This is a genomic window from Mucilaginibacter rubeus (genome assembly GCF_014643835.1).
Classification (GTDB): domain Bacteria; phylum Bacteroidota; class Bacteroidia; order Sphingobacteriales; family Sphingobacteriaceae; genus Mucilaginibacter; species Mucilaginibacter rubeus.
Genome location: NZ_BMKD01000003.1, coordinates 1 through 57,671, shown reverse-complemented (window position 1 = coordinate 57,671; position 57,671 = coordinate 1). Strand labels below are relative to the sequence as shown.

The 57,671-nt window shown below is 42.8% G+C and carries 47 protein-coding genes (1 of these 47 running past the window's edge); 18 read left to right on the top strand and 29 right to left on the bottom strand.

The genetic code is table 11. The features are described 5' to 3' along the window. On the bottom strand, nt 1–822 hold the 5' portion of the coding sequence (locus IEX80_RS10755; RefSeq protein WP_090531927.1) for an NAD kinase. The gene continues 60 nt to the left of window position 1, outside the view; only the first 822 of its 882 coding nucleotides appear in the window; it begins with the start codon at nt 820–822; its stop codon lies off the left edge, out of view. A 261-nt stretch (nt 823–1,083) separates the two neighbouring features. On the opposite strand from IEX80_RS10755, the gene IEX80_RS10750 reads away from it, so the two are divergent. Next, nucleotides 1,084–1,746, top strand: a complete 663-nt coding sequence (locus tag IEX80_RS10750) for a response regulator transcription factor (RefSeq protein WP_090531929.1) — start codon at nt 1,084–1,086, stop codon at nt 1,744–1,746. Between the two features lie 105 nt (nt 1,747–1,851). Here IEX80_RS10750 and IEX80_RS10745 read toward each other — a convergent pair whose 3' ends face one another. The 6 genes from IEX80_RS10745 to ubiE form a co-directional block, all read right to left on the bottom strand. Continuing rightward, entirely contained in the window at nt 1,852–2,514 is a 663-nt protein-coding gene (locus tag IEX80_RS10745; protein WP_188832886.1) for a CBS domain-containing protein, read from the bottom strand. Beyond that, complete coding sequence (locus IEX80_RS10740; protein ID WP_091172581.1) at nt 2,515–3,288, bottom strand: alpha/beta fold hydrolase; 774 nt, start codon at nt 3,286–3,288, stop codon at nt 2,515–2,517. A gap of 217 nt (nt 3,289–3,505) precedes the next feature. After that, nucleotides 3,506–3,955, bottom strand: a complete 450-nt coding sequence (locus IEX80_RS10735) for a GatB/YqeY domain-containing protein (RefSeq protein ID WP_188832885.1) — start codon at nt 3,953–3,955, stop codon at nt 3,506–3,508. A gap of 161 nt (nt 3,956–4,116) precedes the next feature. Then, entirely contained in the window at nt 4,117–4,875 is a 759-nt protein-coding gene (locus IEX80_RS10730) for an SDR family oxidoreductase (protein ID WP_188832884.1), read from the bottom strand. Between the two features lie 662 nt (nt 4,876–5,537). Continuing rightward, on the bottom strand, nt 5,538–6,272 hold the full coding sequence (porT, locus tag IEX80_RS10720; protein WP_188832882.1) for a type IX secretion/gliding motility protein PorT/SprT: 735 nt from the start codon (nt 6,270–6,272) through the stop codon (nt 5,538–5,540). After that, nucleotides 6,269–7,000 (bottom strand): bifunctional demethylmenaquinone methyltransferase/2-methoxy-6-polyprenyl-1,4-benzoquinol methylase UbiE, encoded by a 732-nt coding sequence (gene ubiE, locus IEX80_RS10715; RefSeq protein ID WP_175490059.1) that lies wholly within the window; start codon nt 6,998–7,000, stop codon nt 6,269–6,271. Before ubiE ends, porT begins: the two co-directional genes overlap by 4 nt. Nucleotides 7,001–7,358: 358 nt before the next feature. Between ubiE and IEX80_RS10710 the strand changes: the two genes are divergently transcribed. Both IEX80_RS10710 and IEX80_RS10705 read left to right on the top strand, forming a co-directional pair. Further along, nucleotides 7,359–8,729, top strand: a complete 1,371-nt coding sequence (locus tag IEX80_RS10710; protein ID WP_090531940.1) for a Gfo/Idh/MocA family protein — start codon at nt 7,359–7,361, stop codon at nt 8,727–8,729. Between the two features lie 23 nt (nt 8,730–8,752). Beyond that, on the top strand, nt 8,753–9,490 hold the full coding sequence (locus tag IEX80_RS10705) for a 3-keto-disaccharide hydrolase (protein ID WP_090531941.1): 738 nt from the start codon (nt 8,753–8,755) through the stop codon (nt 9,488–9,490). A gap of 224 nt (nt 9,491–9,714) precedes the next feature. Here the strand turns inward: IEX80_RS10705 and IEX80_RS10700 are convergent, their stop codons facing one another. Continuing rightward, entirely contained in the window at nt 9,715–10,203 is a 489-nt protein-coding gene (locus IEX80_RS10700; protein WP_091172596.1) for a VOC family protein, read from the bottom strand. A 311-nt stretch (nt 10,204–10,514) separates the two neighbouring features. On the opposite strand from IEX80_RS10700, the gene yihA reads away from it, so the two are divergent. From yihA to IEX80_RS10670, 6 genes are all read left to right on the top strand, one after another. Continuing rightward, nucleotides 10,515–11,159 (top strand): ribosome biogenesis GTP-binding protein YihA/YsxC, encoded by a 645-nt coding sequence (yihA, locus tag IEX80_RS10695; protein ID WP_188832881.1) that lies wholly within the window; start codon nt 10,515–10,517, stop codon nt 11,157–11,159. Between the two features lie 130 nt (nt 11,160–11,289). Beyond that, complete coding sequence (locus IEX80_RS10690) at nt 11,290–11,715, top strand: endonuclease domain-containing protein (RefSeq protein ID WP_188832880.1); 426 nt, start codon at nt 11,290–11,292, stop codon at nt 11,713–11,715. After that, on the top strand, nt 11,712–12,566 hold the full coding sequence (locus tag IEX80_RS10685; RefSeq protein WP_090531948.1) for a UbiA-like polyprenyltransferase: 855 nt from the start codon (nt 11,712–11,714) through the stop codon (nt 12,564–12,566). Before IEX80_RS10690 ends, IEX80_RS10685 begins: the two co-directional genes overlap by 4 nt. Then, nucleotides 12,554–13,159: a Crp/Fnr family transcriptional regulator gene (locus IEX80_RS10680; protein ID WP_188832879.1), complete on the top strand. Its 606-nt coding sequence runs from the start codon at nt 12,554–12,556 to the stop codon at nt 13,157–13,159. The genes IEX80_RS10685 and IEX80_RS10680 overlap by 13 nt, the downstream gene beginning before the upstream one ends. Before the next feature lie 160 nt (nt 13,160–13,319). After that, nucleotides 13,320–14,246, top strand: coding sequence for an NAD-dependent epimerase/dehydratase family protein (locus IEX80_RS10675; protein ID WP_188832878.1), 927 nt, complete (start codon nt 13,320–13,322; stop codon nt 14,244–14,246). A gap of 184 nt (nt 14,247–14,430) precedes the next feature. Continuing rightward, complete coding sequence (locus tag IEX80_RS10670) at nt 14,431–16,134, top strand: M3 family oligoendopeptidase (protein ID WP_188832877.1); 1,704 nt, start codon at nt 14,431–14,433, stop codon at nt 16,132–16,134. A gap of 81 nt (nt 16,135–16,215) precedes the next feature. Here the strand turns inward: IEX80_RS10670 and IEX80_RS10665 are convergent, their stop codons facing one another. The 12 genes from IEX80_RS10665 to IEX80_RS10610 form a co-directional block, all read right to left on the bottom strand. After that, nucleotides 16,216–17,220, bottom strand: coding sequence for a glycosyltransferase family 4 protein (locus tag IEX80_RS10665; RefSeq protein ID WP_188832876.1), 1,005 nt, complete (start codon nt 17,218–17,220; stop codon nt 16,216–16,218). Continuing rightward, entirely contained in the window at nt 17,221–19,497 is a 2,277-nt protein-coding gene (locus IEX80_RS10660) for a glycosyltransferase family 4 protein (RefSeq protein ID WP_188832875.1), read from the bottom strand. Nucleotides 19,498–19,946: 449 nt separating this feature from the next. Continuing rightward, nucleotides 19,947–21,140, bottom strand: coding sequence for an aspartate aminotransferase family protein (locus IEX80_RS10655; RefSeq protein ID WP_188832874.1), 1,194 nt, complete (start codon nt 21,138–21,140; stop codon nt 19,947–19,949). A gap of 319 nt (nt 21,141–21,459) precedes the next feature. Continuing rightward, the gene (locus IEX80_RS10650; protein WP_090531962.1) at nt 21,460–21,966 is read right to left on the bottom strand and encodes a hypothetical protein; all 507 of its coding nucleotides are present in this window, start codon (nt 21,964–21,966) and stop codon (nt 21,460–21,462) included. A gap of 17 nt (nt 21,967–21,983) precedes the next feature. Further along, the gene (locus IEX80_RS10645; protein WP_188832873.1) at nt 21,984–23,030 is read right to left on the bottom strand and encodes a hypothetical protein; all 1,047 of its coding nucleotides are present in this window, start codon (nt 23,028–23,030) and stop codon (nt 21,984–21,986) included. Between the two features lie 51 nt (nt 23,031–23,081). Beyond that, nucleotides 23,082–23,636, bottom strand: coding sequence for an RNA polymerase sigma factor (locus IEX80_RS10640; protein WP_090531966.1), 555 nt, complete (start codon nt 23,634–23,636; stop codon nt 23,082–23,084). 31 nt (nt 23,637–23,667) lie between these two features. Beyond that, complete coding sequence (locus IEX80_RS10635) at nt 23,668–24,633, bottom strand: transketolase family protein (RefSeq protein ID WP_090531969.1); 966 nt, start codon at nt 24,631–24,633, stop codon at nt 23,668–23,670. Nucleotides 24,634–24,725: 92 nt separating this feature from the next. After that, on the bottom strand, nt 24,726–25,571 hold the full coding sequence (locus IEX80_RS10630) for a transketolase (protein ID WP_090531971.1): 846 nt from the start codon (nt 25,569–25,571) through the stop codon (nt 24,726–24,728). 52 nt (nt 25,572–25,623) lie between these two features. After that, entirely contained in the window at nt 25,624–26,085 is a 462-nt protein-coding gene (bcp, locus tag IEX80_RS10625) for a thioredoxin-dependent thiol peroxidase (protein WP_188832872.1), read from the bottom strand. Between the two features lie 15 nt (nt 26,086–26,100). Next, nucleotides 26,101–27,819 carry a M23 family metallopeptidase gene (locus IEX80_RS10620; RefSeq protein ID WP_188832871.1) on the bottom strand — a complete coding sequence of 573 codons (1,719 nt, stop codon included), beginning with the start codon at nt 27,817–27,819 and terminating at the stop codon, nt 26,101–26,103. A gap of 2 nt (nt 27,820–27,821) precedes the next feature. Beyond that, nucleotides 27,822–28,433 carry a fumarylacetoacetate hydrolase family protein gene (locus IEX80_RS10615; RefSeq protein WP_129570998.1) on the bottom strand — a complete coding sequence of 204 codons (612 nt, stop codon included), beginning with the start codon at nt 28,431–28,433 and terminating at the stop codon, nt 27,822–27,824. A gap of 213 nt (nt 28,434–28,646) precedes the next feature. Next, the gene (locus IEX80_RS10610; protein WP_175490060.1) at nt 28,647–29,102 is read right to left on the bottom strand and encodes a T9SS type A sorting domain-containing protein; all 456 of its coding nucleotides are present in this window, start codon (nt 29,100–29,102) and stop codon (nt 28,647–28,649) included. A gap of 257 nt (nt 29,103–29,359) precedes the next feature. Between IEX80_RS10610 and IEX80_RS10605 the strand changes: the two genes are divergently transcribed. Continuing rightward, a complete protein-coding gene (locus IEX80_RS10605; protein WP_090531981.1) occupies nt 29,360–31,309 on the top strand; it encodes a KUP/HAK/KT family potassium transporter in 1,950 nt (649 codons plus the stop codon). Nucleotides 31,310–31,495: 186 nt separating this feature from the next. Here IEX80_RS10605 and IEX80_RS10600 read toward each other — a convergent pair whose 3' ends face one another. After that, on the bottom strand, nt 31,496–31,909 hold the full coding sequence (locus tag IEX80_RS10600) for a DUF5655 domain-containing protein (protein ID WP_229701595.1): 414 nt from the start codon (nt 31,907–31,909) through the stop codon (nt 31,496–31,498). Between the two features lie 5 nt (nt 31,910–31,914). Next, the gene (locus IEX80_RS10595) at nt 31,915–33,849 is read right to left on the bottom strand and encodes an amino acid permease (protein WP_188832870.1); all 1,935 of its coding nucleotides are present in this window, start codon (nt 33,847–33,849) and stop codon (nt 31,915–31,917) included. A gap of 80 nt (nt 33,850–33,929) precedes the next feature. On the opposite strand from IEX80_RS10595, the gene IEX80_RS10590 reads away from it, so the two are divergent. Further along, on the top strand, nt 33,930–34,613 hold the full coding sequence (locus IEX80_RS10590; RefSeq protein ID WP_188832869.1) for a phosphatase PAP2 family protein: 684 nt from the start codon (nt 33,930–33,932) through the stop codon (nt 34,611–34,613). Here IEX80_RS10590 and IEX80_RS10585 read toward each other — a convergent pair. Continuing rightward, complete coding sequence (locus IEX80_RS10585; protein WP_188832868.1) at nt 34,610–35,278, bottom strand: hypothetical protein; 669 nt, start codon at nt 35,276–35,278, stop codon at nt 34,610–34,612. The genes IEX80_RS10590 and IEX80_RS10585 overlap by 4 nt on opposite strands. A gap of 170 nt (nt 35,279–35,448) precedes the next feature. Continuing rightward, a complete protein-coding gene (locus tag IEX80_RS10580) occupies nt 35,449–36,906 on the bottom strand; it encodes a glycoside hydrolase family 130 protein (protein ID WP_188832867.1) in 1,458 nt (485 codons plus the stop codon). 212 nt (nt 36,907–37,118) lie between these two features. Here IEX80_RS10580 and IEX80_RS10575 point away from each other — a divergent pair, with 212 nt between their 5' ends. Further along, nucleotides 37,119–37,796 (top strand): response regulator transcription factor, encoded by a 678-nt coding sequence (locus tag IEX80_RS10575; protein ID WP_090531992.1) that lies wholly within the window; start codon nt 37,119–37,121, stop codon nt 37,794–37,796. A gap of 13 nt (nt 37,797–37,809) precedes the next feature. Next, complete coding sequence (locus IEX80_RS10570; RefSeq protein WP_188832866.1) at nt 37,810–39,129, top strand: sensor histidine kinase; 1,320 nt, start codon at nt 37,810–37,812, stop codon at nt 39,127–39,129. A gap of 242 nt (nt 39,130–39,371) precedes the next feature. Here IEX80_RS10570 and IEX80_RS10565 read toward each other — a convergent pair whose 3' ends face one another. From IEX80_RS10565 to IEX80_RS10555, 3 genes are all read right to left on the bottom strand, one after another. Further along, nucleotides 39,372–40,292, bottom strand: a complete 921-nt coding sequence (locus tag IEX80_RS10565) for a DUF58 domain-containing protein (RefSeq protein ID WP_188832865.1) — start codon at nt 40,290–40,292, stop codon at nt 39,372–39,374. A gap of 104 nt (nt 40,293–40,396) precedes the next feature. Then, the gene (trxA, locus tag IEX80_RS10560; protein WP_090531998.1) at nt 40,397–40,717 is read right to left on the bottom strand and encodes a thioredoxin; all 321 of its coding nucleotides are present in this window, start codon (nt 40,715–40,717) and stop codon (nt 40,397–40,399) included. 1,164 nt (nt 40,718–41,881) lie between these two features. Next, nucleotides 41,882–42,646 (bottom strand): SDR family oxidoreductase, encoded by a 765-nt coding sequence (locus IEX80_RS10555; RefSeq protein ID WP_090532000.1) that lies wholly within the window; start codon nt 42,644–42,646, stop codon nt 41,882–41,884. Between the two features lie 131 nt (nt 42,647–42,777). Here IEX80_RS10555 and IEX80_RS10550 point away from each other — a divergent pair, with 131 nt between their 5' ends. Both IEX80_RS10550 and IEX80_RS10545 read left to right on the top strand, forming a co-directional pair. Next, nucleotides 42,778–43,188 (top strand): winged helix-turn-helix transcriptional regulator, encoded by a 411-nt coding sequence (locus IEX80_RS10550; RefSeq protein ID WP_090532002.1) that lies wholly within the window; start codon nt 42,778–42,780, stop codon nt 43,186–43,188. A 129-nt stretch (nt 43,189–43,317) separates the two neighbouring features. After that, nucleotides 43,318–43,746 carry a hypothetical protein gene (locus IEX80_RS10545; RefSeq protein ID WP_188832864.1) on the top strand — a complete coding sequence of 143 codons (429 nt, stop codon included), beginning with the start codon at nt 43,318–43,320 and terminating at the stop codon, nt 43,744–43,746. Nucleotides 43,747–44,044: 298 nt separating this feature from the next. Here the strand turns inward: IEX80_RS10545 and IEX80_RS10540 are convergent, their stop codons facing one another. Next, nucleotides 44,045–44,218, bottom strand: coding sequence for an addiction module protein (locus IEX80_RS10540; protein ID WP_090532006.1), 174 nt, complete (start codon nt 44,216–44,218; stop codon nt 44,045–44,047). 13 nt (nt 44,219–44,231) lie between these two features. After that, a complete protein-coding gene (gene dnaE, locus IEX80_RS10535) occupies nt 44,232–47,816 on the bottom strand; it encodes a DNA polymerase III subunit alpha (RefSeq protein ID WP_188832863.1) in 3,585 nt (1,194 codons plus the stop codon). 206 nt (nt 47,817–48,022) lie between these two features. Between dnaE and IEX80_RS10530 the strand changes: the two genes are divergently transcribed. The 3 genes from IEX80_RS10530 to IEX80_RS10520 form a co-directional block, all read left to right on the top strand. Further along, nucleotides 48,023–53,194, top strand: a complete 5,172-nt coding sequence (locus IEX80_RS10530; protein ID WP_188832862.1) for a translocation/assembly module TamB domain-containing protein — start codon at nt 48,023–48,025, stop codon at nt 53,192–53,194. A 4-nt stretch (nt 53,195–53,198) separates the two neighbouring features. Next, a complete protein-coding gene (gene tamL, locus IEX80_RS10525; RefSeq protein WP_188832861.1) occupies nt 53,199–55,481 on the top strand; it encodes a translocation and assembly module lipoprotein TamL in 2,283 nt (760 codons plus the stop codon). Between the two features lie 321 nt (nt 55,482–55,802). Further along, on the top strand, nt 55,803–57,671 hold a 1,869-nt coding region (locus IEX80_RS10520; protein WP_188832860.1), incomplete at its 3' end, for a two-component regulator propeller domain-containing protein.

Below are 57,671 nucleotides of genomic sequence, written 5' to 3'. Positions count from 1 at the left end.
TTCATTACTAAGGCGAATTAAATTTAACTGAAAACTGGCTTTTTGAACATGAAACTTAACTGTTTGATCTAAAACTTCCGTCCGCGAATCGCAGGAGATGATATAATTAGCGCTGCGGCTTTCCACCTCAAAACAAAGCTTACTGGTGTCAGGGATCACTATAGGCCGCACGTTAAGGTTGTGAGGTGATACCGGGGTTACCACTATGCTGTTTGACTGCGGGAAAATAATGGGCCCTCCGCAGCTTAATGAATAAGCTGTTGAGCCGGTTGATGTTGAGATGATAATACCATCGCCCCAGTATGAATTTAAAAACTCATCGTTCAAAAACACGTGCGTTATGATCATGGCGGCATCATCGCGTTTATGAATGGTTACATCATTAAGGGCAAAATTATTGCTGCCAAAAACATTGGGGTTCGAATCAACAGTAAGGAGCTCGCGGCAATCGCAGGTAAACTGCCTGTTCACCACGGCATGAATGGCTGCCGTAATATCACTTTTATTAACACTGGCCAAAAAGCCCAGGCGGCCAAAGTTAATACCAATAACAGGGATTCCCGAATCGCGAATCAAGGTAACCGTATCAAGCAGGGTACCATCGCCTCCAAGCGTTATAAAAATATCAATAAAGCCTTTTAAGGTTTCGGCCGGGCGCAATACTTTATATTGCACTGTGGTTAGTTTATCCTGCAAATATTCGTGGAGTTGCTGGTGTACATAAATATCAACGCCATGCAATGCAAGGTTATCAAAAACCTGCTGTATAAAAGGTAAAACAGATGGCTCATTAAACGGCCTGCCGTAAACTGCTATTTTCATTTTTTAAAAAAGCGAATATCGAACTTTGAAAGTACATTAATTGCAGCAAGGCATAAATAATTAATACCGGCATAAACTAAACCCTACAATCCATCCACCATACATTTTTCTTATAATGGTAAATTGTGCACTATTGTTTGCTTATATTTCCTAATAAAGCCATTTTAATTGCTTTAACAGATAAATAACTTCAAAGTAAAATAATTAAGTTTAACTATTTTGGCCTACCTTACCAATATTTAAACAACGGTTATTTTATTGATGGATAAAACTTTTACCCAAAAACTATCGGATATACAGTCAATAGCTGATGACCTTCCTTCTGCATTAATAATTCATGAGGTTGAAACGCTGCAGATAGTGTATATGAACAGTGTAGGCCTCGATATACTGGGTACCACGCTCGGCGAACTGCAGGCCATGGGCCCTGAAACATATCACCTGAAATATTTTAACACTGAAGACAGCGACGAGTACGTACCTAAAATTTTGCACCTGATAAAAAGCAAAACACAGGAGCAGGTATCCTACTTTCAGCAGGTACGTGTACCTGATAACCCGGAGTGGCAATTGTTTGTGAGCAATACCAAGGTTTTTGCACGCAATGAAGCAGGCGATGCTACATACATGCTAACTATAGCCAGCAGGCTTGATCCTGTGCATCATATCACCACCAAGGTAAATCGGCTTATGAATGAGATCGCTTTTTTACGCCATAATAACCTGTTATTTTTAACACTTACACGGCGCGAAAAAGAAATTCTGAAATATATTGCCATGGGAATGAGCTCGGCGGAGATCAGCGCGAAGCTGTTCATTGCCCCGGCTACGGCCGAAACGCACCGTAAAAACATCAAGAACAAACTGCACCTGAAAAATAATTATGATGCAGTGATGTTTGCGCAGGCTTATAATTTGGTTTAAGTTTTAAGTCAGTAGTCTTAAGTTTTAAGTCTCAATATTTGGTAAAATAATCCACGATATCGACTTAAGACTTTAGGCCCAGGACTTAAAACTTCCGACTTAAGACTACAAATTAAGGTAATTCATGAGCGAATCATACCTGTCGCGGGTGGTATCGTTGATATCGGTATGATTAAAGGTTGCTTTGATATCATACTCATACCGAAGGAAGCTGGCAGTTATGGCCGAAATATCCAGCTTGTTAACCTTAAGGGTAACTTCCATCCGGGTTGAATCGGGAAAGGACTGAACATAGGAGCTCAGGATCTGCGCGTTGTCTGACTCAACTATCTGCGCCATGTGCGCAAGCGAATTATTTTTATTACTGATCTCCAGTACAATAATGCCTCCCGGCTGCGATACCGAAGTTATTTTTGCGAAATATTCTGTAATGGCGTTAATAGATATCAGCCCAAGATAGTTGCTTTTAGCGTCAAGCACCGGTACAATGGTAAGCTGCTGCTCATAAAACAGGCGGATAACATCATAAATATGCTGATCTTCCAGCACGTAGGGATTAACCAACGAAAGGGCCAGCGCACCTATGGGTGTTTGATAATCACTTTCGGCTATCAGGTCATCCTCGGCAAGCAAACCTAAAAACTGCTCTTCATTTACAATAGGCAAATGCCTGAGGCGAAACTCAATCATTCGGTCAAGCACTTTCTGAATGGTATCAGAAGTGTGTACCGGCGGTATTGAGTCAGCTATCAGGTCAAGTGCTATCATCTATGCATTTACTTTGGTCTCTAATTTAGCTAAAAACTGTTTAAGTAAAGTATTAAATTCTTCCGGGTGCTCCATCATAGGTGCATGACCGCATTTATCAATCCAATGAAGTTCTGAATCGGGCAACAGCTCATGAAATTCAACAGCTACCTCGGGCGGGGTGATCTTGTCATTACGGCCCCAGATCAAAGATACCGGGATAGTGATCTTATGCAGATCTTTTTTCATATTGTGCCTGATGGCTGATTTTGCCATGGCCAGCAAGCGGATCACCTTATGCCTGTCGTTAATGGTCTGAAAAACATCAAGCACCAACTCATCGGTGGCAATAGCCGGATCGTAAAATGTAAATTGCACTTTTTCGCGCACAAAATCTATACTTTCCCTGCGCGGGAAAGAGCCGCCGAAAGCATTTTCATATAAGCCCGAGCTACCGGTTAAAACAAGAGCTTTTATGTTTTCGGGATGCGTGGTTAAATAAACTAATGCCACATGCCCGCCAAGCGAGTTACCCAATAAGGTAATATTGCTAAGCTTTTTAAACTTTATAAACTTATGTACAAATTTCGATAAACTTTTTACCCCGGTACTGATTAGCGGCATGTCATAAACAGGCAGCATGGGGATAATAACCCTGTATTTTGATTTAAACTCATTAATAACACCATCCCAATTGCTCAACGCCCCCATTAAACCATGCAGCAGTAACAGCACCTCTCCTTCGCCCTCATCGATGTAACTAAAACCGTGTTCCTCTTTAAGCACGAACTCCATATAAAATATTAAAAATTAATTTTTCAAACTTATCTTATACCAAAATCGCTTTCAGTACAAATTCCTGTTATTCCGCTGTAAAATTAGTTTATTACGAACGACATTTAGCAAGTATAGTAATTATTTACCAATGTAGTAATGTTAAGCTTTTATTAAACAAGATTAACATTAACACAACATTACGCAAAAAGCGCTGTATTAATTAAATGGTAAAAACTTAACCCAATAACTGTTTAACCACCTCTGATATTGTTTTACCATCGGCCTTGCCTGCAAGCTCTTTACTGGCCATACCCATTACGCGGCCCATATCTTTTACGGATGTAGCACCTATCCTGCCAATAAGCTCTTCCAGGTAGCCTTCAATTTCAAACTTGCTCATTTGTTGCGGAAGGTATTCTTCAATAACCAGCATTTCGGCTATTTCCACCTGGTACAGGTCGTCACGGTTTTGCTCCTTATAAATATCGGCCGATTCCTTACGCTGTTTTACCAGCTTTTGCAATACTTTAATTTCAGCTTCCTCGGTTAGTTCATCGGCAGCACCTTTTTCGGTTTTAGCCAAAAGCAATGCCGATTTGATGGCACGCAACCCCTGCAAACGATCTGCCTGCTTGGCAAGCATGGCCAGTTTAATGTCCTGGTCTATTTGTGTAATTAATGACATATGTTTTATGTTAGTCCGGAAGTCCGATGTCGGAAAGTCCGGAAGTTTTTCTTTTTAGTCCGGAAATCCGATGTCCGAAAGTCCGAAGGATTTGTTTGGTTAATAAAGCAGCCTTGTCTTACTTTCGGACTTTACTGACTTTCCGACTTCAGACTTCCCCTCTACCCCCTAAATATCGTACCTGCGTTGGCTTGTGCCGTAGGCATGATAACCAGATCGTTAATATTAACATGAGCCGGTCGTGATGCAATGAACCAGATGGTTTCGGCCACATCTTCGGCCACCAATGGTTTAAAACCATCATAAACTTTTTTGGCCCTTTCCTTATCACCCTTAAAGCGCACCTCCGAAAACTCGGTTTCCACAGCCCCCGGATGTATCGCCGTTACCTTAATGCCATGAGGTAAAAGGTCGATCCGCATACCTTTATTTAAAGCATCAACTGCATGTTTGGTAGCGCAATATACATTTCCATTGGCATAAACTTCCTTACCGGCAATCGAGCCAAGGTTTATAATATGCCCCGTACCATTTTCTATCATCCAGTTTGATACTACGCGACTTACATACAGCAAGCCCTTAATATTGGTATCAATCATGGTTTCCCAATCATCAATGCTGCCTTTTTGAATGGGGTCAAGCCCCTGGCTTAAACCGGCGTTGTTAACCAATACCGTTACTTTCCTCCATTCGGCCGGCAAAGCTTCCAGGTTGTTAATGGTATCTTCGCGGTTACGCACATCAAATGACGAAACCGCAACCTCTACGTTATACTTATCATTCAGGTGTTTGGCCAGTTTCTCTAACCTGTTTAACCGGCGACCGGTTAATACCAGGTCATAGCCTTCACGGGCAAAAACGTGTGCACATGCCTCGCCAATGCCGGCGGTAGCTCCTGTAATTAAGGCAATCTTACTCATAGGTATTGATAACTATAAACAGCGAAATTATGTTTTTTAGTTTAAAATATTGTCGGTTGGGAGTAAGGATGTTTTTGAAGGAAGGATTTTACTCACCCCATCATTGCGTTGAAAACGCAAACCCATTTTTCGCACTCATTATAAATGAGCGCGAGATTTAGGAGGCCCCGTCATCCTGAGCTTCAGAGTCCATGGATTTAATCACTACCCATGACAAGATAAAAAATGCGGTTTTTCGCAGCAGATCAGCTTCGGGTGAAAACGAGTAGAACGATGCTGGGCGGTGCGGCTGCAGGGGCATAGCAAGTTTTTGCAGAAGCAGAGGCATTGCGTACGAATCGGGGCAAAATAATTGCAGCCGTGGTTCTGTTCGTTTTGCAGGGTGAAGGCCGCGCCGATGGCTATGGGGCCAGGTTGTGCGCAAAGAAGCCTCTCTGCTGCAAGCCTTTTTGGTTACTTTTGTGGCGACAAAAGTAACTGGCCCCGCGCGGTCAGGAGCGCGACGATGTAAGTCAAATACTAATGAAGCCCGTTACCAGCCTGTCGGGGATTGCTTCATTCCTTACAGCAATCATGTGACGCAGATGTCATTTTACCTTCAGAGGCCACCGGATTTAAACACTCAGCATGACACCGTTTTTTAATATGTTTAAGTATCTTCCTTACTCAAAAATCAAACTAAACATAATCGTATGTAAACCCAACCTGCTGAGGGGCGCCGAGTAGGGGTTATACTCGCGCATCAGCACATTGCCTAACGAATTGGAGATCTTAATCTCGGGCGAAAGCTTAAAAAATTCAAAATAAATATCACAACCCACGCCCGCCTCATACGAGGCAAAGCCACCTACGTTTTTAACCAGCTTCTCCGAAAGGTCAAGGTTGGCATCCGAGTTTTTCTTAGAGCCTATGGCCTGGGTATATTTCAGGCCGCCTACAACATAAGCCCTGAAATCGCCCAGCCTATCTGATTTTAATTTCAATTGCAGGGGAATGTCAACCGAAGTGGTTTGTATTTTTTTATCCACATCTTCCGAGGGATCGACATAAGAATAATGCAAAACCCTGTCGGCAAAAATTAATGAAGGTGTGGTGCGTACCTCAAGGTGCTCAGTGATCCTGTACCGGGTCAAAAAACCTACTCCGAAAGCCGGTGAACTTTTTGAGCTGATGCTGTTAAGCGGCCCTTTAACCTGCACACCGTTCTCATCTAAAAACGCGTTGCGAAAATTGGGTTGATTGACGATCTTAAAATCGGTGCTTACATACGTGAAACTGAAGCCAAAGCTCAGATCCTGCTGATCGGCACCGCCACCCCATGCAGGTACATGCTGAGCAAACAATAAATTGCTGCTAAAAATAAGTACAACTACAAGCAGGTAACGGTTTATAATCATTTAATACCGGTGTATATTGAACAGATACCAAACGTTAAAGGCCGGCATTTGGTATTCTTAAAGCCTACTTTATCCATCAAACCCACAAAAGCCCGCCCATCAGGAAAAGCAGCTACCGACTCGGGCAAATAGCTGTACGCCCTTGCATCTTTGCTAAACAATTTACCAATCCCCGGGGTAATATAGCTGAAGTAAAAATTATACAACTGCTTTACCGGGAATACTTTAGGCTTTGAAAACTCAAGCACCACCACCTTCCCTCCGGGTTTTAGCACCCGGATTATATCAGCAAGGCCTTTTTCCAGGTTTTCAAAATTACGTACACCGTAGGCAACCGTAACAGCGTCAAACTCCGCGCCCTCAAACGGCAGTTTTTCCGAATCGCCAAGTTTTACAGCAAATTTATCGCTTAAACCCCGTTTTGCTATTTTTTGCTCCGCGATGTCAAGCATCCCCCTTGAAATATCTACACCAATAATTTTTTCAGGTTTCAGGATAGATAAAGCCTCAAAAGCAAAATCGCCGGTACCGGTAGCAACATCAAGTATCAGTTTGGGTTTATCCTTCTTTAATTCGTTAATGGCCTTTTTACGCCAGATGATATCAATACCAAGCGACATGAAATGGTTAAGGAAATCATAGGTTTTTGATATATTGTTGAACATATCTGCCACCTGTTCTTTTTTGGTAGCCTGCTCGTCATGGTACGGTGTTATGGTTTTGCTCATCGCGGGCAAAGATAATGATTGTATACCGAATGCATTAACACTAACACGGGTGAAAAACGAATACTGAAACAGGGCTGACAAGTTAACTCACCCCGACTTCGCTACGCTCGCCACCCCTCTATGCTTCGCAAAGAGGGGATTTTAGTTTATATATTTTCTTACCCTCTTTATCCGAAGGATAGAGGATGGTGGCCCAACGCAGCACAGGCCAAATGGACCACCTATGCGTTACGCTGTAACTAAACCGATTTTATATTACTACAATTATGAAAATGTTAAGTCAATTCATTATTTTTAAAAACCAATTTCAGCCGGCACACTCCGGCAAATCACATTTAAAATTTGTTTCCTTATCCTTATGAAAGACGAACAAGAATCCTCGCGCCGCAGTTTTATTAAAAAACTAACCACTGCAACCGCGGCCGTAGCTGCCGGATCGGGCCTCTTAGCCAGCCAAAGCCAGGCCAAATCTTTTTCCATCCAAAAACGCCTCATCGGCAACAGTCCTAACGACCAGGTAAACATCGCCCTCATTGGCGCCGGTGGTATGGGTACCCAGGATACCATCACCGCCCTGCAGGTGCCCGGTGTCAAACTGGTAGCCGTATGCGATTTGTATGACGGTCGCTTAAAAGATGCTAAAACCCGCTGGGGAGCCGACATTTTTACTACCCGGGTTTACAAAGAGATCCTGAACCGTAAAGACATTGACGCTGTAATCATTGCTACGCCTGATCACTGGCACCAGCAAATTTCTGTTGATGCCATGCACGCCGGTAAACATGTGTATTGCGAAAAACCAATGGTGCATGCTATTACCGAAGGGCCGGCGGTGATCAAAGCGCAAAAAGAAACAGGAATGATCTTCCAGGTAGGCAGCCAGGGGGTATCATCATTAGGCAATGAAAAAGCACACGAGCTGTTAAAAAGCGGCGCTATTGGCGAATTAAACTATGCCGAAGGTTTCTGGGCCCGCCGGGCGCCGCTTGAGGTTTGGCAATACCCGATCCCTGAAGATGCCTCACCTCAAACTGTTGATTGGGAAACTTATATCAGCAATACTAAAAAGCGTCCGTTTGATGAAAAACGCTTTTTCCGCTGGAGAAACTATACCGACTATGGCACCGGCATGGCGGGCGACCTTTTTGTTCACCTTTTTTCAAGCCTGCATTTTATAACCGATTCAGTTGGCCCTAATAAAATTTATGCATCCGGCGGCTTACGTTTCTGGAATGATGGCCGCGAAGTACCTGATGTACTTTTAGGCACTTTTGATTACGGCAAAACGCAGGCTCATCCAGCCTTTAATCTTTCCTTACGTTGCAACTTCGTGGATGGCACCAGCGGTACCACTTATCTTAAACTGGTAGGCAGCGAAGGCTCAATGGATATAACATGGGATAAAGTGACGCTTAAACGCAATAAAGTGATGGACTCTGATGATCCATTCTATCTTGATAAACTCAAAAAAGCAGGCAGCGGTTATGCCGAACGCAAAAAAATGCTACCGCCCGAAGAGATCACGTATGATGCCGAAAAAGGATACAAAGGTGGGCCATATGATCATATGGTGAACTTTTTTACGGCTATCCGCAATAAAGGCAAGGTAACTGAAGATGCGATATTTGGCTATCGTGCGGCAGCCCCTGCCCTGCTGTGTAATGACAGCTATTACAATAACAGCCCCATGTTCTGGGATCCGGAAAAAATGCAGGTTGTCAAAAAATAACAGATCACAGCAAATACCTTATTATGAAACAACAGTTTAAAAAATTGGGTTTGGCACTGGCTGCTGCAGGCTTAGTTTGCGTACAAACGTCAGGGATTCCGGTTCATAACGCTAAACGTCCTAAACAGGCTACTCCTGCAAAAGGTACCTGGATAAATTTATTTGATGGCAAAACGTTAAAAGGCTGGCATGGCTTCAACAAAAAGGGTCCGGTAAAAAACTGGACCATTGTTGACGGTGCCCTGGTTTGTCTTGGTGCAGCGCAGGGTGATACCGGCGGAGATATAGTAACCGATAAAGCTTATACCAATTTTGAGCTTTCATGGGAATGGAAGATAGAAAAAGGCAGTAACAGCGGTGTAATATACCATGTGGTTGAAGATCCGAAATACCACGGCCCTTATGAAACCGGCCCCGAATACCAGATCATTGACGATGCCGGCTGGCCCGAAAAACTGGAAGACTGGCAAAAAACAGGCTGTGATTATGCCATGTACCTGCCAAACGCCTCAAAAAAAGTAGCCCCGGTTGGCACCTGGAACACCAGTAAAATTATTTTCAACAACGGACATGTTGAACACTGGCTCAACGGTAAAAAGATTTTAGCTTTTGAAGCATGGACCAGCGACTGGAAAAGGAAAAAAGCCGAAGGTAAATGGAAAGATTACCCCGACTATGGCAACGCCAAAACCGGCTTAATTGCACTGCAGGACCACGGGCATAAAGCTTATTTCAGGAGCATTAAAATAAAGGAATTATAAAATTTATAATTTTTTGCTTCGTACCTTCGCGCAACAGTTTTATCTTTATCAAAAAACTCATTGGGGGTACGAAGCAATCCTTAACAGCAGGCAACCATGCAATATCGCCGGCAGAGGACTGCTTCGCCGTTCCGCCTCCCAATGACCGGGAAAGATTGATTATCTTTTGATCCCCCCGTTGAATATATAACCCATAATGAGTTTTTTTGTTTGCTTTTTATCTGTTAATTAGCCAGTTGCAGTAAATTTTCTATATCCAACCTGCGGGTAAACATGGTCAAATTCCCTTCCTGATCTACAGGCCATTGTTCTTTGGGGCGATCCCAGTAGAGCTCAACCCCGTTTTGATCGGGATCGTTAAGATAGATGGCTTCAGATACACCATGGTCAGATGCTCCTGTAATATTGTAACGGGCATCAATCAGCCTTTTAAGTATAATGGCCAGGTCTTTTCTTTCGGGATATAAGATGGCAGTATGGTATAAGCCCGGTGCGTATTCCGGGGCTGGTGAAGCGCCTTTGCTATGCCAGGTATTTAAGCCAATATGATGGTGATAACCACCTGCAGATATAAATGCAGCCTGATCGCCGTACATCACCATTTTTTCAAAGCCTAACAAACCACAGTAAAAATCAAGAGATTTTTGCAGGTCGCTTACTTTTAAATGTACGTGACCAATGCGGGTTTGGGCGGGTATTTTATAATCGTTCATGTTGTTTCTTGTTGGAAGGTTAAAATGTTGTAAAGTTGGAATGTTGTAAAGTTGGAATGTTGCCTACAAACATCATCAACTGTCACAAATTTAAGCTATTTTAATCCGGACCGTGTCGGCGACATGTAAAATATGTTTAAACATCTATTTTTATTAATTTTGATTCAGTTTCAAACCTGAAGCACTACGCTGGCTTGAACAAAACATTACAACCATCAACAATCTAATAACATTTCAACTTTAAAACATTACAACTTTATAACAACAAATCCGACTTTATAACATCCAAAACAAAACCCTACCTTTGCAGAATGATCGTAAAATCGGCCGAATTTATTTGCAGCAACAGCCAGGTAAGCAAGTTACCTCCACCCGTTAAAGCGGAGTACGCTTTCATCGGGCGCTCAAATGTGGGCAAATCATCCCTTATCAATACATTAACCGGTAAAAAAGGCCTTGCTAAAACATCGCAAACTCCCGGCAAAACGCAGCTGATCAATCATTTCCTGATCAACGAGAGCTGGTACATTGTCGATTTACCCGGTTATGGCTATGCCCGCGCATCAAAAACGGAAAAAGCCAAATGGGATAAGTTCATCCATACTTACCTTGACAAACGCGAAAGCTTGCAATGCGTAATGGTGCTGATTGATAGTCGCCTCGAGCCGCAAAAGATCGACCTCGAATTTTGCAACTGGCTTGGCGAAAAGGGCCTTTCATTTGTGCTGGTATTCACCAAAGTCGATAAACAATCAAGCATTAAAACAGACCAAGGCATTGCCAAATTCAGGAAAGCCCTGCTGGCTACATTTGATGAAATGCCACAGTTTTTTATCACATCGTCTGAAACGCAGCAAGGCCGTGAAGAGATCCTTGAATTTATTGATGTAGTAAATCAAAATTTTGAAGTGCCGGTATTTCTTGGTTCCCCTCTTGAGAGGGGGCGCGAAGAATAGCGTGATGGCAGGGGTGTGTTAACAAGCGACAAGCAATACGTCTGCTAAGCATACGACGCAACACACCCCTACACCCCTCTCAAGAGGGGAATCGCACAGGGCCTTTTAATTATTTTTAATATTGACCAATATGCCCCGCACAATCATTCCATACAATCCCCGGTTAAAAGAGCTGGCCCGGAAATTAAGGAATGACAGTACAATTGGCGAAATACTACTCTGGAAAGAGTTAAAAGGCAAACAAGGTTATGGATATGATTTCCATCGCCAAAAGCCTCTGTTAAATTATATTGTAGATTTCTATTGTTTCGAACTAAATTTGATAATAGAGATCGATGGTCAATATCATAACCACGAAGAGACATATAAACTGGATTTGATACGTGAGCAAGAACTCGAAAAATACGATTTAACAATTATCCGTTTTACTGAACTGGAAGTAAGAAAAGACATGTTCAACGTTTTAAGAACAATTGAGCAACATATAGAGAAATTTAAAAACAACGAAGTAGATCACACCTCTTACCCCTCTCAAGAGGAGAGCCGAATATCATGAAAAAATACTTATCTTTAGTAACCTTCGCCCACACCATCTTCGCGATGCCGTTTGCATTTATCGGCTTCTTTTTGGCGGTAACTACTACGCAATATCATTTCGACTGGCTTAAGCTGGTTTTGATGGTACTTTGCATGGTATTCGCCCGTAACTCGGCGATGGCCTTTAACCGCTACCTTGACAGGGATATAGACATTCAGAATCCGCGCACCAAACAACGTGATATCCCGGCCGGCCGGATCAGTCCAAAAGCTGCTTTAACCTTTGTTATTATCAACTGCCTGCTGTTTATTACAGCTACCTGGTTCATCAACAGACTTTGTTTCTTTTTATCGCCGGTAGCTTTATTTGTGGTGATGGGTTATAGCGCAACCAAACGTTTTACCGCGCTCTGCCATCTGGTATTGGGATTGGGTTTATCGCTTGCCCCTATCGGTGCTTATTTAGTGGTTACCGGTCAATTTGCTATTACACCTATATTCTTTTCACTATCCGTACTTTGCTGGGTAAGCGGCTTTGATATTATTTACGCCCTACAAGATGAGGATTTTGACCGAAGCCAAAACCTGCATTCTATCCCGGCGTACTTAGGTAAAGTGAACGCCTTAAGACTCTCCACGTTTTTACATGTGCTTTCGGCCGTTTTCATTATGATGCCGGCATTTGAAACTCAGGTAGGCTTCCTGTACTACATTGGTATCGCGTTTTTTTGCGCCATGCTTGTTTACCAGCACTTGCTTGTAAAACCAAACGACCTGAGCCGCGTTAATTTTGCTTTTATGACTACCAATGGCATTGCCAGCGTAGTATTTGCTGTATTGTTTTTGCTCGACAGGATATGGATTCACTAACCGCCCTCCAAAAGTTTCGGCAGTATTTTGAAAGATATGTTCCGCTTACCGACGAAGAGTGGCTGGCTTTATCGCAATATCTAACGGTAGATGCCTTAAAAAAGAAAAGGTTTTATGTAGAGGCCGGTAAAGTGTGCGATCATATCGGCCTTGTGGTAAAAGGATCCGTGCGCTATTACCACGTTAAAGACGGCGAGGAAATAACCGGCTATTTCAGCTTTGAGGATGAAATGCTAAGCTCATACAAAAGTTTCCTTACCCGCACCCCGGCTGCAAACTATATCCAGGCACTTGAAGATTCGGTAATCGTAAATTTAAGCCACAAAAACTTACAACAAGCGTGCATGAATGAGCTGCTCGGTTTTAAGATGGAGCGTTTTGGAAGATTAACAGCCGAACACTATCTCATCTGTTACGAAGAACGTATTACTTCCTTTATCACCCAATCGCCCGAAGAACGTTATGCCGATCTTTTACAAACAGGTGGCGAAGCCTTATACCGCATCCCCCAGCATTATATTGCCAATTATTTAGGGATCACTCCGGTTTCGCTTTCGCGGATCAGGAGAAGGATCATGAAAATAAGCGCTTAAACCTCACCCCTGCCCTCTCCAAAGGAGAGGGAGTAAAGGCATAAATTTTAAAGTCCTCTCCTTTGGAGAGGATTTAGGAGAGGTGAAATTCCTTATCTTTTGTTAACGTTTTGATTTACAAAGGCAGCCTACCTTTGTAATACACAAAACGAAAAAGATCATGCATACTATATTAGGAGCCGGCGGTCCGGTAGCAAACATCCTCACCAAAGAATTAATCAACCATAACGAAACCATCCGTTTAGTTAGCCGCAAACCGGTTAACACAAATAATAATGATAAAGTAACCTGGCAAAAAGCCGACTTGCTCAATTACGATGAAGTACTGTCGGCAGCAAAAGGATCGACAGTAATTTATCTCGTTGCCGGCCTGGTTTATGATAAAGACATCTGGCGGGCGCAATGGCCGGTGATCATGCAGAATGTGATCAATGTTACCAAAGCCACCGGTGCCCGTTTAATATTTTTTGATAACGTTTACATGTACGGACTGGTTAACGGCTCCATGACCGAAGATACCCCGTATAAACCCAGCAGCGTTAAAGGCGAAATAAGAGCGGGCATCGCCGAAATGCTCATGAATGAAGTTAAAGCCGGCAATATCAACGCAACCATAGCCCGCGCACCTGATTTTTATGGCGCCCCGGTCAACAGCTTTATTGATATGATGGTGCTTAGCAATTACGCCAAAAAACAAAACGCGCAATGGATAGGCAATCCGGATTGTAAACACAATTTTATTTATGTGCCCGATGCGGGTAAAGCCATGTTTTTGCTTGGTCAAGACCCCAATAGCGGCAACCAGATCTGGCACCTCCCTACCCCGCCGGCCATCACCGGTAAACAGTTTTTGGATATTGCCGCCGGGGTTTATAAAGTTGAGCCAAAATATACACGCGTTAATAAAGTTATGCTGTGGCTGTTCGGTTTATTTAAAAAGGTGGTAATGGGTACAGTGGAGATGTATTACCAGTACGATCACGATTATATTTTCGATAGCAGCAAATTTGAGAAAGCGTTCAACTTTAAACCAACAAGCTACGAGGATGCGATAACTGAGATATCGAAAACGCTTCATAAAGGGTGAGTCCGAAAGTCCGAAAGTTGTTTTTTTGTCGGCAAGTCCGATGTCAGCAAGTCCGAAGTCAAGATGTAACTTTCGGGCTTTTTTAATAGGAATATCTTCTTTTTAATTCCAACTTACGGACTTTTCCGACTTGCGGACTTACGGACTAAATACGCATATTTGCATATCTGCACATCTAAAAATCATGATCCACAAAAAAACAAGAACATATATCCCGGCTTCCCTTGATATTAAATGGGAAACCCTTGAGCCTTTTTATAAAGAATTATTAGATCGTCCAATCCACTCAGTTGAAGAACTGGAGAAATGGCTGCGCGATAAAAGTGAGCTGGAAGCAGCTTTGGAAGAAGATTTCGCATGGCGCTATATCCGCATGACCTGCGATACCACCAGCGAAGACTTGCTTCAAATGTTCCAGTACTTTGCTACCGAAGTTGAGCCCAAAATTGCTCCATATAGTAACGAACTGAACAAAAAGCTGGTTGCCAGCGCGTTTGTTGATAAACTGGATGGCGAAAAATATTTTATTTTTTTACGGGCCGTAAAAAAAGCATTGGAACTTTTCCGCGAGGAAAATATCCCGGTACAAACCGAAATCCAGGTGGAACAGCAGAAGTACCAATCTATAACCGGTTCCATGTCTGTTCATGTTGATGATAAGGAATTTACTTTAGAACAAGCTTCCGTATTTTTAAAAGGCACTGATCGTGCTAAACGCCAGGAAGTTTGGGAAAAGATCACCAGCCGCCGTTTACAGGATAAAGACAAACTTGATGAACTTTTCGATCATTTGCGTAAGCTTCGTCACACAGTGGCAACAAACGCCAATTTTGAAAACTTCCGCGATTATATGTTCCAGGCTTTAGGCCGTTTTGATTATACCCCGCATGATTGTTATGCTTTTCATGCAGCTATCGAAACCGAAATAGTACCTATTCTAAAAACCCAGGCCGAAAAGCGCCGCGAGGCTTTGCACTTACCTACGCTTAAGCCATGGGATATGGATGTGGATATTTCTGGCAAACCAGCCCTTAAACCATTCCAAAATGGCGAAGACCTGATCGAGAAATCTATCCAGTGCTTCAGCAACATCAATCGCTATTTAGGCGAACGTTTGGAGATCATGAAAGATAATGGTCTGTTTGATGTGGAAAGCCGTAAAGGCAAAGCCCCGGGTGGTTACAACTATCCCTTGGCCGAAACCGGCGCACCTTTCATTTTTATGAATTCGGCCAATACCTTTCGCGATTTAACCACTATGGTACATGAGGGCGGTCACGCGGTACACACTTTCCTTACTGCCGATCTGGAACTGAATGATTTTAAACATTGCCCATCCGAAGTTGCCGAATTAGCCTCCATGTCGATGGAGCTGATCTCGATGGATAACTGGAATGTGTATTTTGATAATGAGGAAGATCTTCAACGCGCTAAACGTGATCAGTTAGTTGATGTTTTGAAAACCCTGCCCTGGGTAGCCGTTGTCGATCAGTTTCAGCACTGGATCTATACCAACCCCGACCATACCGATGCCGACCGTACAACCGCCTGGATCGAGATCTTTGAACCATTCGGCGCGGGTTTTGCCGATTGGAGCGAACATCGCGAAGCATTAGCAAATCTTTGGCAAAAACAGCTACACATCTTCGAGGTGCCATTTTACTATATCGAATACGGCATGGCCCAGTTAGGCGCTATCGCTATATGGAAAAACTACAAAGAAAATCCTGAAAAGGGTTTGCAACAATATTTAGATGCCCTTAAACTCGGTTATACTAAAACTATTAAAGAGATTTATGAAACGGCAGGGATCAAGTTTGACTTCAGCGCGGCCTATGTAAAAGAACTGGCTGAGTTTGTTAAAGCAGAGTTGGATAAATTGAATTAAGATAAATTCTTCATAAAAGAACAAAAGCGCCAAATGGCGCTTTTGTTCTTTTATACCTGTCTGCCGCGGCAGTTTTTGCTTTTAATCCAATACCCTATTATACAACTCCCAATAATCCTTCACCATTTTATCGCTCGAAAACTGCGAATTTGCCCAGTCATAACAATCAGCCCTGCTAATCTGACGGAGCCAGCCAACTGCTTCGGCGGCTTCATCAACCTTATTAACCAAAAAGCCGGTCTGTGCGTTTTTGATTAATTCTGGCATCGAGCCCCGGTTAAAAGCTATGACCGGCGTACCGCATAGCATTGCTTCAGCCACACTCAGGCCAAAAGGCTCATCAAAGCTGATGGGATGCAACAGTGCATAAGCTCTGCCTAAAAGCTCCCGGCGCTTATCAGGTCCGGCATGGCCTATATACTCCACATTGGCACAAAGCAATGGCTCTATCTTTTCCTTAAAGTAGTTGGTATCCTGAACTATACCAGCTATCAGTAATTTCCGTTTACTTTTTTTGGCGATATCGATAGCTTCGGCAGTTCCTTTATCGGGATGGATACGACCGAAGTACAACAGGTAATCATCCGGCTGTTCATAAAACTGAAAATCACGGGTATCGAGGCCATTATATACCGTGGCTAAATAATCAAGCTCAGGACTACGGTCGGCATTGCTGATAGAAACATAATGCCCCCGGCTATTATATTTTTTATAAACCGGGATGATCTTTGATGATGAAAACCCGTGAATGGTAGTGAGTAGTGGCGTTTTAATCAGGCCTGAATATGTAAGCGGCAAAAAGTCAAAGTTATTATGAATGATATCGAACTGACCGGCCTTTTCCATCAGGTTACTAATATGCAGGCATTCCAGCACTTTGGCATCCTGCGTTCTGTCTTCCTCGTAACCTGTATCACAAATGGCATCAAGTTTACCCGCGGTTATCGAATCGCCCGTGGCGAAGAGTGTTACCTCCGCCCCCATTTTGATGATCCCTTCGGCTATATTTGATGCTATTTGCTCCCAGGGCCCGTAGTGCCTGGGCGGCGTGCGCCAGGCAACAGAGGCTAATACAGCTACCTTCATTTAACAGATCTGCATTTTTTGGCCGTATTTATTGTATTCGTATTCCAGCTCAAAGGCTTTCAACACCGTAAGGTGCGATATCAGATAAGCCAGTGTACTTTCAGCTCCCTGGTTACGGTTAATGCCGCCAGGCAGCAAACCATCGCAGCAGCCTTTGGTTTCATGGTCATACAGCGGTGCCCGCAAAGTATTTTCGCCAAGGAACCATTTATAGCTCAGGAACATTTTTTCAATATACTGCGGTATCCTGAAGATCTGGTATGCCTGGAAATGCATCAGCACCATAGCCATGGTTTCAATAGCCTGTTGATCAAATGTTGGGAATGTGCCGCCACGGTAATACCAGCCATCATTTCCAACAGGACTTAAATATCCGTTTGATAAAGTAAGCTGATCAAGGAAAGCCATAGTTGCCAAAGCTATTTTCCTGGCTTCCTCATTACCGGTAATCTCGCATGAGTGCAGTAAGGCCAGCGGCAGGATGGCGTTATCGTAAGTCATCTTTTCCTCAAACCATTGCCAATCATCAGCCTGGGTGTTGTTATAGGCATCAATTAATGGCTGGGTAAGGTTGGCCAATATTTTAACCATACCCTCGTCTGTAGGGTAAACCTGCAGGTAAAGACTGATACCAATTATAGTATTGGCCACACCCCTTAAATGTTTCAGCGCTGAAAAATGCGGCACCGATTTATGGAAGATCTCCAGGGCGAATTCACGGTATGAATTGCTGGCCGCACAGCCAATCAAATGACCAAGGGCCCAAATGGTACGGCCAAATGAATCTTCCGAGCCAACCTCGTCCAGGTAGCGCCTGTCAAAACTCAGGAAGTTGCGGAAATTACCATCATCAGTTTGCATATAGTGGATGTAGCTCAGGTAAATAGGCAGCAGTTCAAATGCTTCCCGGCTCCCGTTACGCTGATAAGCCATTAGTGCCATAATGAGCGCACGGGCATTATCATCCAAACAATAACCTTCTTTTAAATTCGGGATCCCGTACTTGGCATGTTGTACAATCCCGGTATCATCGGTTAGCCGCAATACGTGGGTCAAGCTGAATTTCGGCAGGATCTCCGGATCAACAATGCTGTTACGCAGAATTTTATCACTGAAATCAAAACGTACCAGTGATTCCTGAGCCACTTTAATAAATTCGGCACCAATAACAGGCCAGCGTAAATGCAAACCATATTGGTAAGCGTTTTCTTTCAGTTCGTTCAGCACTCGGTCCTGATCAAGTAATTCAATAACGGTATCGGCCAGCGCTTCCGAATTTTTAAAATCAAATAGCCTGCCACGCTTTTCGGCCAGCAATTCGGTAGCATGCCAGTATGGAGTCGAAACCACAGCTGCACCCGCACCAACCGCATATGATAAGGTACCGCTGGTGATCTGTGCTTCGTTTAAATATGGTGTTACGTAAATTTCGCAGGCAGTTAAATAATTTACCAATTCCTCTTCCGACACAAATTTGGCAATAAATGCCAGGTTCTTTGACACCCCTAATTGCGCCGCAAGTGATTTCAAATGATCTCGATACTCCTCGCCCGAACTTTTGATAACCCCGGGATGTGTATTACCCAATACCACGTACATCACATCAGGGTGTTTCGCTACTATTTTAGGCAATGCTTTTATTACGGTTTCCAAACCTTTGTTGCGGCTTAGCAAACCGAAGGTTAACATCACCCTTTTGTTTTTAAAAGCCGACAAGCTTTTCACCGGATTCTCGGCAGGGGCTTCCACATCAGGTACGCCATGCTCTATGATCTGGATCTTGTCGGCAGGGATCTCATAAATATTGGTCAGGAAATCTACAGCACGTTTGCTCATCACCACAACCTTCGATGATTGCTCGGCAATTTCGCGAATAATGATGCGCTGCACATAGCTCGGGTCTTTCAATACTGTATGCAAAATAGAGATCAATGGCTTTTCGAGACGATTGATCAGCGGTAAAATATAAATGCCGCTTTCGCCGCCGTAAATGCCAAACTCATGCTCCATAATACATACATCGGCATTACTGGTGTTGATATAATTGGCCGCACGGATATAATCTTTCTGGTGATTTTGACGAATGATATATTTAACTTCCTCCGGGTATTCATATTCCTGCAGGTTTTCCGAATCATTAAGTGCCACAACAAAGCCATTTTGTGCTAAGGTGTGCCTTTCAGGGAAATTTGAACTGATGGCACGCATCAAATTATTATTAAATGTTGCAAGACCGCATTCGCGGGGGGGATAGGTTGATATATATGCTATTTTCATATGTAGATTGTGTATAGATGCTTTGATAGTTCGTTTTACAACATTTAATTAATTGTAAAAGCAGGGTGACCTTAAAAAGATGCATCAGTGACCTTATTTATTGCCTTTAGGACACTGAAAGCATTGTTTTTATAGGCATTGCTATAAATACACAAACCATACCAATTTAACTCAAACTATAATCCTTATGAATTATGAAGGTGTTGTAACAGGCAATTTACAAGGAAGAATAGCACAGAATTGACTTAGCCAAACATCGTTGTGCTTGTCGGCTTTCTTTGATTCGCAAATGGGCTGAAGAAAACTTCTTTTCATTTAGTATAGAGCAGTAATGAGATTTCGCGTTAACGCGAAAGAGAAATCATATACACAATCGAGGCTGGATTTGCATGGTTTCTTAACTGTCCGCAGAAGATTTCTCCTCATTTCACGAGGAGGAATGTTATATTTTATTTATTAGTGTAGAAATCAATCGCTTCTATAATTACATCACAAGCTTTCCTGATCTCGTCGTGGGTAATGATCAAAGGAGGCGCCAAACGCATGGAGTTGCTGCAATGTAAAAACCAGTCGGTTATTACACCGTTTTCGATACAACGGTCAATTATGTTTTTATTGAGCTCGAAGTTTTCCAGTTCGATAGCCATCATGAGGCCTTTGCCGCGTACCTGTTGTATAGCCGGGTGTACAAGCAAATCCCGAAACAAAGCTTCCTTTTCGGCTACGCCGGATACCAGGTTGTTATCCAGCAGAAACTCCAGTGCCGCTAAACCTGCCGCGCAGCATACAGGGTGCCCGCCAAAGGTAGTGATATGACCAAGGATCGGGTTTTCCTTTAACGCGTCCATGATCTGGTTTGATGAAATGAACGCCCCTATCGGCATCCCGCCGCCTAAAGCTTTTGCCAGTAACAGGATATCTGGTACGATATCAAAATGCTCAAACGCGAAAAGCTTTCCTGTCCGTCCAAACGCCGCCTGGATCTCATCCAGGATCAACAGCGTACCGGTTTCGGCACAACGGGCGCGTAAAGCCTGCATATATGCAAGATCCGGCACACGGACGCCGGCCTCACCCTGGATGGTTTCGATAATCACGCAGGCGGTTTCTTGAGTTATCAGCATAAGATCTTCCGGGTTATTAAAACGGATGAAATTTACGCCCGGTAATAAAGGACGATAAGCCTGTTTAAACTCCTCATTGCCCATAACACTCAATGCGCCATGTGTGCTGCCATGATATGAGTTAAGACAAGCCACAACCTGCTGCCTGCCTGTAAAACGCTTGGCAAGCTTTAATGCCCCCTCAACGGCCTCGGCACCCGAGTTGGTAAAATATACCGACTGGAGGGGCGCCGGTAATACGGAAACAAGCTTTTCGGCAAAGCGCACCTGCGGGGTCTGTACATACTCGCCGTAAACCATCAGGTGCATGTATTTATCAACCTGCTCCTTTATCGCATTAATAACATAAAGATTGCTGTGCCCAAGACTGCTTACCCCAATGCCCGAGATCAGGTCGATATAAGGCTTGCCCTCCGCATTGTACATATAAATACCTTCGGCACGCTCAAATTCAAGCAATAAAGGAAAATTAGTGGTTTGCGCGTTATTGGCTAAAAAAAGCTGGCGAAGAGTTGGCATGTTGTTAAGTTGTATTCAAAACTGTTAAAATCCAAACCGTCATTGCGAGGTACGAAGCAATCGCGAACTATACAGAGCGGCTCTGCTTATAGGGGATTGCTTCGTACCTCGCAATGACGAGTAGTAGAACCCAGACTTACGAAGTTTTAAAAACTTCGTAAGTCTTAGGTCCGCAATGATGACCTACTTAGATTTACCGACAAAGATAAACTAAAACAGATGGACGAAAATCCATCTGTAAACGTATTTTTAAAATGATCTTGATTTATTAGGAAGAAAAGAAACCTAATCTCTAAACTCCAACCTCTAATCACTACCCCTAATTCCCCGCTCTCTCGCTGCGTTCGCTGAGTTGTTTGATGAGCTCATCGTTAAATTCCTGTTCGCTTTTGTACAGGACACTCACCTTTTCGGGCGGAAGGATCTTGGCAAAGGAATCGCGGTAGCGTTTACGGATCCCAACCAGCTGGCTTTCGTAATAGATTTCCTTATCTATTTGCTCGGTGCCGTTGGTTGATGAAGTGGAGTTATTTAAACGCTTCAGAATGCGTACAGCAGTAAGCTCCTGCTGGTACTGATTATAAAGCGGCCAAAATTTGTTAGCCTCTTCATCAGTAAGATCAAGCTGGCGGCTGATATACCTGTTACGGGCAGCCTCAAGTCTTTTACCCATAGCGCCCTTTTTGTTGCCATTAGGACGTACCGGGTTAAGTTGGGGCCTTGAGGGCGTTTGAGCCGGAACAAAGCGGTTAACCTGCCCCACAGCTTCATAGCCTAATGCCATAACAAATAACACAATACAAATATGCCTGATCAATTTACTCATTAAATTTTTTCCTCTGTTTAATTATCTATATAATCCGACAGATCTTCGTCTGCATTACTTGTGTTGCTTTTTTGGTTTGCATCTATCAGCGTACGGGTATCGCTTGCGTCCATGTGTAACTGAAGATAGCTTTTTATTTCATCAACCGGCACCGATGATACCTGCTCATGCAAGTAAGAATGGTTATGATCCGGCGCCTGGATATCTCCCCTGAAAATAACACCCACACCTAATATTAAAGCAAAGCAGGCCGCTGTAGCATACCTGATGGTTGGCGACAACCAAAGCCTTCTCACCATTCCTTTTTTCTGTACAGGTTTTGCTTTGTTAATGCTTATAACATTATCAATCTCCTGCTCCTCTTCAACTTCAGCATTAACTGTTTTATCCAGGATGCGCTGGTTAAGCTTATCAAAGTAATCAATCGGTACAACAAAACCTTCGTGCCCGGCATTTATTGCTTCCTCAACTGCTATGCGGCTTTGAATATTGGCACTTAGCTCCTCAAAATAATTTTCAGGAACAGTAAACCCTTCTTCATTGCCCATGGCTTCTTCAACCGCTATACGGCTTTGGATGTTGCTGCTCAGTTCATCAAAGTAATTTTCGGGTACAGAGAAGCCTTCATCAGCCAGGTTCATAGCCTCCCCCACCGCTATACGGCCTTGGATATTGCTGCTTAACTCGTCAAAATAGTTTTCGGGCACCGTGAAGCCCTCTCCCGCATTCATGGCTTCATCAACCACAATCCGGCTTTGAATATTGCTGCTCAGCTCATCAAAATAATTTTCGGGAACGGTAAATCCCGAATCACCGGCGCTAAAAGCACGCTCAATATTTATACGGCTCCGGATGTTGCTGCTTAGCTCGTCAAAGTAATTTTCGGGTATGGTATACCCTGCAGATGGATAGTTTTTTAATCCCTCAAGCCTTATACGTGTTGTAATGTGCTGCGCTAACTCATGGAAATAGCCGTCAGGCACTGTAAACGGGTTAGTTTTGCTAACCTGTTTCAGCGCGATGAAATCATCCAGCCATTCCCTATTGTCCATATCGCTTTTCATACACAACTATAGATTGGTATAGTGCTAAAAGGTTTAACGTAAATTAAAAAATTAATCCCTGCCAAGCAAATGAGCTTCTATCTTCTTGACTGCCAGGTGAAACGAAGCCTTTAAAGCCCCCACGCTGGTACCCAAAACCTGCGACATTTCTTCATACTTCATGTCTTCATAATATTTCATATTGAAAACAAGCCGTTGTTTTTCGGGCAGGGTAAGCAGTGCTTCCTGTAGCTTACGCTGCGCAGCATCGCCGTTAAAGTAGGTTGAGTCGGCCAGTGTATCGGCCAGCTCATAAGCAACATCATCCAACGAAACATTATTTTTTTGTTTTTTCTTATTCAAAAAAGTAATGCATTCGTTGGATGCTATCCTGTACATCCAGGTGTACAGTTGCGCGTCGTTTCTGAAACCGGCCAGGTTTTTCCAAACCTTTACAAAAACATCCTGAACCAGATCATCAGCATCGTCATGATCAACAACCATGCGCCTGATGTGCCAGTATATTTTTTGCTGGTATTTTTTCAACAACAGGTTAAATGCTTCATTCCGGGTCTTTTCGTCCTGAAACTTGCTTAATATCTCTGAATCTTCAACCTGTACCGACATTTTTAGAATTTTATTAATGTTAAAGGTTTAATTAACCTTTTTTGTTTTTTCTTTCTATCACCTTTTTCACCGCCGCCACAATATGATCTGCATCCAGGCCGTATTTGGTCATCAGCTGTTCAGGTGTACCGCTTTCGCCAAAGCTGTCATTTACAGCTACGTACTCCTGTGGTGATGGATTGTGCACTGCAAGCACCTGTGCAACGCTATCGCCTAAGCCACCCAAACGGTTATGCTCTTCGGCAGTAACTACGCAGCCTGTTTTGGCAACCGATTTCAAAATAGCCTCTTCATCCAACGGTTTAATGGTGTGGATGTTGATGATCTCGGCATCGATACCCTGCTCTGCTAAAATTTCGCCCGCAAGGATAGCCTGCCATACCAGGTGACCTGTAGCAAAGATACTTACATCAGCGCCTTCGTTCACCATCCATGCTTTACCAATTTCAAATTTTTGATCGGGATCGGTAAAGATCGGAACAACCGGGCGGCCGAAACGTAAGTAAACCGGGCCGTCATACTCAGCAATAGCAACAGTAGCGGCTTTGGTTTGGTTGTAATCGCAAGTGTTGATAACAGTCATGCCTGGTAACATTTTCATCAGGCCTATATCTTCCAAAATCTGGTGGGTAGCACCGTCTTCGCCCAAAGTTAAACCGGCATGTGAAGCGCAAATTTTAACGTTTTTGTTTGAGTAAGCTACCGACTGGCGGATCTGATCATAAACCCTACCGGTTGAAAAGTTTGCAAAAGTTCCGGTAAAAGGGATTTTACCGCCTATGGTCATACCGGCAGCAATACCGATCATGTTAGCTTCAGCAATACCTACCTGTACAAAACGCTCAGGGAATGCTTTAATAAAATCGTTCATTTTTAACGAACCAATAAGGTCGGCGCAAAGTGCAACAACCTGATCATTTTTCTGGCCTGCTTCCAGCAACCCGGCGCCAAAGCCCGAGCGGGTATCTTTTTTATCTGTGTAAGTGTATTTTTTCATTGTTCAAATTCCCCCTGCAATCGAGAGGGATTGGCATTAAATCGTAATAATTAAACTGATGTTTCTAAACTTCCCCTTCAGGGGGCCAGGGACTAATAATCGCCCAGTGTTTCCTCTAACTGATCTAAAGCCAGTTTAAGCTGCTCATCATTTGGCGCAACACCGTGCCATTTGTGGCTGCCCACCATAAAGTCAACACCGTACCCCATTTCGGTATGCATCAGGATCATGATCGGTTTACCCTGACCTGTGCGGCTTTTTGCTTCTTCAAGCACTCTAACCACATCGGCCATATCGTTACCTTTCATATCCAATACATCCCAGCCAAAAGCTTCCCATTTAGCGCGAAGATCGCCTAATGAAAGTACCTGTTTGGTTGGACCATCAATTTGCTGACCGTTAACATCGATAGTTGAGATCAGGTTATCAACATGATTGTGCGGGGCAAACATTGCAGCTTCCCAAATCTGGCCTTCCTGGATCTCGCCATCGCCATGCAGGGTAAACACCAATGATTTATCACCGTTTAATTTTTTTGCCAATGCAGCGCCGATAGCTACCGATAAACCCTGTCCCAATGAACCCGAAGCAATACGGATACCCGGAAGATGCTCATGTGTGGTTGGGTGACCTTGTAAACGCGCGTTCAGTTTACGGAAAGTTGCCAGTTCGGCTTTATCAAAATAACCGGCATGTGCCAATGTGCTGTAAAACACGGGGGAAATATGGCCGTTTGACAAGAAGAAAATATCTTCGCCAACTGCATCCATATTAAATTTAGGATCGTGGTTCATTACCGAAAAATACAATGCGGTAAAGAAATCGGTACAGCCCAATGAGCCGCCCGGGTGGCCTGATTGACAGCCATGTACCATGCGTACAATGTCGCGCCTGATTTGTGACGCGGTTTTTTCTAATGTTTGTAAGTCTGCTTTCATTAATGGAATTTAGGAACTGCTAAAGTAGCTATTTTGATTGTGTTTTTAACACTTATTTTACAAGATCGAGCACCTGCTGAGATGAGTTTTGGGTATCAACCTTATTTATCACATGCGTAATAACCCCTTCTGCATCAATTATAAATGTGGTACGGGCTGTACCCATATATTTTTTGCCGTACATGTTTTTTTCAACCCATACGCCGTAAGCTTCTACAATTTTAAGCTCATTATCCGCTATCAGGGTAAATGGCAGGCTATATTTGGTTTCAAACTTTTTGTGCGATTTTTCGTCGTCGGTACTTACCCCTATCACCTCAAAACCTTTGCTTAAAAGTGATTGATAGTTATCCCTGAAATCGCATGATTCGGCAGTACAGCCGGGGGTATCATCTTTAGGATAAAAGTAAAGGATCACATTTTTGCCTTTATAATCGGCAAGGGATACTTCTTTGCCGTTTTGATCTTTAGCGGTAAAAGCAGGAGCTTTATCGCCTTCTTTTAATGTTGTCATGGCTTATTTAGGTACTTATCTGGAAAAATCGGCGGAAAATTCCGAAAAATTATTCTTGTTATCAACTAAAGTCAACTTAAACACGTGTTTACCGGGTGCAATATCGCTATTAAAGGTGTAACTTAATATTTTAGTTTTATAATCATGTTCCATTAGCACCCATTTACCATCAATTGTGCCTGTATAGTTCTTAATTCCTGATAAATTATCGCTCATTCTAAAATTAATACTGCGGGCAGCCTTCATATTGCTCCCATTTTTGATATTGAGCGGGCGAATAACCGGGGCTACCGTATCTACCTTGATATAATAGTCGCCAAAGGCACTTACCTGCGATATCACATAGCCATCTTTAAAGTAACCGCCCTGGCAGCCTCCCCATGAACTTACAATAACCGCCTTATCAGTGTACTTACCCAGGTCGACATCGGGCTTGATCCAGATTTCATAATTATCGTGAATGGGCGTTAACCGGTTATGGATATGGTGCACGGCAGAATAAGCACCTGCAGGTTTGGCTGATGCTGAATATTGAAAATCAAGGTCATCATAAAGGTTACCTGGCATAATGATCACTTTCACTTTGTCGTTGCTAAACTCGCTCCGCTTGTCATAGTAAAACATAGTACCGGTAGGTTTCACAGGCTGTGGGTTTGTAAACGGAGATGATTTAACCTTCAGGTTAAGCGATGCTGTATTGCCCGCCACATCCTTTACAATATACTCCACATCATGCGTCGCGTTATCATCGAACGTAATAATGCCGTTATTTACCGATTGCGGATACAATGAAATCCGGCTGCCGGGCAGGATGAAGCATTTCTGCATCCACCTGCGGGATGATTCAAATGCAGGGTAATCTATATACGCATTGATGGCATGGGTCTGATCAAACGCGAAACGTTCAACCGCAAAGGTATACACGGTTTTGCCATCCAGTTTTAGCTCTATAGAATAAACGCCGTTATGATTAAACGACGTGCTGTTCATATCGGTGGTATTAATCCCGAATCCGATATTGCCGCTTAGTTCCAGCGTTTGTGGTTTAAGGAGATGATAATTACCTGCTGAGCCCGTAACGCCTAAAAACTCCCTGGGCGTTTTTTCGCTGAACGGTTTTCCGTTGAGGTGATAGATACCAATAGCGGTAATTGTAGGCGGCACTTTATCAGGAATGGTTAAACCAAATAGCTGTGCATTGATAGTTTCCTCTGTTTTACTGTCCCTGATCTCAAAGTGCACATGCGGCCCGGCCGATGCACCGGCATTTCCTGAAATGGCTACCACCTCATCCTTTTTTACCGGCACCTGTGTTGGTGTAAGTTTAAAATCGGCTTCGTAGGTTTGGTGCTCGTACTGGTATTTCTTTACCAGCTCAATAACCGCTGGACTAAAACTTTGCAGGTGACCATAAACCGTAGTATACCCATTGGGGTGGGTAATATAAATAGCCCTCCCAAAACCGCCAAACTGAACACGTACCCTTGATATATAACCTTCGGCAGCTGCATGCACAGGGTAGCCTGTCCGCTGGTTGGTTTTAAAATCGAGCCCGGAGTGGAAATGTGACGGCCTTAACTCGCCAAATGAACCGGCTGTAGTGGGTGGCGTAAGATCAAGCGGATACCTGAAATAATTTTGCGGGTAAGCCCTGCTTTGTATAATATTTTGAGCAAATGCGTTTGAATAAAGCGCCAAACACATTGCGCCTGTAACCAATATTTTTTTTATCATGCTTACTTAACGTAAAAATCGAGCATTTTCTCATCTTCGAGGTATCCCTCAAGTCTGTCGCCGATTTTTACTTTTGATACACCTGGTGGGGTGCCGGTAAATATTAGGTCGCCCTTTTTTAGGGTGATGTATTTTGAAACAAAGGCGATGATGCTCTCAAACGAAAAAAGCAGATCGCGGGTGTTGCCCTGCTGGCGGGTTTCGCCGTTAATATCCAGCTTAAAGTTGATATCATAAACAGATTCAAACTTGGTCTTAGGCACAAAAGTACTGATGGGCGCCGAGCCATCAAAGGCTTTAGCCAGTTCCCAGGGAAGACCTTTTTCTTTGTGGCGTGCCTGAACATCACGTGCGGTAAAGTCAATACCTAAGCCAATTTCTTCGTAGTAATTAGCGGCAAATTTCTCGCTGATGTGCTTGCCTTCTTTACTGATCTTCAAAACCAATTCAATTTCATGGTGAACATCTTCCGAAAAATCGGGATGGTAAAAAGGCTTGTTCTCTTTTAATAATGCCGTATCGGGCTTCATGAAGATAACCGGCGTTGTGGGTACCGGGTTATTGAGTTCTTTGGCGTGTTCGGCGTAGTTGCGGCCAATGGCAATAATTTTCATAAATGAACGCTATAATCGCCAAAGCTAAAAAAATTGATGGGTTTGGGAGGAAGGTTTATAATGTTGTATTAATAATTTGACGTTCCCCTCAAGTAAAACTTACGCAGGCAAGTTGCGTACCTCTGGCACGCCCAAAATGGGGTTCATTCAATTGCTACAAACCTTTTGCCCCGCCGGGGTAGTCAAAAATGAAAAAATTAAGTTTAATCGAATTTAATTAATAACCGAAATCCTTTTGATAACAGATTCAGTACCGGCTACAACGCGCACAAAATAAAAGCCGCGGACCAGTTTATTGCTGATGGGATAATTCAAATTATGATCGCCGGATTCAACCCTTTGCGAAAACAGGGTAGAAATATCGTTGCCCAGCACATCCATTATTTTAATGGTTACGTTGGTGTTGCGCGATATGGAATATTTAAGGTTGATCTGGTCAGTTACCGGGTTAGGGTATAATTGCACATCAGTCAGTAGTTTATCATCCGGTCGGGATACATTCAGTTTTACACTTGAAGTAACAGCGGGCTTCAAAGGGGGAAGCGAAAGGTGCAAGCCATTCTTTAAATAAGACGTTTTGGCGGCTTTAGTTTTACCCCTAAGATACACGGTATCAGACTTTAGCGAATGACCATCGGCAACAAAGGCGAAATTCACGAAAATTGCCATCGCAATTATCACGACCCATGTATAGGTATAAACATAAGAATATGTAAAATTTCGCCTCATTATTTAGTATGATTCTACAAAAGTATAAATAATGCCCTCATCCCATTAAATATTAGTGTTTTTGTAAAACTTTTTAACAAATTTTAACAAAATGCACAGCCTTATTGTACAATAGACACATAATTTCCTTATACGTTTAATCATTGTAATGGTTTAACCAAAAAAATTAATATTTTTGCCATCTCTAAATCATAAAAGTGTCAAATCATAAAGATCTGCATAAACTGTCGGCCGCGGGCTTTCTAATCAGTTTAGGAATAATTTACGGTGATATTGGTACCTCCCCATTATACGTATTCAAGGCTATAGTTGGCCAGCGTCAAATTTCAGAAACATTAATTCTTGGAGGTGTTTCGCTCATTTTTTGGACATTAACCCTGCAAACCACTTTAAAGTATGTGGTGATAACCCTAAGGGCCGATAACAAGGGTGAGGGCGGCATTTTCTCGCTGTTTTCATTAGTACGGCGTAAAGCAAAATGGCTTATTATACCGGCGGTTGTAGGGGGCTGCGCCCTTTTGGCCGATGGCATTATTACCCCGCCAATTACCATATCATCGGCCATTGAAGGTTTGCAAACCTATTACCCTAATTTGCCTACTGTATATGTGGTAATGGCCATTATTACCGCTTTATTTATCATACAGCAATTCGGCACATCACTGGTAGGTAAGGCATTCGGGCCTATCATGTTCGTCTGGTTTACGATGATGGGCTTTTTAGGTGTTACCTATATCGTACATGATCCATGGGTTATCCGCTCGTTAAACCCGTACTATGCCATTAAATTGCTTACCTCAAGCTCAAGCGATGGCGCCTTCATTATATTAGGTGCCGTGTTTCTGTGTACCACGGGTGCCGAAGCATTGTACTCCGATCTTGGTCATTGCGGTAAAGCCAATATCCGCGTAAGCTGGGTTTATGTTAAGATTTGCCTTATCCTAAACTATTTAGGCCAGGCAGTTTGGCTGCTACAACGTAACGGGCACGTTATGGACCTTAACGCTCAAAACCCTTTTTATCAAATCATGCCAACATGGTTCCTGATATATGGTATCGGCATAGCTACAGTAGCGGCCATCATTGCCAGCCAGGCGCTGATATCAGGTTCGTTTACGCTCATTGCCGAAGCGGTAAGGCTTAATCTTTGGCCAAAAGTTAGGATCAACTACCCATCAGAGCAAAAAGGACAGTTATATGTGCCCAGCGTTAACTGGCTGCTTTGGGCCGGTTGTTTAGGTGTGGTGCTGATATTCAAACACTCGGATAAAATGGAGGCTGCTTACGGCTTAAGTATTACCGTAGCCATGCTTATGACTACCATACTGGTATCCAAATTCCTGAAGCGCAAAAAAGTGCCCAATTATATCATCAATACGTTTTTGGCGGTTTACCTGCTTATTGAAGGAACCTTCCTTACCGGTAACCTGCATAAGTTCTTAGATGGCGGTTGGTTTACACTGTCGATAGGTTTTGTATTGTTTACTGTGATGTGGACCTGGCATACCGCCCGCAAGATCAGGAACCGCTATGTGAAGTTTGTTGAGATAGAAGACTATTTTGACATTATAAAGGAGTTAAGCTCCGACGAAAGTGTGCCTAAATATGCTTCGCAGTTGGTTTATTTAACCAGCGCCAACTTCAATTCAGAAATCGAATCAAAAATTGTTTATTCTATACTTCAAAAACAGCCTAAACGTGCCGATGTTTATTGGCTGGTACACGTTGACGTAGTGGACGAACCTTACAAACGCGAATACGAAGTTGACCATTTAGTGCCAAACAAACTCATCCGGATTGACTTTAAGCTCGGTTTCCGCGTTGAACAGCAAATAAACCTGCTATTCAGGAAAGTAGTAGAAGACCTGGTTAAAAAAGGCGAGGTTGATATTACCAGCACTTATAAATCACTGAACAGGCACAAAATTGTCGGCGATTTCCGTTTTGTGGTGATCGAAAAGATCTTCTCACGCTCACACAACCTGTCATTCATCGAAAGATTTATAATGGATTACTACAAGCAGCTTAAAAAAGTGAGCTTATCCGAAGAGCGCGGTTTCGGCCTCGACCTGAGTTTTGTAACGGTAGAGAAAGTACCGCTGGTACTTGCTATACCTGAGGCAATTGAAATCCACAGGGTTAATTAATTGCAATCCTTTTTAATATTGAAAGCCTTCCGGAAACGGGAGGCTTTTCTTTTTACATTCTGTCGCTCAATCTGCCGCGGGCTTTCAGCCCGTGGTATACCATGGTTTGAGCTTTCAGCTCAAGGGTGTAAGCTGAAAGCTTACATTATGCCACCCACAGGCTGAAAGCCTGCGGTAGTTATATAGTTATTTACTTTTTTCCCAAGCCATCCGCATATATTTCCGCACTTCATCATTAATATCTTCCTTAAAATACATCCTGAAGTAGTGATTATACTGATCGGTGCCGGGCACTTGTTTTATTTTACTGAAGCACAGGTTATCGTCATAAACCTGTTTAAAGGGAAATACCACATCAATAAAGTTTTTACCTAATTGGGTAACATAAGCAAAGTTTATCCTTGCTCCCAATGCTATCATGCTTTTGGTAGGATAAACTTTAATTTCGGTAATTTGCAGGTACTCATCAATCAAATGATCAAACAGCGCTATGGTATGGGGCGTTTTGCTGCTTAGCGCTTCCGATAGCTCCCTGTCGCGGCATGAATGCACCTGGTTGGTGGCGGTAAATTCACGTTCGCATAAAGGGCAGGTCCACATAAGTTTTACGCGGTTTTGATTTCTTTGCCCAGCACGCTGTTTTTATAGCTGTAAGTGGCATAAATTACCAGACCTATCACCAGCCATATCAAAAACCTGAGCCAGTTGGTATAGCCAAGCTCGGTCATCAGATAAAAACAGCTCATCAGCCCCAAAACAGGAATGAGCGAGAAGTTTTTAATAAAGCTGTAAACCGCTATAATAATGATCAGGATAAAGAAAAGATAGTTAGGGAAATTATACAGGAAGCCGTCAAAACCTAAATAATACTTCTTAGCATCGCTGATATCGTTAGTTTGCCTTAGCGCGGTATTGAATTTATCCTCTTCTATATCCTTAAAATATTTTTTAGCCGAGTCGGGCTGGGCAGTTACATTAGCGTTATAAAGCTGATTGGTAGTTTTAAGCAGGCTCAGCTTGTCATTGTTATCCATGTTATCAATGATGTCGCTACGGTCTTTTAGCTTTTTAAACTGCATCATTTCAACCTGGGCAGCCGGCTTAAACCATGCAACCGAACCCAAAATCACCATTGTGATAATTGGTATAATAAATTTACCATTCACATACGGTAAATGGAATTTGCCTTTAACGGCCTCTTCACGCGGCAGCAGCAGCACACCGCCGCAAACCAGTACAAATGCAAACAGGGTGCCTATACTGGTCAAATCGGTCACCTCGGTAAGGTTCATGAACAGGGCCGGTATAGCCACCACAAAACCGGTTACTACCGTGGCAAAGGCAGGTGTTTGATATTTTGGATGGATACGTGAAAATGCTTTGGGCAATAAGCCATCGCGGCTCATGCTCATCCAGATCCTGGGCTGGCCTAACTGGAATATCAGCAATACACTGGCTGTAGCGATAACTGCACTGATGGAGATTACATAGCTAATCTTATTTAAGCCCACCTTTGCAAAAACAAAGGCCAGTGGGTCACCAACCTGCAGGTCTTTATAACTTACCATGCCGGTAAGCACCAATGCTATCAGGATATATAATACTGTACAAATCACCAGCGAATAGATCATGCCGCGGGGCAGATCGCGCTGGGGCCTTTCACATTCTTCGGCTGTGGTTGAGATGGCGTCAAAGCCGATATAAGCAAAAAACACCCCCGATACGCCTTTCATAACGCCACTGAAACCATTAGGCATAAAGGGGTGCCAGTTGGCAGGTGTAACATAAAAAAAGCCTACCACTATAACCGCTATAACAATCACTATCTTCAAAACCACCATAGCATTGGTGGCCTTTTTTGTTTCGCGGATGCCCACATAAACCAGGTAAGTGATGATGATAACAATTAAAAGGGCGGGTAAATTGGCAATGAGCTTAAAACCACCTATGCCCGGCGCCTGATCCCAGGCCAGTGCTTCTGCTTTTACTTTATCACTGATATCAGCCAGGTTTGCACCTGCTGCCTGAACCTGCTCATGCCCGCGCAGGGCCGAAACATAGTCCATAGTCAGAAACTTAGGCATATGGATATGAAAGCCTTCCAGCAGGTTTACAAAGTATTCGCTCCAGGAAATGGCTACTGCGATGTTGCCAATGGCATATTCCATTAACAGGTCCCAGCCAATGATCCATGCTATCAATTCACCGAAAGAGGCATAAGCGTAGGTATACGCACTGCCCGCAACCGGGATACGCGAGGCAAACTCGGCATAACAAAGGGCCGAAAAGCCGCAGGTAACAGCGGTTAAAATAAACAGGATGGAAACCGCAGGGCCGCCGTGGAAAGAGGCTTCGCCAATTGTGGAAAATATACCTGCCCCCACAACGGCGGCTATTCCCATGAGGGTGAGGTCTTTTACGTTAAGTTCTTTTTTGAGTTGGGATGACGTTGTACCGGGATGCTCACTATCACTAAAACCACATTCAACATCATTTAAAATTTTTGCTACCGACTTTTTACGAAAGATACTTTTCGACATGTAGTTTAATTAATAAGTGCTAACCAATCTCAAAATTAATCATTTTTTTGCATTGAATAAGTATATGCTTACTTTGCAGCATGAAGATAGGAATAAAAGACGTGCTGCACAGGATCCGCCCTTTTTTTATCCTTTACCTTATCGTTTTAGCCACCTGCCTGACTATCAAACTGCTATTTACCCGAGAAGCTATTTTTTTTACCGTAAATGGTTGGCACCAACCCTGGCTTGATACCATTGAGCCTTATGTTACAGATATCGGCGACGGCACCACAGCCGTAATAGTGTCACTTGCTATGCTTTTATTCAGCTACCGCAGCTGGCTGTTAATGGCCTCAAGCTATGCCATAACATCCATAGCTGCACAAATCCTTAAATACATTTATATCGCTCCCCGGCCAAAGCTATACTTTGCCAGCCAGTGGACCAGGGTACATACCGTAGAAGGTGTTTATATATTGGAGAAATACAGCTTTCCGTCCGGACATACGGTGAGTGCTTTTTCTGCCGCGCTGGTCATAACGTACCTCTGTAAAAACAAAGGCTGGGGAATCCCTGCCTTGTTTGTCGCCATAATGGTTGGCTATTCAAGAATTTATTTAACCGAGCACTTTTATGAAGACGTGCTTGCCGGCTCGGCTATTGGTGTGTTTGTTACTATATTTTGGCTAACATGGCTTGATGGTAAGCAGTTCATCAATTCGGCCAAATGGAACAGGGGCCTGCTCGATAACGTATTCAAAAAAGCCCCTGTCGCTAATTAAACTCCAGCTTCCAGTTGACTGTTTTTACGTTTGATCACAGTTAATACGATAATCAGTATTATAACGGCGGCGCCACCATAAATACCTATTTTGGCCGGGGCGGACATGCCTTTAGCGTCAGACAAATACTGATCGCGGCGGTCTAAAGTAGGTGCTATTTTGATAGAACCCGAAAATTGTTTCAGTTCGGCCTTTGCCAGATCAAGTCTTTGCTCCGGATAGTTATATTCAAAAGTATAGGTTACGTCCTGGGTATATAACAGAATAAAATTTCTTAACTCCGGAGATTCGCCGGTTGAGCCGCTGTTATCAATCCGAAGGGTGAATACCTTTCCTTCCAGTTTACCGATAGTGGTATCACGCGGATACATTACACTGCCATTAACAGATTGTTTTTGAATACCATTGATGTAGGTTTTAAATACATCCTTCAAATCGCTCTCTTTATTTAAAGGTTTTGTATTAGCGTTTGGCACGCGTAAAACAAGAATATTACCTAATGATGCACTACCCTGGTATATCTGCTGGCCTAATGTATCCTTTTTAGTAAAGCCTGCGGGTAGCGAAACCGTGACAAGGCTATCTATCTTTACAGGTTTAAGTGCCTGGCTAAAACCTGTAAGCGAAAACAGTATTATGCTTAAGCTTAAAATTATCTTTTTCATATTTATTTAACTTGAAAAAGAAGAATAAGTTTTAACTAATAATACATTATGAGATTTACATTAAAATTAAATGACTTATAATCAACAATATAAATATGAGCTGAAAGCTTAAGGCTGAAAGCTTTTCAACACAAAGCTTTTTGCTTTGAGCTTTCAGCATTAAGCTCTTTTCAGGCTTTAAGCTTATTCAAAAGTGCATCTAAACATACTTCTGCAAAGGCAGTTGATGAGTCTGAAACACCGTATGGAATAATGAGTTTATTGTTGTGTACAATTACCCCGCATGAATAAAGCACGTTAGGTACATAGCCTTCCCGCTCATCACTGTTGGGGATCAGCAAAGGCTCGCGCAGGCGGCCAATTTCAACCGTTGGGTCATCCAGTTTAAGCAGACTTGCACCCAGCACATAACGGCGCATGGGACCAACGCCATGGGTTATCATGATCCATCCATCGGGTGTTTCAATGGGCGAGCCGCAATTACCTATCTGCACAAACTCCCAGCTAAATTTAGGCTGTTGCAGCATTACCGGCTTTTCCCAGATATTGATCTTATCCGAATACATGATATAGTTATTGCAGCCGTCTATCCGCGATATCATCACATACTTGCCGTTCACCTTGCGCGGAAACAAGGCCAGGTTTTTATTCTGCGCACCGGCTCCGTACAAAGGCATGATCTTAAAATTATAAAAATCAGTTGTTTGCAGCAGTTTGGGCATAATCAGCGAGCCATCATAAGCTGTATAGGTAGCGTAATATAGTTTGCTGCCGTCATCGTTGGTAAACTGTACAAAACGGGCATCCTCAATACCCTTACGTTCATATTCGGATATCGGGAAGATCACCCTGTCGGAAATATCGGTATCCAGTGAAAAAACAATTTCATAATAGGAATCTGCAAGCCAAAGCACTTTATCATACTCCAGCCGCTTCATGTCGTCTTCCTGCAGTTTTTGCGAATCCATGATGATCCGGCGCAGGTTGGCGTACTCAAAATGATGATCGAGCTTTGATTCCAGCTCGCTTATAACATCAATATTAATTTGGGTGATGGCAGCTTTTTCAAAAAAAAGCTTTTTATTATAAACGGCATTCCTCACAATTTCGGCCTCATCAATGTAACTGCCCGCAGGTTGTATGCTGATGTTGTTATCCTTATCTATCAAGGCCCGGCGAAAAGTTATGGAAGAGATATGCCCCTCGCCTACCGCCCGGAAACTGATGATCACCCTGCGCTGGCCGTCTTCAAGCTCAGTTTGGTCGGGATCTTCAACTATTGAGGGATTAAAGAAGGCGGCCGATTCAATAGAATATTCATGGGTAAAGTAAGAACCTATAAGCAGCTTGCGGTAAACGGTAAGCGTATCAAAATCAATATTGAGCTCTAAAAACAAGGGCTTAAGTTTGCTGCAATGCCTGTTGAGCACCCGGGTAATATTACGGTGCCTTTTGGAATATTCCTGCAGCAAGGGCGATACAATGCCAAAAGCATCATCTTCGCTGATTAACATTACACGCTCAATAACCTCTTTGGCGCGATCGTTCCCATTAAAAAAAAATCTTGCTATTACACGTTTCGGATCTGGATTTACCCGGATGGGTTTGCGTTCGATAGAAAGTCTCATACAATGAAGTGGTAGCTTTTAGTTTGTAACACCAATCGGCGCAAATTGATTTGCGCTTTTTTAATTTAAACGCAAGATTTAAAAAATGACACTTTACAGGCCGCTATAAAAACCTATCTTCATACTTTATTAATCTTCGGTACGGTACTTTGCCTGCCGTGAATAATCTTGATCCTGTAACCCTTATTGATAGTTCCTGTAAATGCACAATTATGAACGTACTAATTGTTGAAGACGAAAAAGGCCTTGCGCTTGAGGTTGATGAATTTTTAAGCCACGAAGGTTTTACGGTTGAACACGCCCGCACCAAAAAATCAGCATCTGAAAAAATCTTCGTAAACAATTATGACTTTATCCTGCTCGACCTGGGCTTGCCCGACGGTGACGGCTTTGACCTGCTTAAAATGCTGAAAGGCATGAACGAACGCGAAGATGCTGTAATTATCCTCACCGCCCGCGGCGCTGTTGACGACCGGGTATCGGGCCTTGAACAGGGTGCCGACGATTACCTGGCAAAGCCGTTTTCATTAAACGAACTATTAGCCCGCATGCACGCCATCACCCGCCGCAAACACCGCCTGGAGAGTAATGACATTAATGTAAAAGGGTTAAAGATCAACATACAGAACCGTACCGTTACCTACAATGATGAGCGTATAACCCTCACCAAAAAAGAGTTCGAGATCTTCAATTACCTGGTTCTTAACAAAAACAGGGTAATATCGCGCACCAACCTCACCGAACATGTTTGGGGTGATGTATTGGAAATAAATTCCGACTCTAACTTTGTGGATGTGCACGTTAAAAATCTGCGTAAAAAGCTATCGGTATATATCCCTATAGATTGGTTTGAAACCGTAAGGAGCATCGGCTACCGTATCAACATCTGAAATTGACAGCCTCATGAAATTACAGGTAAAACTGGCCCTTTATAATACGTTAACCAAATTAGCCATTATACTTTTCACTGGCCTGCTTATCCTGCTTTCTATCGAGAAGATCTCGTATAATCATGTAGAGCTCAGGCTTGAGGAAAATGAAAGGGAAACGCTTAAAAACCTCAGTTCAAAAGAGATTAGCAGCAAGCTTGCTAATCAAAAGCCTTATACCGATTATAATATTTTAAAAGAGGAGTTCATTATTATAACCCCTGTTAAATTTGAGCCCACCGAAACCAAAGCTGTAAAGTTCACAACCGAAACACGTACCAGTGACCTGGTTACGCAAACTTATCGCATCCTGACTCACCAGTTTAATTTTAACAACCATACCTATCTGCTTGAAATTGGCGTGTCAGTTACCTCCATTGAGGAATTAAAATCCATCATTAAAAGGTTTACCCTTTTGACATTGATAATAGCACTCGCCCTTACGCTGGTAAGCGACCTGGTGTTTACCAAATTTTTGCTTGCGCCCTTTTATAAGATCATCGACCGTAAGCTGATCAAAGTAAATGATCCTATGAACTTTGATTATGAAAAGATCCAGACCACCACACAGGATTTTGAACTGCTTGATGACAGTATCAGCACACTCATGAAAAAGATCAGTAACCTGTTTGCTCTGGAAAAACAGTTCATTGCCAATGTATCGCATGAATTACTTACGCCTATATCAATTATCAGTTCCCGGCTGGAGAATATTTTATTGCAGGAAGAACTTAGCGAGGCCAGCGAAAACAAGATGCACGCTTCGTTGAAAACATTAAACCGGCTTAAATCTATCATCAATAGCCTGCTGCTGATATCAAAAGTTGAAAATAATCAGTATGCCAAGACCGATGTGGTGATGATAGCAGGCGTAATTATGGAGATCCAGGAAGAACTGGAAGACCGTTTGGAAGAAAAGCATCTCACCTTCAACAATAACATTAAATACATCTACTCCATTATGGGTAACCGCCCGCTGATGCATACCTTGTTGTTCAATTTGATAAACAATGCTATTAAATACAATAGGCCCAAAGGTAGTATCACCGTTGCCGATGCATTGAAGGAAGATGTTTATGTACTGGAAATTACGGACACAGGTGCGGGGATGGACCAACAACAAATAGAAAACGCTTTTAACCGTTTTGAAAAATTTGAGACTGAAGAAAAGGAAAGCTACGGCCTCGGTTTAGCTATTGTAAAAAGTATTACTACTTTTCATGACATCAGGGTAAAAATAGATTCGGTAAAAGACAGGGGAACGAGCATATTCCTCATATTTAACCGTGAATAACGACTTCACTTAATCTTCACATTGTATCAATACCTTTGCTAAGTTTATTTTGTAAGTAGATCCCCTATTTAACTATAGAGGCCGTTTTCCAATGGGAATGGCCTTTTTTTGTTTTCAAGAAAACCCAATCAAAAAACTACCGTTATTGCGAGGTACGAAGCAATCCCAAACTATACAGAGCGGCCCGCGTATTGGGGATTGCTTCGTACCTCGCAATGACGCCTTTTTTACAAAATAATCTCTTATATCATCTTATTCCGCTTAACCAGGTAGGTATTCAGGATATGATGATAGCCTTCATGGATGTCAGCATCAACCAGGTCAATATGATACTGCGCACATTTTAGCTCCAACTGATGGCGGTATTCTTTTAATGATGCTTTATAAGCATCGCGGATGCGGGCCGGGTTTACCTTCAGCTCGTCGCCGCTTTCAATATCAACAAAGTGATGAGGACGGTTATCAAAATTAAACTCAAGTTCTTTTTGCTTATCAGTAACATTAAAAATTATTACCTCATGCTTATTAAACTTTAAATGCTGAATTGCCGCGAATAAAGCCTGCTGCTTTTCGGCATTCAGATTATTCTCCAGCATATCACTAAAAATAATCACCAACGAACGCTGATGAATTTCCTGCGCTATATGGTGCAGCACATTGGTGATATTGGTTTGCGTATTTACTTTAGGGCTGGCATACATTTTTTCCAGCTCGGCATATAAATAAAACAGGTGCGTAGTGGTTGATTTGGCCGCGCTGATCCAGTCTATTTTATCCGAAAAAAGGCAAAGTCCAAAAGCGTCACGTTGTTTTTTAAACAGGTACATGAGCGATGCTATGGCATAAACAGAAAACTGAAGTTTATTAGTATCCGTTTCAGGAAAGTTCATGGATGATGAAGTATCCAGCAGCAAAAAACAGCGAAGATTTGTTTCCTCTTCAAACTGCTTTACAAACAATTTATCGGTACGGGCCAGCAGCTTCCAGTCGATATTTTTTACCGACTCGCCGTTGTTATACAATCGGTGTTCGGCGAACTCAACAGAAAAACCATGAAAGGGGCTTTGGTGCAGGCCGGTGATAAAACCTTCAACCACCTGCCGGGCCAACAATTCGAGATTGGCCAGTTGCCTTATTTGCTGATCATCGTTTAATTTGGGCATAGGCTAATATATGGACATAAAAAAAGCGTTGCAAAATTGCAACGCTTTTTCAAAAAATATGTTGTATTAATGCTACAGTGAATAGCATTAAATAAAATTAAAGGTTATGCTAACTGTTTTACCAGTTTATCAGTTAATACTGATTTTGGCACAGCACCGATTTGTTTATCAACAATTTCGCCATTTTTGAAGAACAATAAGGCAGGGATGTTACGGATACCGTATTTTACAGATATACCTGGGTTGTTGTCAACGTCTACTTTACCAACAACAGCTTTGCCTTCATATTCTTTAGCAATATCTTCAACTACCGGACCTACCATCCTACACGGACCGCACCATTCTGCCCAAAAGTCAATTAATACCGGTTTGTCTGATTTCAGGACAAGCTCGTCAAAGTTTGCATCAGTTATTTCTAAAGCCATGATTTCTATTTTTTAAATTTTGTACTTACAAATATATGCTATTCAAATTGCTTGCCACAAGTGTACTACTGACAATGTGACAATTATATTATTATAACCCACGCAGTTAACGCATGCATGACCATTTGTCGCATTTACACCTTCAAATACCGTTTTGCGACCTGACGTATTTACACAAATAACCTGTTTCCGAACGATATTTACAACTACGCTAGCGGGTTACTTTTTAACATTGATGGTATTAATTAACATACAGCTATTCAACATGCTCGTGTTTATTATCCCTTTCATCCTAATTTTAATTGCACCAATACTGCAATGGAAGCTTTCATTGCGCCGAATAAAGGATAAAATAAGCTTGCCATTATCTGTAATTTTCCTGCTGTCCATTTTACTCGCAGCGGGCTTGGCTGCACTTGCGTTTATAATTTCTCTTTATGGCTTCTTGCCTACCGATATTAAATGCGCAACGGGATATACTGTTTTTATCAGTTTCGGCCTAATAAATATCTGTCTGGTCATTCCCGTTATTGGAATTATCACTACAATACGATATTACAACGTGCATAAATAGTAAATTATGGGCGTTGCCTGCGGCCGGGCTGTACGCTCATACTGCACGGGCCTTAGCCACATGGCCGGTATCCGCTCCCATCCCTAACGCAATCGAGAGGTATTCAAACAATTTCCGTATCAACAAACTAATAATCAGGTTACTTTTTAACATATGTGGTATTAATTAACACTATCGCTATACATTATGATGATTATTGTCTGTTTAATACTCATTATTTCAGCTTCTATATTGCAAATCGTCTTTTCAATAGTGAGAATCATAGGACGTATCCGCTTGCCGCTAATTGTCATCATGACTTTGTCGATAATTACAGGAATAGGACTTTCCGCATTAACTATACAACAACATCTCAATGCTCACCTATGATGATGCTCCCTATCGCAGGTGTTTTCCTTATTGCGATTACTTCTCCCATTACTTTTATCATCAGTTATATTATCTATCTCATCAAAACAAAAAATGACCGGAAGCTACAGCCGCCGATCATTGGTTAATATATTATTCCGCGCCCTCAATAAATACCCAATCCCAATCTTTCCGTGAGGGAAGTTAAAAAGTCTCCCCCTTCAGGGGAGATTTAGAGGGGCTTATGCACCTTTTAAAGTGGCCATGCCACCATCAGCAATCAGCTCGGCACCTGTTATAAATGTTGAATCATCAGAAGCGAAGAAGGCAACTGTTTTGGCAATCTCTTCTGCTAAGCCGAAACGGCCCATTGGTATCTGTTTGATCAGTTCGGAACCCATGCCTTCCAATTGTTCCTGGGTTAAGCCTAATTTATCGGCAGTGTGTAAAGGTGTTACAACCGGACCAGGGCTTACAGAGTTAACCCTGATACGACGTGGCAACAACTCGGCCGAAATGTTTTTAGCTAATGAAAGCAATGCTGCTTTACTTGCTGCATAAACAGTTGCGCCGGCCATACCGATATGTGCGTTTATAGAAGTATTAAGTATGATAGAGCCGCCATCATTAATTAAAGGCAACAATTGCTGAATACTGAAGTAAGCACCCTTAAAGTTGATGTTCATGATATCATCAAACATCTGCTCGCTCATCTGCTCAGTTGAATTGAACTGGCCAATACCTGCATTAACAAATACGATGTCAATTTTCTCGGCAATGGCTTTTACTTTTTCACCCAGTTGTTTAACCTGGTTGATGTCGCCGCTGTCGGCAATTACACCATGAGCATCGGCACCAAGTGTTTCAAGCGCTTCGTTGATTGATTTTTGGTTCCTGCCGGTGATAATCACTTTTGCACCTTGTGCAATGAACTCCTGTGCTGTGGCCAGGCCTATACCACTGTTGCCGCCTGTTATTACTGCTGTTTTTCCTTGTAACTTTTTCATTATCTTTGTTTTGATACATCAAAGGTACAGTGAGTTATAGCTCCCCACAAGAATGCACCATTTTGTGTGCAACATACTTTTTGGTAGGTTATGGGCCGGTTTGATGCAATCGATATATCGCCTTTTTCATTATGACAAAAAACAGACATTCCGATCACTCCTGCACTATGGCAGCGGCGCTAAGCGTAATTAGTGGTAAGTGGAAACTGAGTATAATCAACCAATTATTAAGTGGTCAGAAGCGTTACAGCGAGATAAACCGGGCCATTCCCGGCATGACCGAAAAGATGCTTTCACAACAGATCCGCGAACTGGAAGAAGACGGCATAGTATCCCGCCACATTTTTCCCGAAGTACCACCAAGGGTTGAATATTCCCTTACTCCCATAGGCCAGGAGTTATCATCTATATTTTATACCCTCGAAAGATGGGGCAGCCACTACATGACCATTACTAACGCCAACGGCGAAGTAATTCAGCCTGATTATACTTGTTATACTTTAGTGAAACAGGATGATGACGTGGTGAAGGAAAGCGTATAAGCTCTTGCGCTCGTTTGCAACGAGCGCTTAATATGGTTGGGCGATTGTATCGCCCGTTGGGTTATAAACGCAAACCAAGGTTATGCACTCGTTAAAAACGAGCGCGAGTTGAAATATTAAACTAATGTGATGGAAGAAATACTTGAAGTTTTCTCTAAGCGTTTAAAAAGCCTTGAATCCGCTGAAAAAGCGATTGATTTAGAAAAAATCATCGAGGCACTAAGAATCGAAAAATTTGTAAGTTCCGAAAAGCTCGAAATAATTGGCGGAATAGTCAAATCTGAATACTCTTGGAATTACCCCAATATCGATAGTAAATATAATCATGACTCCTATGTTAGCGAAAGAAGTGAATTATCGGCAAAAAACAAGCACTTCCCATCTAAAGAATTTTTTAATGAGTTTGAAAGTTATTTAAAAGTGGCCAAAAGTATTCAGATCAAAATAGATTCTGAATATGATAAATATTATGGTAGTGAATATGGATATGATGTTGATCCAAATTCTGTGGGACTTCTAACTGATGAATTGGATTATTATTTGTTAAGCTGTGTTTAGGCTTGTTTAAATCAATTGAATCTTACAATTTGACAACTGACGTAAAAATCCGGGAAAATTTGATCGACGTTTTATTGACAGATTCAATTTGTTTTATAGACTATCTTGTCGAGAGAACTAAGCCTGAAATTCCAAAAATAATATTTAATATACCTAAGAGAAGATTTAGGGAATAAAAACAAATAAAACCTCATCGAAAAGTTAATGGTCTTTTTTTTAGCCTGTAGTACGTTGAAAACACCTACCACAAGTTATTGATTTTAATGTATCACGCAAATTCAAGACAGTGATGCTATTTTTACCCTTCTGAAAGTAGATCATTATGACGGTTTCTGATTTTAGCTTTAAACTCTTCCCACGAAATACCTTTTACTCTACCACTTTCATAATCGTCAACTCGTGATTGCATTTCATTCAAAAAATCTTCATCATCCCAATGATCTTGCGGTTCGTTTTGATTCTTTTCTTCCATAGTAAAAAACTTTTTAACTCAACACCGGCTCCTCATTTGTCAAGCTAAGGATCCCGGCCATAAAATCATCGCTTGGATTTACTTTAAATGATTTGGATGACAGCTCAACAAGCATAACCTCTTCTCTATCCTTGATCTGGAAACGAAGCTTACAGTTTTTTACCGGGTACTTTTGATTGTTATCATCTATCATATGCTGAATATCATCCAGCAGTTTGCTGTTGAGCATTTGCACATCAATGCAAACCGTTAATGATTTGGTAAGCTTATCGCGCATTTCTGATAGCAGGTCCATTACCGCGATGCGCAGGTCCCAGTTATCTTTCTGGCGGAATTTCTCTTCAATGTTTCCTTTAATATGCAGGAAGTAGCCTTCCATCATCATATTGCGGAACTTGACATAATCATCACCAAACAAAGCAAACTCGTACGATTCATTGTAATCCTCAAACACAAACGTGCCGAAGGGTTTACCGGTCTTGGTCATTTTATGCTGAACGCTTGATACTAAACCACCAATCCGCAGCTCACCCCGACGGCGCAGTTCATTAAAAGCAGCTGTTACATCTTCACCGCCTTCGCCCGAGCGGGCTTTTTGCATTAGCTTCAGATCGCTGATGGTAGCGTTACAGAAACGTTTAAGCTCAACCTTATAATTATCTAACGGGTGGCCGGTTAAATAGATCCCGATAACCATTTTCTCGTACTTCAGCTTCTCTATCAACGGCCATTCCTCAACATCGGGCATAGCCGGCTCCGGTACATATGATGCTACCGAACCGCCAAATAATGATGATTGAGAGCTGCTTTGCACGTTTTGATAATCATTAGCGTACTTAATGAGCCGTTCAACACCGGTTAACGTACCCAACTCGGTTTTGGCAAAAAACTGGGCACGGGGAATCCCGAAGCCATCAAACGCGCCGCCATAAACCAGGTTTTCATACGATTTACGGTTAACACTGCGGGTGTTTGAGCGCCGTGCAAAATCATATACCGTTTCAAACGGGCCATTGGCATTACGTTCTTCAATGATACTTTCCACCGCTTTATCACCCACACCTTTTACGCCGGTTAACCCGAAACGTACCTGCCCGCGTTTATTCACCGCAAAAGCCATATCCGACTCATTGATATCCGGTCCTAAAACCTCAACGCCCATACGGCGGCACTCCTCCATAAAGAAGGTGATTTTTTCAATGTTATTCTGGTTATTTAAAACCGCCGCCATATATTCAGATGGGTAATGCGCTTTTAAATAAGCCGTTTGGTATGCCACGAAAGCGTAGCAGGTAGAGTGCGATTTATTGAATGCGTACTGGGCAAATGCCTTCCAGTCGGTCCAGATTTTGGTAAGCTTATCTTTAGGGTGGCCCTTGGCAACGGCGCCCTCCATAAACTGGGCTTCCATTTTGTTGAGTACCTCAATCTGCTTTTTACCCATCGCCTTACGCAAAACGTCGGCATCGCCTTTACTAAAGCCTGCTAACTTTTGCGACAAAAGCATCACCTGTTCCTGGTATACGGTAATACCATAGGTTTCTCCCAGGTATTCCTCCATATCGGGCAAGTCGAACACGATAGGTTCGCGGCCATGCTTACGGGCAATAAAGTTTGGTATATACTCTATCGGGCCCGGACGGTAAAGGGCGTTCATGGCTATCAAGTCTTCAAACTTATCGGGCTTAAGCTCGCGCAGGTACATTTGCATACCATCACTTTCAAACTGGAAAGTACCGTTGGTATCGCCACGCTGATAAAGCTCATAAGTTTTAATATCATCAAGCGGGATGTAGTCGATATCGATCACCACACCATGATTTTGCCTGATCATGCGCAGCGCGTCCTTTATAATGGTAAGGGTTTTTAAACCCAAAAAGTCCATCTTAATTACACCGGCATCCTCAATCACACGGCCATCATATTGGGTAACCAGTAAGTCCGAATCTTTTGCTGTTGCTACCGGTACAATCTCGGTAAGGTCATAAGGGGCAATGATGATACCTGCGGCGTGTACACCGGTATTACGTACCGATCCTTCCAGTTTTTCAGCTTCACGCAGTACCTGTGCCTTAAGGTCGTTACCGTTCAGGATCTCCTTCAGTTCAGGCACCTGTTCAATGGCATCTTTCAGGGTGATACCCAGGGTTTCGGGCACCAGCTTTTTCATGGCACTTACATCGGCCAGCGGCATATCCAATACACGGCCCACGTCCTGGATACTGGTGCGGGCAGCCATCGAACCATAGGTAATGATCTGCGCTACCTGGTTTTTGCCATATTTATCAACCACATAGTCAATAACCCGCTGGCGACCGGCATCATCAAAGTCCGTATCAATATCGGGCATCGATTTACGGTCGGGGTTCAGGAACCTCTCAAACAGGAGGTTGTACTTCATCGGATCAATATTGGTGATCCCGGTACAGTAAGCCACTACCGATCCCGCCGCCGAACCACGGCCCGGGCCAATGAACACGCCCATATCGCGGCCAGCCTTTATAAAGTCTGCCACGATGAGGAAGTACCCTGCAAAACCCATAGTACGAATGGTGAACAACTCAAAATTGATGCGTTCTTCGGTTTCCGGACTAATATCACGATAACGCTCCTTGGCGCCCATAAAGGTAAGGTGCTTCAGGTATTCCCATTGATTTAAAGTATCGGCATCGGGTGTTTTGTGGATCTTAAACTCTTCAGGAATTACGTAGTTGGGCAGCAGGATATCGCGTTTTAGCTTTAACACCTCCACCTTGTCAACAATTTCATTGGTATTATCCAGTGACTCGGGCAGGTCATGGAACAGCTTGCCCATTTCCTCCTGTGTTTTAAAGTAAAACTGATCGTTAGGGAAACCGAAACGATAACCTTTACCACCTTCCTCGTCGGTAGCTATCGGGGTGCTTTGCATATCGCCTGTGTTTACGCAAAGCAAAATATCGTGCGCGTTTGAGTCTTGCTGATCTACGTAATGCGAATCGTTTGAACAGATCACTTTTACGTTATACTTTTTAGCATAAGTGAGCAGCACATTATTGATAATTTGCTGCTCCGGAATTTCGTGACGCTGTAACTCGATATAAAAGTCCTCACCAAACAAATCCAGCCACCATTTAAACTCCTTTTCGGCATTTTCGGGCGTATCCCTTAAAATAGCTTGTGGTACCGAAGCCCCAATACAACAGGTAGTAGCAATGATACCTTCGTGGTATTTTAAAATAAGTTCTTTATCAATACGCGGCCATTTACTGTACAGGCCTTCCATATACCCCAATGAGCATAGCTTCACCAGGTTTTTGTAGCCCGTAGGATTTTTGGCCAGCATCAGCTGGTGGCGGCGCACGTCCTTATTCTCCTTGGTGAACTGCTTTTTATGCCTGTCTTCAACCACATAAAACTCGCAGCCTACAATGGGTTTTACATTGTGTTTACCGGCTTCGGCTACAAACTTAAATACGCCAAACATGTTGCCATGATCAGTAATCGCGAGGGCCTTCATTCCGTCCTTGGCGGCTTTTTTATACAGCTTGGAAATATCGGCGGCACCGTCGAGCAGGGAGAACTGGGTATGTACGTGGAGGTGAGAAAAATCAGGCATAGTTAATCCGTTTCAACAAAATCTTTATGAGTTACAAAGTTAAAACAAGTTAGGGATGTAGACTGTTAAAAAGTAACACTGTGGAAATTTAATTAAAGCCGGCCCCATTTTGTAAATTATACAAAACACACAGCTAACTGCTATCCTTAGCATGCTATTTGTTTATATTAAGCATCGCTATCTTAACCTTTGAAATACGTATACAATTGAAAAAAACACTACGAATAGCCCTTAAAACAATACTCTGGATACTGGTTAGTTTAGTTCTGCTGGTTATCCTTGTAGTAATTTTAATACAGGTTCCTGCTGTTCAAAACTTTGCGAAAGACAAAGCGGTAACTTTTTTACAAAATAAGATCCATACCAAGGTTAAGATTGGCCATATTAGTCTCGGTCTGCCCAAGCTGCTGGTTTTGGAAGATGTATACTTTGAAGACCAGAAAAAAGACACCCTTATAGCCGGCGAAAAACTAAAGGTTGATATCAGCATGCTCAAGCTGCTGCATAGCCAGGTTGAAGTGAACGAGATAAACCTGCAGGGCATCACTGCCAATGTAAACCGGGGCGCCGATAGCGTTTTCAGCTTCGATTACATCATTAAAGCTTTTGTAAGCGAACAAAAGAAAGAGGTAAAACCTACCGATACTACATCAGCCATGAAGTTTTCTGTTGATAAGATCATCCTCGATAAGATCAACATAAAATATAAGGATGCCATTACCGGCAACGATGTGAAATTTTTATTAGGCCATTTTGATACCCGCGTTAAGGATTTTGATATGGATAAAATGAAGTTTACCATACCCAAAATTACCCTGAGCGATGTAAACGCGAAGATCATCCAAACACCAACCAAAGCTATCCCACCACCTGATACCGCAACCACTCCGCTAAATATGGATTTGAATTTAGGCGTGATCGATATCTCCAAAATCAAAGTCGATTACCAAAGCGCCGAAATGGGTGCAAAGGTAGACCTAAGCAAGTTTTTGGTGGAGATGGATAAGATCGATCTGAAAAATCAAAAGGTAGGAATTAAAAATATTGAGCTAAGCAATACCAAAGCCGGATTGACCCTCGCAAAACCCCAAACTGTAGTTAAAGAAGTTGTTAAGACAATTAAAAAACTGGATACGCTGGTATCATCACCAACCAAATCGGCCTGGAGGGCTACCATTGGCAAGGTTACTTTTACTAACGATAATATTAAGTTCGATAATGAAGCACAGAAAGCGATCCCCAAAGGCCTTGATTTTGGACACATGGATATACGCAGCCTGAACGCCGAAGCCGAAAATATTTCCTACAGCCCGGATACCATTTCGGGCAAGATCAATACCTTTACTTTTGCTGAAAAAAGCGGTTTAAAGATCAACAAATTTCATACGTCATTCCTGTACGGGCCAACTAATGCTTATATGAATGACCTGTTACTGGAAACGCCGAATACCACATTGCAAAAGTCGGTACAGGTACGTTACCCTTCTATTGATGCCATCACCAAAAACACTGGCGCGCTCGGTATCAATGCCAATTTAGATGGTAGCCGTTTGGGCCTAAAGGATGTTTTATTGCTGATGCCAACCATGGCCAATATGGAACCGTTCAAATCTTCGCCGGGTACGGTGTTTAAGATCAACGGCCGGGTAAGCGGACAAGTGAACAACCTCGAGATCCCCAACCTGGAAGTTACCGGCTTAAGCAGCACGCATATCAAGGCTTCAGCTAAAATGAAAGGGTTGCCCGACGTAAACAAGGCCACCTTTGATGTAAACATTGCCGATTTCAGCACCAGTCGCAGTGATATTGCCAAATTGGCCCCCGCCGGCAGCATCCCGCCAAATGTGAGCATTCCCGAAAAAATGAACCTGAAAGGTACTTTTAAAGGCAGCATGTACAGCTTTAATACCAAAATGGGCTTGCGCTCGAGTTATGGCGCAGTTGATCTGGTAGCTGCTTTAAAAAACGGGAAAAACAAAAACGCGGCCACTTATACCGCCAACATTAAGGCGAATGAACTTAATGTGGGCGCGCTTACCAAACAGCCGCAAATGGTTGGCCGCATAACCATGAGCGCCAACGTGAAAGGCACAAGCCTCGATCCTAAAAAAGCCAGCATCGCTTTTAATGGCAATATTGCAAAGGCTTATGTTAAAGGCTATACGTACAAAAACCTGGTAATGAAAGGTACATCGAGCAACGGGGCTTATACCGCTGTTGCTACCATGAAAGATCCTAACATTAATTTTAGCCTAAATGCGAAGGCTGATCTCAATAAAAAATATCCGGCAGTGAAGGCCACTCTGAATGTGGATAGCATCAACCTTAAAAACCTGAATTTTGTGAAGGACGATATGCGTTTCCATGGCAAGATCGTGGCCGATGTACCAACCGCCGATCCGGATTATCTGAATGCCGATATTAAAGCTACCGATCTATTGGTGGTGAACAAAGGTCAACGGATCCAGATGGATACCATCAGCCTCATCTCTACAGCCAGTGCCGACAGCAGTACACTTCGCTTAAAAACTGCTGTCATGAGCGCCCATATGGCCGGTAAGTACAAGTTTACCCAAATTGCCCCGGCCTTGCAGGATGTGATCAATAAATATTTTAACACTGCTATCGCCGGTGGTCAACAAGTGGCGGTAAAAACCAAAGGCGGTAAACCCGTCAAAACCAAGCCAGCACCTGCAGTTAAATATTCTCCGCAGCAGTTTACGTTTGAAGCCAAACTGGTTAAAACGCCATTGCTTACCCAGTTTGCCCCCGACCTAAAACAGCTTGACCCTGTTTTACTGAACGGCAGCTTCAACAGCCAAACCGGTGAACTTGTTGTTAAAGGCTCCATACCCAAAGTGGTTTACGGCACTAATACCATTAATAAAGCGTCGCTTAACATTAACACCGCTAACAACGCGCTTAACTATAATCTTTCAGTTGATGAGGTTAAAGTTGGATCGTCTGTCGACCTGTTGTATGCCAGCATTTCCGGAGCTGCGCAGGACAACAAAGCAGGCTTAAACATTCAAATCCGCGATGCGGCAAAAAAAGAACGCTTCCGTATAGCTGGTACCTTCAGCATATTACCTAACGAATACCAGTTCAGCTTTAATAAAGATGGCCTATTGCTGGATTATTTGCCATGGGCCGTTAGTGACGATAACTTTTTACAATATGGGCCAAAAGGGATCCTGGCGCATAACTTCACCATCAGCAACAACAACCAGATCCTTAGTGTTAACAGCAGTACGCAGGAATTTAACAGTCCGCTGAATATCAAATTCGATAACTTCCATATTGAAGCCCTTACCAAAATGGCTAAGCAGGATTCCTTACAGGTAGGTGGCGTTATTAATGGAGATGCCACGGTAAGTAACTTCCAGGCCTCACCAGTATTTACAGCTGCTATCAACGTTAATGATTTTAACTTTAAGGGCGATACTGTGGGCAACATTGCCCTCAAAGTAAATAACCAAACCGAGAATGCGTATGCAGCACAAATGAGTATAACCGGCAAAGGCAACCAGGTTGACCTGAACGGCACTTACTACACCTCGCCCGAAAGCCGTTTTGATCTCGACCTGAATATCGTGAACCTGAGCATGAAGAGCATCGAGGGATTTAGCTTTGGTAACCTGCGTAATGCCACGGGTAATATTACCGGAGCACTTAAAATATCAGGCACTACAGATGCGCCTTCGGTACGGGGAGATATCAACTTTAGCAAAGTAGGCTTCAACGTGGCTATGCTTAACTCCTACTTCCGCATGCCGCAGGAAAGCATTACGTTTAACAACGAAGGCATCCGCTTTAATGATTTTACGTTGGTTGATTCGACCGGCAACAAGGCTGTGGTAAGCGGCAGTATCTACACCAAAACTTACACCGATTTTGCCTTCGGCATGGATATTAACGCCAATAACTTCAGGGTGACCAACTCCACCCAGGTCGATAACAAACTTTACTACGGTAAACTGTACGTGGATACCCGCATCAAGATCCGCGGCAATATGACTAAGCCGGTGGTTGATGCCAACCTTACTGTTAATGACAAAACTGACATGACCTTTGTGCTGCCCACCAACGACCCGGCGCTGGAAGACCGGAAGGGAGTTGTCGACTTTATTGATAAAGATGCTCCTAAAATGGATTCCATCCTGCTGGCCAGGCAACTGGATTCGCTCAAGAAATCGGATGTTACGGGTTTGGATGTTTCTGCAACTATCAACGTAAACAAAAATGCAGCGTTTACTATTGTAGTTGATGAGCGAAATGGCGATATCGTACATCTTAAAGGCGAGGCCAGCCTGAATGGCGGCATTGATCCAAGCGGCAAAATAAACCTTACCGGTACTTATGTGGTTAACTCGGGCTCGTACAACCTGGCCTATGCAACTGTCAAGCGCACTTTTAACTTTAAAAAAGGCAGCACCATTGTTTGGACCGGCGACCCAACCAGTGCCAATATTGATCTTACCGCTATTTACGTAGCCAATGTACCACCTATTGACCTGGTTTCAAACCAGCTTTCGGATGCGCAAAATAGTACGATGTACAAGCAAAAACTACCTTTCAATGTTAACCTTAACCTGAAAGATCAGTTGCTCACACCAACTATCAGCTTTGACATTGTATTGCCCGATAGCTCGTATTCCGTATCATCAGATGTGGTAAGCACTGTAAATACCCGCCTTACCCAGATACGCCAGGATCCTAACGAGCTTAATAAACAGGTTTTGGGGGTATTGGTATTGGGCCACTTTATAGGCGATAACCCGCTGCAAAGCCAGGGTGCTGGTACTACCGTTGAAGGCACCATCCGTAACAGCGTAAGCAGTTTACTATCCGATCAGTTGAACCGGCTGGCAGGCAGCCTGATCTCGGGCGTTGACCTTAATTTCGGTCTTACATCCGGCGAGGATTATTCGTCGGGAACGGCTACAAACCGGACAGATCTGAATGTTGGCCTGTCTAAACGGTTCCTGAACGACAGGCTTACCGTAAGTGTGGGCAATAACTTTAACCTGGAAGGCAATCAACCCGGTCAAAAAGCGTCGAACATCGCAGGTGACGTATCCATAGCCTATAAACTAAGCAAGGACGGTCGCTATACCCTGCGTGCTTATCGCCGCGACGAGTTTATTGTGATCCAGGGACAGATCATTGAAACAGGCGTAGGTTTTACTTTGACGGTTGATTATAACCGCTTCCGCGAGATCTTCCGCAAACGTACCCCTGAAGAACGCAGGTTGCGCCGCCAGTACCAGCAGGAACAAAAGGAGAAAAAAGAAAAACAGGACGAGGCAGATAAAGCATTGGAGCAAAAGAACATGCAGCAGCAACAGGAAAACAAACCGCAAACTACTTCAAACTAAGCCCATGACCAAACATTTAAAATATATACTGCTTTCATCATGTGTTTTACTGAGTGCCTGCAGTACCACTAAATTCCTGGCGCCCGGCCAAAAACTGTACACCGGCGGCGAGGTTGTGATCAAAGATTCGGTGTTGAAAAAGAGCGAGAAAAAAGCTTTAAGTGAAGAGCTTGGGGCTTTACTAAGGCCGGTGCCTAACAGTACCATATTAGGTTTGAGATTTAAACTGTGGCTGTACTTTAAAACAAAAACCAATAAAACCAAAGGCCTTGCCCACTGGCTTAACAAAAAAGGTGAGCCTCCTGTGCTTATTAGTTCTGTTAACCTTGATCAAAACAGCAAAATCCTGCAAAACAGGCTACAAAATGAAAGCTATTTTCAGGCGCAGGTTAGCGGCGATACGGTAAGCAAAAAACCAACGTCAAAAGTTGCCAAAGCGGTTTATACAGCAGTAACCGGGCCGGGCTATAAAATCAGGAAGGTAGTATTTCCGCAGGGTAACCGCACTATCGATACCGCAGTAGCCGGAACGTCGGCAAAAACGCTGCTAAAAGTTGGCGATAAATACAACCTTGATGTTATTAAAACCGAACGGCTGCGCATTGACGCTAAACTTAAAGAAGAAGGTTTTTACTATTTCTCACCCGAAAACCTCATCATGCATGTGGATAGCACTATAGCCGGGCACCAGGTTGATATTTTTGTGGCTGTTAAAAATGAAACACCTGGTCGCGCCCAAAACATTTATACCATCAATAATATTTATGTGTATCCGAGTTACTCGTTAAGAGATACTTCGCTGATGAAGGATAAAGCTGTTTTTTATAAATGGTATAATATTGTTGAGCGTCGTAACACAGTACATACTTACACTTTTGCCAATACCGTGCTGATGCGACCCGGCCAGGTTTATAACCGTACCGCTCATAACAATTCGCTTAACCGCTTCATTAACCTCGGCCCTTACAAGTTTGTAAAAAACAGGTTTGAGGATGTATCAGCCGATTCATCAAAACTCGACGTTTATTATTTTTTAACCCAATACAAAAAGAAATCACTATCGCTTGATATTTTAGGGCGCACCACATCAGCCAATTACACCGGTACACAGGTAAATTTAAACTGGCTCAACCGTAATGCCTTTAAAGGTGCCGAGGCTTTAAAAGTAACCTTATTTGGAAGTACGGATGTGCAGGCAGGAGGGCAAAATGCCGGCTATAATGTGTACCAGGCCGGTATTCAAACCACGTTGTCGTGGCCGCGCTTTATCGGGCCTATCTATCCAAAAGCGGCTGATGCCTACATTCCGCATACAAATCTGAGCCTCGGATATTCTATTGTAAACCGCCAAAAACTATACAACTTAAATTCATTTAACCTATCATTTGGTTACCAGTGGCGCGAAACAGAGCACCGTTCGCATGAGCTTAACCTTATCAATTTTCAGTTTGTAAATCCATTAAGTGTATCTGACGAATATAAGGCAAGTATCAATCCGGCTAAAGGCCCTGTTAATCCGGCCTTAAAGCATGTTATCGATAAACAGTTTATACTGGGCCCAAGCTATAGCTTCACTTATACCAATACCAACGAGGATTACCGTACCAATACGCTTTATTATAATGGAAAGATCAGCCTTTCAAATAATATATACGGATTGGTTACCGGTGCGGATAGCGCAGGCGGAAAACCTAAAAAGTTGTTCGGTGCTATTTTTAACCAGTATGTAAAACTGGAAAATGAGATCAGGTATTTTCATAAAACCGGGCCGAACAGCACTATAGCCAGCAGGCTTATTGTGGGCGTAGGTTTACCCTATGGCAACTCAACACAGTTACCTTATAGCCAGCAATTCTTTATTGGTGGCCCTAACAGCTTACGGGGTTTCAGGGCAAGAGCAATCGGGCCAGGTTCATTTGACCCGAGCAGCGGTGTAGGCACAGGCGGCTTCCTTGCCGATGAATCGGGCGATATCAAGATAGAAGCTAACGTTGAGTACAGACCAAAACTATTCAGCATAGTACGCGGAGCTTTATTTGTTGATGCGGGTAACATCTGGCTTCTGCACTCCAACGGATCACAGCCGGGCGCTGTGTTTACCAAAAGCTTTTTAAATGATTTTGCCGTCGATGCCGGCTTTGGTTTAAGGTTTGATTTAACCGTACTGATATTGCGTACAGATTTAGGTATCCCGTTACGAACACCTTATGTTCGCGCTAACGAGCCTCGTTGGGATTTCAACTTTAACCGGAGTGTATTTAACCTCGCAATCGGGTATCCGTTTTAATTTTACAGTCTAAATATAACAAAAGTTAAGCTTGGCATATAGCATAGCGCCAAACAGCACAATTAGCCAAAAGCTATTGTGCTGTTTGCTTTGATAGGCAATCAATCATACATATACGCGTCTGTTTTACACTGGATCGGCTCCCTCGCCGTTTTCAAACTGTATTCAATACAAATCATTTCTTTTTAAATTTATCGGTGATACAACAAAACAAAGCGATACACCGTATCATTGCATATTGATAAAAAGCAGCGATGTTAAATTGATACAAATTATAGAATGCCGCTAAAAAGCCCTTTTTTTAAACTTTTAATATTAACATTGTTTCTATTCCCGGGCCGAGTATATGCCGACATTCCATATCAGTTAGTTTACCTGAAAAATTATAGCGCCCCTGATGGCCTGCCCAGTTCAAGGGTTAACTATTTAATGCAGGACAGCAGGGGTTTTATCTGGCTGGCCACCGATAAAGGCGTAAGCAGGTTTGACGGACAGCACTTTAAAAACTTCACATCGGCCGATGGGCTGGAAAACAATGAGTGTTTCCGGATTGCCGAGGATAATTATCACCGGATTTTCTTTTACTGTAATAACTACCGGGTATGTTACTATGAAAACGGACTTATACATAAGCTTAATTCATCTCAAAAAGTAATCGTTTCACCCTTCGCCAATTTCTTTTTTAACCGTTATAATGAGCTCTGTGTAAATTACGGGCTTAGTACCAAAGTATATCATTTTGAAGAGTTAAAATCGGAAAGACATGCTATCCGGCATTTGAACGGGTACATTTATGGTTCTGACGGAGAAGAGATCACCCTATCTGAAAACGACCTTGACATCCTCGAAGAAGAGCTTAGGGCCGGCCAGTTAAGTTTTCAAACCGCCAATACCAATACCAAACCTTACCGGTTGGCTTTACAGCAAAATTATTTGTTACTGATAACAAAGGACTGGGTACATATTTATCGGTATCAAAAAAGCGGGATCATCCCGCTCAATAAAATCTTTTTTACCGGCAATGTGACTTCGGTGTACCTTACCGGCAAAAATACGTTTGCCGTTACAACGGTAAAACAGGGCACCTACATTATTAACTATCTTACCGGCGAGCGGAAAAATTACCTTAATAATAACATCACTACCGCTACGGTTATTGACCGGGAAAATAATTTATGGTTTGGCAGTTATGACAAAGGTTTTTTTCTGTGCACCAATCCCGAAATAAAAATCATTAACAAAGAAAGCGGGCTGGCCAATGAAGATGTTTTAAAACTGGGCATTGCAGGAGGATACCTTTTTACGGGACATGTTTTAAGCACCCTCAGCTACATGAAGCTTGGGGCAAATCAGTGGTCATCAATAGGCACCATTTCCTTTAATCAAAACCGGTCTGACTTTAACCGGATAACCAACCTGCTTACAATTCCGGGCAACAGGTTCATGATTGGTACCGATAATGGCTTATTCAGATTAGATATTTCGAATAAGGCCCCATTATCATGGCATTCTGTAAAAATTTTTTATGGCCCGATAAAAGGAATTGCTGCACGATCCGACACAGTATATTTTCTTACACAAAATGCAGTTGGCGTTTTGACAGATGAGTTGAAACATCAAATGGGGTACAATTTTAAGCCTATACGTATGACATCTGTTACATGGTATAAGAGTAAGATGCTCGTAGGCTCACTTTACGGGTTATACCAGTTTGTACCTTTCGGGGGCGCTGGCAAGTTTTCCTCTATTCGTATCCTGGCCGATAAAGGAATAAATGTTGTTAAGAGCCTGGCATCAAATAATGATGTATGCGCCATAGGCACCGAAGCCCAGGGGGTGTTTTTGTGGACTGGGGAAAAAATTGTTCAATTTAGATCTCCTGCTATTTTTTCAGGCGATATCCGTAAACTGGTATGGACAGATGACAATACACTATGGGTCTGCACCGCAAACGGTGTAAGCATTATCAGCTTCTATAATCATTATCAAAATTACCGGATAAGTTTACTCAATACCAGTAACGGGCTCCCCTCGGATAACGTTGCCGATGTGGTACAGAACGGCCATGATTATTATATAGCTACAGATCAGGGCATAGCCGTTACTCAAAATTTAGGGAACACCGCCCTGCCTAAACCGGTGTTGATTAATGATGGGATACCCGGAACTCAAAACAGCTTTACTTACGGC

Coding starts and splice junctions, on each gene's coding strand:
- IEX80_RS10750 (WP_090531929.1), top strand. CDS start 1,084: ATGGATAAAACTTTTACCCAAAAACTATCGGATATACAGTCAATAGCT.
- IEX80_RS10745 (WP_188832886.1), bottom strand. CDS start 2,514: ATGATAGCACTTGACCTGATAGCTGACTCAATACCGCCGGTACACACT.
- IEX80_RS10740 (WP_091172581.1), bottom strand. CDS start 3,288: ATGGAGTTCGTGCTTAAAGAGGAACACGGTTTTAGTTACATCGATGAG.
- IEX80_RS10735 (WP_188832885.1), bottom strand. CDS start 3,955: ATGTCATTAATTACACAAATAGACCAGGACATTAAACTGGCCATGCTT.
- IEX80_RS10730 (WP_188832884.1), bottom strand. CDS start 4,875: ATGAGTAAGATTGCCTTAATTACAGGAGCTACCGCCGGCATTGGCGAG.
- porT (WP_188832882.1), bottom strand. CDS start 6,272: ATGATTATAAACCGTTACCTGCTTGTAGTTGTACTTATTTTTAGCAGC.
- ubiE (WP_175490059.1), bottom strand. CDS start 7,000: ATGAGCAAAACCATAACACCGTACCATGACGAGCAGGCTACCAAAAAA.
- IEX80_RS10710 (WP_090531940.1), top strand. CDS start 7,359: ATGAAAGACGAACAAGAATCCTCGCGCCGCAGTTTTATTAAAAAACTA.
- IEX80_RS10705 (WP_090531941.1), top strand. CDS start 8,753: ATGAAACAACAGTTTAAAAAATTGGGTTTGGCACTGGCTGCTGCAGGC.
- IEX80_RS10700 (WP_091172596.1), bottom strand. CDS start 10,203: ATGAACGATTATAAAATACCCGCCCAAACCCGCATTGGTCACGTACAT.
- yihA (WP_188832881.1), top strand. CDS start 10,515: ATGATCGTAAAATCGGCCGAATTTATTTGCAGCAACAGCCAGGTAAGC.
- IEX80_RS10690 (WP_188832880.1), top strand. CDS start 11,290: ATGCCCCGCACAATCATTCCATACAATCCCCGGTTAAAAGAGCTGGCC.
- IEX80_RS10685 (WP_090531948.1), top strand. CDS start 11,712: ATGAAAAAATACTTATCTTTAGTAACCTTCGCCCACACCATCTTCGCG.
- IEX80_RS10680 (WP_188832879.1), top strand. CDS start 12,554: ATGGATTCACTAACCGCCCTCCAAAAGTTTCGGCAGTATTTTGAAAGA.
- IEX80_RS10675 (WP_188832878.1), top strand. CDS start 13,320: ATGCATACTATATTAGGAGCCGGCGGTCCGGTAGCAAACATCCTCACC.
- IEX80_RS10670 (WP_188832877.1), top strand. CDS start 14,431: ATGATCCACAAAAAAACAAGAACATATATCCCGGCTTCCCTTGATATT.
- IEX80_RS10665 (WP_188832876.1), bottom strand. CDS start 17,220: ATGAAGGTAGCTGTATTAGCCTCTGTTGCCTGGCGCACGCCGCCCAGG.
- IEX80_RS10660 (WP_188832875.1), bottom strand. CDS start 19,497: ATGAAAATAGCATATATATCAACCTATCCCCCCCGCGAATGCGGTCTT.
- IEX80_RS10655 (WP_188832874.1), bottom strand. CDS start 21,140: ATGCCAACTCTTCGCCAGCTTTTTTTAGCCAATAACGCGCAAACCACT.
- IEX80_RS10650 (WP_090531962.1), bottom strand. CDS start 21,966: ATGAGTAAATTGATCAGGCATATTTGTATTGTGTTATTTGTTATGGCA.
- IEX80_RS10645 (WP_188832873.1), bottom strand. CDS start 23,030: ATGAAAAGCGATATGGACAATAGGGAATGGCTGGATGATTTCATCGCG.
- IEX80_RS10640 (WP_090531966.1), bottom strand. CDS start 23,636: ATGTCGGTACAGGTTGAAGATTCAGAGATATTAAGCAAGTTTCAGGAC.
- IEX80_RS10635 (WP_090531969.1), bottom strand. CDS start 24,633: ATGAAAAAATACACTTACACAGATAAAAAAGATACCCGCTCGGGCTTT.
- IEX80_RS10630 (WP_090531971.1), bottom strand. CDS start 25,571: ATGAAAGCAGACTTACAAACATTAGAAAAAACCGCGTCACAAATCAGG.
- bcp (WP_188832872.1), bottom strand. CDS start 26,085: ATGACAACATTAAAAGAAGGCGATAAAGCTCCTGCTTTTACCGCTAAA.
- IEX80_RS10620 (WP_188832871.1), bottom strand. CDS start 27,819: ATGATAAAAAAAATATTGGTTACAGGCGCAATGTGTTTGGCGCTTTAT.
- IEX80_RS10615 (WP_129570998.1), bottom strand. CDS start 28,433: ATGAAAATTATTGCCATTGGCCGCAACTACGCCGAACACGCCAAAGAA.
- IEX80_RS10610 (WP_175490060.1), bottom strand. CDS start 29,102: ATGGCAATTTTCGTGAATTTCGCCTTTGTTGCCGATGGTCATTCGCTA.
- IEX80_RS10600 (WP_229701595.1), bottom strand. CDS start 31,909: ATGTGGACCTGCCCTTTATGCGAACGTGAATTTACCGCCACCAACCAG.
- IEX80_RS10595 (WP_188832870.1), bottom strand. CDS start 33,849: ATGTCGAAAAGTATCTTTCGTAAAAAGTCGGTAGCAAAAATTTTAAAT.
- IEX80_RS10590 (WP_188832869.1), top strand. CDS start 33,930: ATGAAGATAGGAATAAAAGACGTGCTGCACAGGATCCGCCCTTTTTTT.
- IEX80_RS10585 (WP_188832868.1), bottom strand. CDS start 35,278: ATGAAAAAGATAATTTTAAGCTTAAGCATAATACTGTTTTCGCTTACA.
- IEX80_RS10580 (WP_188832867.1), bottom strand. CDS start 36,906: ATGAGACTTTCTATCGAACGCAAACCCATCCGGGTAAATCCAGATCCG.
- IEX80_RS10575 (WP_090531992.1), top strand. CDS start 37,119: ATGAACGTACTAATTGTTGAAGACGAAAAAGGCCTTGCGCTTGAGGTT.
- IEX80_RS10570 (WP_188832866.1), top strand. CDS start 37,810: ATGAAATTACAGGTAAAACTGGCCCTTTATAATACGTTAACCAAATTA.
- IEX80_RS10565 (WP_188832865.1), bottom strand. CDS start 40,292: ATGCCCAAATTAAACGATGATCAGCAAATAAGGCAACTGGCCAATCTC.
- trxA (WP_090531998.1), bottom strand. CDS start 40,717: ATGGCTTTAGAAATAACTGATGCAAACTTTGACGAGCTTGTCCTGAAA.
- IEX80_RS10555 (WP_090532000.1), bottom strand. CDS start 42,646: ATGAAAAAGTTACAAGGAAAAACAGCAGTAATAACAGGCGGCAACAGT.
- IEX80_RS10550 (WP_090532002.1), top strand. CDS start 42,778: ATGACAAAAAACAGACATTCCGATCACTCCTGCACTATGGCAGCGGCG.
- IEX80_RS10545 (WP_188832864.1), top strand. CDS start 43,318: ATGGAAGAAATACTTGAAGTTTTCTCTAAGCGTTTAAAAAGCCTTGAA.
- IEX80_RS10540 (WP_090532006.1), bottom strand. CDS start 44,218: ATGGAAGAAAAGAATCAAAACGAACCGCAAGATCATTGGGATGATGAA.
- dnaE (WP_188832863.1), bottom strand. CDS start 47,816: ATGCCTGATTTTTCTCACCTCCACGTACATACCCAGTTCTCCCTGCTC.
- tamL (WP_188832861.1), top strand. CDS start 53,199: ATGACCAAACATTTAAAATATATACTGCTTTCATCATGTGTTTTACTG.